Genomic DNA, 57,671 nt, shown 5'->3' with positions numbered 1-57,671 from the left:
ACATCATCAATAATTTTAATTTTAGATGCATTTTTCGTTCCAGCAACAATCATTTGACGTCCACCCGGCGCTAAATAGGCACAACCTGCTTTAAGAATATCGCCATCTACCGCCTCTTTAACATCAATCTTACATAAAGAGTTTAATCTGCTAGCAAAAGCTTGGGTAAAAGTTGCCGGCATATGCTGAATTAATATAATGGGCAACGGAAAATTTTTAGGAAATTTTGTCAAAATTTTCTGTAACGCTATAGGGCCGCCTGTTGACGTGCCAATAGCTAATAAACGATAGTCTTTACCTGAAGCTTTTTTAAACACTGAGGCCGGCTTGATGGGACTCTTTGCTGGTTTTGATAAGCCTGAAAATCTTGATGAACTAGAAGCGCCAATGTCTGAGCTTTTTTTCGCTGTATAGCGTCTTCTAATAAAGCCACTTTTTTTTGCCAACTGTATAACGCGTTGACGCAATAGGTTACCAGCTTCCTCACTGTTTTTTGCTATTTCGCTGAATTTTTTCGGTAAAAAATCTAATGCACCAGCTTCTAAGGCTTCTATGGTTGATTTTGCCCCTTGGTGGGTTAATGAAGAAAACATCAGGATTGAAGTTGGCGAGTTTGCCATAATTTTTTCAACGGCTGCTATGCCATTTAATATTGGCATTTCAACATCCATGGTAATCACGTCAGGTTTTAGAGCGCGCGCTTTGTCTACTGCCTCTTGACCATTAACCGCAACATCAACAACCTCAATAAGAGGGTCTTGGTTGAGTATATCAGTGACTCGTCGTCTAAAAAAACTTGAATCATCAACAACGAGTACTTTGTAGGTCATTTACTTCCTCTACTCTAATAACGCTAATCTCTATGAGCTCAGTTTTTTATTAATAGGTGATTTTCTTGCATAATATTTTAACATACTCGGTATATCGATAATAAGTGCAATACCACCATCACTGGTAATTGTTGCTCCTGCCATACCCGGCGTGCCATGTAACAATCTATCAAGTGGTTTAATCACCACTTCTTCTTGACCGATAAGTCGATCAACAACAAATGCAACTTGCTGATTGCCTAGTTGCACAATGACCACGTGACCTTGTTCACAAGATTTTTCTTGATAACCTCTCACCAACCACTTATCTAAATAAAACAGTGGAATAGCTTTTTCACGGACAATGATCGTCAATTGCCCATCGACTTTATTGGTATTAGTTAGATCTAAATGAAAGATTTCATTGACCGCAGCTAATGGCAAAGCAAACGTTTGTTCGCCAACGACCACCATTAATGTTGGTAATATTGCCAGTGTCAGAGGTACTTTAATTTCCAAAATGGTGCCAACACCCATTTCTGAATCAATATCAACAATACCGTTTAGCTGAGTGATTTTAGTTTTAACCACGTCCATACCAACACCACGGCCTGATACTTCAGAAATTTCGGTTTTAGTGGAAAATCCTGGCGCAAAAATCAAACTAAACGCCTCTTTATCAGGCATTTTTGCAGCTGCATCAGCATCGAGAACACCACGTTCAATTGCGATTTCTTTCAGCTTTTCGGCATTCATACCTGCACCATCATCTTTGATGGTTAATAAAATATGATCGCCTTCTTGCGAAGCTGTTAACATCACAGTCCCTTGGCGAGGTTTACCCATAGCCTCACGAACATCAGGCTCTTCAATACCATGATCAACTGAGTTACGTACCAAATGCACTAATGGATCTGCTAATGCTTCAACTAAATTTTTATCTAAATCCGTATCTTCTCCTTTTAACACCAATTGAATATCTTTCTTAAGGCTACGCGCTAAATCTCTAACCACACGAGGAAAACGACCAAACACTTTTTTAATTGGCTGCATGCGGGTTTTCATGACCGCGCCTTGCAAATCGGTGGTGACCGAGTCTAAATTCGATACCGCTTTGGTTAAGTTTTCATCGTCTGAAACAAGTCCTAAACTGGTTAAACGGTTTCTTACTAATACTAGCTCACCAACCATATTCATGATTTTATCAAGTCGTTTAGTATCAACTCTAACGGTGGTTTCAGCTTGAGGTGCAGCGGGTTGTGCAGCTTTTTTGGCGGCAACAGGTTTAGCTTGAGGTGCGGCTTTGGCGACTGGTGCTGGAGCAGGAGCCGCAGGTGTTTTAGCTTCAGGTTTGACAACGGGAGTTGGCTCAGGCTCACTTTGCTCACTGACTGACTCTGCTGCCACTTCATTTGGTTTAGGGGCATTACCCTTACCATGTAGCTCATCAAGTAAGCTTTCAAACTCATCATCGTCTATTTCATCAGAGGCACTAGTATTTGAGCTTGAAACGTCGTTGCTTACCTCTGGGGAAAACGCCCCTTGACCATGGAGCTCATCAAGTAAAGATTCAAACTCATCATCAGAAATATCATCTCCCGAATTACTCATCGGAGCTGTTTCAGCAGCAACCACTGGCGCTGATGGGCTACCACCACCATGAAGTTCATCAAGTAGTCGTTCGAACTCATCTTCGCTCATATCATCAGATGAGTCATCGCTAGACTGCGCTTCTGGCTCTGGCGAAGTATTCTCCACCGGTGCAGCAGCAACACTTACAGGCTCTGGTTCAGGTTCTACAGGTGCTGTTTCTTGACCTTCAGGCTGGCTTAAACGATGTAACTCTGCCAATAAAGCCGCATCAGCTTCAATCAATGGCTCTTTATTTTGTACTAAAACAAACATCTCATTTACAGTGTCGAGAGCTGATAAAATGGTGTCCATTAAATCGGCATTAACCGTTCTTTGCCCTGTACGAAGTAGATCGAATATATTTTCAGCACCATGACAAACATCAACTAGCTCATTTAAAGCAAGAAAACCTGCACCACCTTTTACTGTATGAAATCCCCGAAATATGGCATTAAGTAACTCAGCATTATCAATGTCATTTTCAAGTTCAACCAATTGCTCAGAGAGCTGCTCGAGTATTTCACCTGCTTCGACTAAAAAGTCCTGTAGAATTTCTTCATCCGCTTCAAACGACATTCGATAACTCCTGCTAAAACCCTAAACTTGATAAAAGATCATCAACATCGTCTTGATCTTCGACAACATCATCTCGATTTTCTGTATTAACGATTGGCCCTTCGACAAGATTATCACCAACGGATGGCAAACCGCCTTGTTGCATATTTTCTGCTGAAATCCCAAAGGCTGTTAACATGTTAATTAAACTCTCTTCAACCTCATGGACTAGATCAATAACTTTACGAATCACTTGTCCGGTCAAGTCTTGAAAGTCCTGTGCCATTAACACATCTGTCATCAGGCTATGGATATGTGAGGTTTCTTTGCCTGTTGTAATCAATAACTTATCAATGTCTACACATAAACGTTTAAACTCAACTAAGTCGATTTCATTATTCATCAATTTAGTCCATGAAGGATTAACTGCTTGAACTTGCTCAGCAATATTGTCAACAACGGGAAAAATAGATTCTACAGCATCCATCGTTTTATTAGCCGCTTCTTCCGTACGGGTAATAACATAGTTCAAACGTTCTTTAGCATCGGGTATATCGGCTGTTGCTAAATCATTTAATCGTGAATCAACTTGAAAATTTGTTAAAGAGTCATGGAGTTGACGCGTCAATTTACCAATTTCTGCAAATAGCTCAGAATTAATTGGGTTCTGAATGGTAGCAATTAACTCATCAGCCTTCTCTTGTTGACCTGTTTCAATATATTCAACCAAAGATTTTGCCTGCTCTAATGAGACTCGGCCTAACATTGACATACTCATTTAAAGTCCTTAATTTAAAAGTCCTTAATACGTAAACCATCACATGGCTAAATTTTATTAGTAAGCTCAAAAAGCCTGCTAGTAAAATATGCTAACAATACAAATCAGCCTAAACGTTCAAAAATTTTATCTAATTTAGTTTTCAACGTTGCTGCGGTAAATGGTTTAACAATGTAACCATTTACACCGGCTTGAGCAGCCATAACAATTTGCTCTTTTTTAGCTTCAGCTGTGATTAATAGTACGGGTATGTGAGCTAAACTTGCATCTGCACGTATTGCTTTTAATAAATCAATACCCTGCATGCCAGGCATATTCCAATCGGTGACAACAAAGTCAAAACTACCACCTTGAAGCATAGGTAAGGCAGTGTTGCCGTCATCCGCTTCTTGAATGTTGGTGAAGCCTAAATCGCGTAACAAATTTTTCACTATACGTCTCATGGTTGAAAAGTCATCAACTACAAGCACTTTCATATTTTTATCCAAGGCACCCTCCGGCGAAACATTCAAAATTATTATTGGTTAACATAATTATTATTTTACTCAATTTTGCCAAGATTGCATACGAGCTTTTAATCGATGCATTGCTTGACTATGAATTTGGCTAACACGTGATTCGCTTACATCCAGTACTTGACCGATTTCACGTAAATTCAATTCTTCATCATAATACAGTGACAGTACTAAAGCTTCTCGCTCGGGTAAAGTGCTAATACACTCTGTTAACCCTTTTTTAAAAGCTACATGCTCTATGCTTTGATATGGATCATCACACTGATAGGTATCGTCAAGCTTAAGTGCATCTTCACTTACACCTAGGTCATCCAGTCCAAGTATTTTACCTGTACTGACCTCACTTAATATATGATGGTACTCATTTACTGAAATATCAAGTTTTTCAGCAACTTCTACATCAGTAACATCACGCCCTAATTCAGCTTCTAGCTGTTTAATCGCGTCACTAACCATTCGGCTATTTTTATGAACAGACCGTGGAGTCCAGTCTCCACGGCGTATTTCATCTAGCATTGAACCTCGAATTCGAATGCCTGCGAAGGTTTCAAAACTGGCCCCTTTGCTACTATCAAAGTTATTAGCAGCTTCAAATAAACCTATCATACCTGATTGTATTAAATCATCGACAATAACACTCGCAGGTAATCGAGCTAACAAATGATAAGCTATACGTTTGACCAATACAGTGTGCTGTTCAAGCAGTACTGTTTTATCAACTGGATTATTATAGGCCTTAGCTTTTACCACTATTTATTTTCCACCTAGATTATTATAGAAGATTTTTACACTGTTTTTTATCTATATTAAAGAATTAATCTGCACTAAACTTTAATAATCGAGTAACTGTTCAATAAAAAACTCTAAATGCCCTGATGCTTGATGAGGAATTGGCCAACCAGATATTTCACTTGCTAAACCTTTAAAGGCTAATGATGCGGGAGAATTAGGAAATGCTTCAACAATTGCTTGCTGCTTACGTACAGATTTTCTAATATTTTCATCAAAAGGCACCACAGCAACAAGTTCAAGGGCGACATCTAAAAATCTATCAGTCACTTTAATCAGTTTGGAAAATAATTGTTGGCCTTCTTTTGGATTGCGCACCATATTAGCAACCACTTTAAACTTTAATACCCCATGATCTCGACTTAACAACTTCATTAATGCATAACAATCAGTAATCGAGGTTGGCTCATCACAAACAACGAGCATGACATCTTGTGCGGCACGAGTAAAACTTAGCACCATATCAGAAATACCTGCTGCGGTATCAACAATTAGTACATCAAATTGGGTTTGCATTTCGCTAAAAGCGCGAATTAAGCCAGCGTGTTCTGGTGGTGTTAAGTCAACCATAGACTGAGAACCGGAAGTGGCTGGTATAATTTTGATATTGGCTGGACCATCAATGATAATATCGTCTAGCTCACATTCGCCAGATAACACATGCGAAAGATTACGTTTAACCCTTAATCCTAACATGACATCAACATTAGCTAAGCCTAGATCGGCATCTAGGACTAAAACTCGCTTACCTTGTTGCCCGAGTGCAATAGCCGTGTTTAATGAGACGTTAGTTTTACCTACTCCCCCTTTTCCACCTGAAACTGCTATTACTTTAACTTTTTTTATGTCCTGCATTTTTCTTAAGCCGCTCGCTTGATCTGCCATTTATATACTACTTCTTATATTATCCCGTTACTTTAATTAAGGATACTTTAATTAAAAAAACTGCTAATAATAATATCTCTACATCGTGGCGGCCGGTGCTACTGGCATTGGTCGCGCTGATTGCTGGCTATAGATTACATTATTATTTGCTGACTTTATTGCCATTTTATCAGCAAGCGTTACCAATTTCTCTGCATTTGCAACTTTAATATCTTCTGGCACTCTTTGTCCATCAGTAAGATAACCTATTGGCAGGCCATTTTGAATTGATGTTGTAATTATTTCACCAATACTGACGCTTTCATCTAGTTTAGTATAAATACTGCCAGATAAAGGGACTTTTTTAAAGCGAATGACATTTTCTTGCATTACTTGTTGTTGGCTGTTGGCTGCAAGCACTAAATAATTTCTGATACGCACGCGGGTATTAGACATTAAACTAGCTAAATTTTCTGCTAAACGTACATCTCTTTGCCCCATACCTGCAGTATCAATTAACACTAATTTTTTTTGCGAAAACTGTTGAAGCAATAAATCTAAGGACTGACTGTCTTTTGCTAGTTTAACTTGACACCCTATTATTTTTCCATAGGTAGCTAACTGTTCAAACCCCGCAATTCGATAAGTATCGGTAGAAATAAGCGCAACTTGTTCATGACCATGGATTTGTGCAAAGCGTGCGGCAAGCTTTGCAATGGTAGTGGTTTTACCTACACCCGTTGGTCCGACTAAAGCAACAACGCCTCCCCGGTGAATAATATCATTTTGTGTTGTATTGATTTGTTCACTAATTAGTTTTTTTGCCTGTTGCCAAGCCTCAGATTCATTATATTGTGCTGGCACATAGCCAGCAATTTGATCGGCTATCTGTTCATTCAAGCCCAACGCTAACAAACGTGTAACTAATACCGCTCGTTGTGGCTCTTTTTGTGCCATATCCTGCCACATCAGCCCAGACACTTGGTGCTCAAGCAACTGTCTGATAGAAGCCATCTCTTGCTGCATTTTGTCAAAATCGTGTTGGCTAACCCCGCTAGTGTGACCTCTGTGTTGCGAAGTCGCTTGCTGAGCTTGTAGTTTTTCCCTCATTTGCTCTGCTTCAAGGCTACTCATATGCTCGGGAAGATCATCAACCTGTTCACCAGATCTTTCAGTAGTATCAAAAGGGGCAGGAATAGTTCCATCCGGTTTTGATTTTTTTAAGCGCTGAGTAAAGCTGCGTAATTGTGCTTCTATTGTGTCATCGTGCTCTGCAACCGATGAAACAACTTCTTGGGTGACTATAGACTTGCTAGCAGCAGGTACTTCCTCTGACTGCTGAACTTGACGATTAAGTAATGCTGATAAACTATCAGCAGGAGCAGCACTTTTTTCAGGATTAGAGGCTGATGACTCACTGTTGGTTGCAGTCGATGAGCTAGCAATACTAACAACATCACTTGTGATTTCTCGTTCGCCTAACGGATCGGTTTGGGGCTTTGTGCTTGGCTGAGGTACCGGTTGATTATAATCAACAGCCGCCATCAATTCGACACCTTCAGGAATTTTTTTATTAGACATAATAACTGCATCTACGCCTAATTCTTCTTTAATTTGTGCTAATGCGCTACGCATATCTTTGCCAACAAAACGTCTAATTTTCACAGCTAACCCCTTATTTAGTGACGAATTTTTTAGTAGAAAGTTGCAAAGAATAAATTTCGCTCCTCAATACCTCATTTGTTCGTTACTTGTCTTAATCGCTACTTCTCTTGCTTGAGTCTCAAACTTTTAACTTACTGCCCGATAGCACTAACAATTTTAATTTGTTTATCATCAGGTATTTCTTGATAAGAAATCACTCTTAACCCTGGTATGGTGTACTTAATAAATTTAGCTAATACACTTCGCAAAATACCAGATGTTAATAAAATTGGAGTATCACCCGCTAATTCTTGCTGTTGAGCACCCTCGGTTAATGATTTTTGTAAGCGTTCGGCTAATCCAGGCTCAATGCCTGCACCGTCATCTCCGGCCATCTGCATTGACTGGTGCAACATTTGTTCCAACTCAGGCGCCAAGGTTATGACGGGTACTTCAGATACTGAACCAACTAAGTCTTGAATGATGAATTTTCGTAAGCTAATTCTAACTGCCGCAGTTAACACTTCAGGGTCTTGGCTTTTAGGACCATACTCTACCAGTGTTTGCACAATGGATCGCATATCTCGAACAGCAACACCTTCGTTCATTAAGCTTTGCAATACTTTCACCACCGTGCCTAGGGTTAACGTGTCAGGAATAAAACCTTCAACCAATTTAGGGTATGTTTTGCCAAGCATGTCTAGCAGGTTTTGTACTTCTTCATGACCTAATAATTGTGAGGCATTGTTGGTTAATATTTGACTTAAATGAGTTGCAAGTACCGTGGCTGAATCAACGACGGTATAACCTAAGGTTTGTGCTTGCTCCCGTTGACTCTGTTGTATCCAAACAGCATCCAAACCAAATGCAGGATCTTTGGTGGCAACACCGTCTAACTTACCAAAGACTTGCCCTGGGTTTATGGCTAATTCTTGATCGTGGCGAATTTCAGCACTTCCTACAGTAACGCCCATTAATGATATTTGATAACTGTTAGGCTCTAAATCTAAATTGTCGCGAATATGTACTGCTGGCACTAAAAAACCAAACTCTTGAGAGAGCTTTTTCCGCACACCTTTAATTCGACTTAATAACTCTCCACCTTGCGCTTTATCGACTAACGGAATTAAGCGGTAGCCTATTTCTAGCCCTATAACATCTACATGATTGACATCATCCCAACCCAATTCTTTGATTTCTTCTTCTTTTTGTTGGTTTTGAACTTGCGTTTCTTGTGCTATTTTTTCTAATTCAACGGCTTTGGTTTCTTTATGCTTGCTGCCAAAATAAGCACTAACAGCAATTAAAACAGCAAAGAATAGAAACGCAAAATGGGGCATACCTGGAATCACCCCAATGACAAACATAACGCCCGCAGCAATATAAAGTGACTTTTTTTGCCCTAGTTGGCTGCTAACTTGATCGCCCATATCCTGCGAAGTGTTTTGGCGGGTCACCACAATGGCCGTTGCTACAGATAGTAATAATCCTGGAATTTGCGCGACTAAACCATCACCAATGGTTAATAGTGTATATATCTCTACTGCGCTATCGAAAGACAAATCATGCTGCACCATGCCTATAACTAAGCCACCAATAATATTGATAAAAAGAATTAGAATACCGGCAATAGCATCACCTTTGACAAATTTACTAGCACCGTCCATGGAGCCATAAAAATCAGCTTCACTGGTCACTTCAATTCGGCGTTCCCGCGCTTCTTCAGCATTAATAAAACCAGCATTCAAATCTGCATCAATTGCCATTTGTTTACCGGGCATAGCGTCTAAAGTAAAACGCGCAGTAACTTCAGCAATACGTCCAGCGCCTTTGGTGACAACTACAAAGTTGATAATAATCAAAATCAAAAATACCACTAAACCCACGGCATAATTGCCGCCAATGACCACTGAGCCAAATGCCTCGATTACTTTACCGGCAGCATCGGTTCCTTCATGTCCTTCAAGTAAAACAACCCGGGTACTAGCAACATTGAGCGCTAGCCGTAAAATGGTGGCAATAAGAATAACCGAAGGAAATGAGCCAAATTCTAACGGCTTTAAAGTGTATACCGTGATTAATAGCACCACCAACGACAGAGCGATATTGAAAGAAAATAGCACATCCAATAGCCATGCCGGCATAGGTAAAATAACCATCCCAAGAGCTGCCATGACTAATAGCGGCGTGCCTAGACCTGATATATGGGATAAGTTTTTTTTATTAAATTGGTTTAAATAGCCGGTTAGTTGCATTTGATACCGCTTGCTCGTTGTGATAATTATTTGACGCTAATGTTTGACGCTAATTGTCAATTTGCAAAAGCTGTACCAATAAAATAAGTAACTCAAATGGAAAGCAAGTAAAAAAACAAGTCAACGGGGATCAGTATTTAAACTCTTCAGGGATCGGTAAGGTTTTAGCTAATGGTGTCGGCCTTTTTCCTCGGCCTTTTTTATGTTCGTTTAACTGAAATATAAAGGCAAGTACTTGGGCGACCGCTGCATATAACTCTTCAGGAATATCTTGCTCCACTTCAGCGGTATAATATAGCGATCTCGCTAACGCTGGCGATTGGATAATTTCAACGCCATGCTCTTTGGCAATGGTTCGAATATGCATCGCCATTTCATCAAGCCCCTTGGCAACAAGCTTTGGCGCGCCACCAACATTAGGATCATACTTAAGGGCAACACTGAAATGGGTAGGATTAGTGATCACAACATCTGAATTTGGCACTTCGCTCATCATTCTCCGTTGTGACATTTCATATTGAGTTTGCTTTATTCGGCCTTTTATTTCAGGATTACCCTCAGTGCTCTTATATTCATCTTTTACTTCTTGCTTGGTCATTTTTAGCTGACGTGTGTGATTCCATACTTGGTATGGCGCATCAATGGCAACAATAATGCCGATAGATAAGGCTAATGCTAAAAACATCCACAACAACATAGTCACAGCATGATCAAAATTGATGGGAATAGCTTCTAAACTTAACCCTAGAATTTGTTCAAATAAACCACTGAGCAGCGTAAATGCAACAAAGAATACTACAAAAAATTTGAGAATAGACTTTAACAATTCTACCGCTGCCTGAACCCCAAACATGCGTTTAAAACCTGCTAAGGGTGAAAGCCTATTCGCCTTAGGCGCCATTGCTTCCCAAGAAAACGCCATCCCACCTAACATGGTATTACCGATAAAAGCGGCTAAGATAATGATAAAAAAAATAGCAAGCATAGGAAAAACAACATTACTTGCTCCGCTTAACACCACATTAGATAAAGCATGCACATCCATAGTTTCTTGGCGACTTAAGGTGAACAAGCGTTTCATCATTGTAGACAAAGCCTGTACTAAGCTACTGCCCATAAGCATCATGGCAACGGCACTGCCAACTAACACAAACATAGTCCCTAAATCTTTAGAGCGTGCTATTTGACCTTTTTTTCTAGCATCGGTGAGCTTCTTTGCCGTTGGTTCTTCGGTTTTTTCCCCACTATCTGACTCAGCCATAAACGTCTACCTTATCACCCTGCCTGACAATCAATAAGGTAGCAGCTAAAATCTAATGCTCGTTGCCATTGCAATTCAAAGTGAGTCAAAAAGTTACCAAACGTCAACCACATAATTAATAACCCTGCCATCATTGTAATAGGGAAGCCAATAGCAAAAATATTTAACTGCGGTGCTGCGCGGGTCATAATACCAAAAGAAAAGTTAATTAATAACATGGCTGTTAATGGCGCAAGTGCGAGTGATAAAGCGGTAGCAAACATCCAACTTCCCCACAGCACTATTTCTTTGTATTTAATACTGGAAAACTGCTCATTTCCTATGGGTAAAGTATCAAAGCTCGCGGCTATAAATTGCAAATAGGCGAGATGACCATCCATTCCCCAAAAGAGTAGCGTAGATAAAATTAAGAAAAATTGCCCTACTGCCGGTACATTCATACCACTTGCCGGATCAACTAAGGAGGCAAATCCTAAGCCCGATTGCATTGCGATTATTTGCCCTGCTAAGGTAAAGGTATTTACCACCATTACTGTAATAAAACCTAAACTAATGCCAATAAGCATTTGTTGACCAATAATCATAAACGTAGGCAAAGAGAGCAGCTCATCCACTTTGCTTGGCGGAATTGCCGGCATAATAGCAATAGTGAGCGCCACACATAAAAAGAGCTTAATGCGAGTTGGTGTCGTCCGTGCGCCAAAACCTATCATGGTCATTACTAGGGCAGCGATGCGGGTAAACGGCAAGATAAAATCGGCCAGATATTGATTAACAACTGACTCGGTGAACTCCATCAGCTTACAACACTCGGAATACTAGCAACCAATCTAAACGTGTAATCCATTAACTTTTGAATGCCCCAATGGCCGCCATAAATTAACGCCAGTAAAGTCACTATCAAACGAGGTAAAAAGCTTAATGTTTGTTCATTAATTGAGGTTGCAGCTTGAAAAATAGCAACGAGTAAACCAACAAATAAGCCTGGCAAGATCACGGCACTCACCAGTATTATCACTAATAGCAATGCATCTCTTAATATGTCAACAAAGACTTCTGGGCCCATTTTTCACTCTCTTATGACCAATATAACCATGAATGACATCCACGGTTCACCTAGCTAAATTTAATTCCCTAGACCATAGCTGGTTGCAATAGTTCCTATAACTAAATTCCAACCATCAACTAATACAAACAGCATTAGCTTAAAAGGCAATGATACGATCATAGGTGATAACATCATCATCCCCATCGCCATCAAAATACTAGCAACAACTAAATCAATAATTAAAAAAGGAATAAATAAGATAAACCCAATTTGAAATGCCGTTTTTAACTCGCTAATAATAAAAGCAGGTATGATAACTGTCATAGGCAAGTCTGTCGGCTTATCAACCGCTTCGAGTCCCGCCATCGAGGCGAGTGTGTCCAAATCCTTTAATCGGGTCTGTTCAAGCATAAAGGCGCGTAATGGTACTTTACCTCGATCTATAGCTTCTACAGACGTTAACTGCTTAGCTAAATAAGGCTGAATTGCAGTTTCGTCAATTTGGTTATAAACCGGCGTCATAATAAACAGCGTCATAAACAAGGTTAAGCCAATAATAACTTGATTTGACGGCGTTTGTTGCAAGCCAAATGCTTGTCTTAATATGGCCATGACCACAACAATACGGGTAAAAGATGTCATCATGATAACAGCAGCAGGTATAAAGCTGAGCGCTGTCATAAACATTAATATTTGCAAGGTCACTGAATATTCTTGCGAGCCATCGGCATTAGTGGTTAATTTCAGTGCTGACATAGATAAATCGTCTGCAGCAAGAACACCGCTACTTAAAGGGGTGACGAATAATATAAGTAAAATTAACCAAACCGTTTTTTTCATAATTGTTGTGTTAAGTATCGTTTGTTGTTTTGTTGGTTGTTACTGCGCTATCGGTATTCTTTTTATGATGACTTTTCTGTAAAAAAGACAAAATATTTGCCGAGGCAGTTAACGGTGTACCGGTTTTAGTTTCAATCGGCTGTTGTAACGTTTGTAGTAAAGTTATTTGTTGAGCGCAAACCCCTAAAACCAATTGTTGCTCGCCTATTTGTACCACGACAACTCGCTCTTTGGCTCCTAACGATAAATTGGCGATCACCTTAAGTTGGCTTGAATCTTGTTGTGCCAGATTAAAACGCTTTAACACTAAAGCACTGATAATAATTAATGCGAGCACCATTAACAATGACATAATCATACTAGCAGCATCCATGTTAGCCATGACATGTTTTCCCACTTCAGGCGACTGTACGGCTAATGTTTCAGGTGCGCTTGCCCCAGCTTGCGCCACTTCAACAGAGGGACGGTCATTTTCAGTGTTGATTGCTTGTGCTATAGAAGCTGTTGATAATAAGTACAGGCTCACACCGATAAAAAAAACAAATATTCTGGCCATTATTTTAATTTTTTTATCCGCTCAATTTGACTTATTACATCAGTTAACCGAATACCAAACTTGTCATTCACAACCACAACTTCACCATGAGCGATTAAGGTGCCATTGACTAATACATCAAGCGCTTCACCAGCAACGCGATCAAGCTCAACTACAGAGCCTTGATTGAGCTGTAATAAATTTCTGATACTAATATCACTGCGTCCCACTTCCATAGAAATGGTCACAGGAATATCTAGAATGGTATCCAGTTTTCGTTTTTCTTCACCAGTAATAGGTGACTCATCTTCTGTTAGCTCTTCTAACTCAATTGCCTCAGCATTATTAGATTTTTCCGCCGAGGCTTCAGCTTGCTCATCGAGTGCCTCGTCCCACATGCTTAAATCTTCATCATTGTCTTCACTCATACCGCTTGCCTCTATTGTTCAATTTTTTACAATTAATGTTGCACATTTGATGTTGTTAAAATATTGTGGTTACTTAGATAATGATTACAAATCATCTTCTAGTAATTCTAACTCTGCATCACTATCTAAGCGTTTTCCGCCTTTGGTTAAAATAGTAAGTTCTGATTTAACAGATTCTGGACGCTTAATTTTTTCTTCAATTTTTATGGCGACATTCTCCCTGCTACGTCCTAATTTAGCCCTAAATGTAGGTAAATCTTCAATTAAAACGGTAATATGATCTGGCATTTCTATCGGGATAATATCTCCAGCTTGCAGTTCCATCACTTGGCTTAGAGGAATATCAACTTCTAAAAATTTAGTATTAAGTGCTACCGGCACATCCATAATTTCATCTCGAAGCGCTTTAGACCAGCGCATATCCGTATCTTCTTTATCACTTTGTACACCAGCATCAAGAAGTTCACGAATAGGCTCAAGCATTGAGTAAGGCAAAGCAATATGGAAATCACCACCGCCGCCATCTAGCTCAATATGAAAAGAACTTATTACAACAACTTCCGTTGGACTAACAATATTTGCCATGGATGGGTTAACTTCTGAATCTAAGTATTCAAAAGAAACATCCATTACCGGTGACCAAGCTTCTTTGTAATCTTCAAAAATTAGCTTTAACAGCATTTGAATGATTCGGCGTTCTGTTGGGGTAAATTCTCGCCCTTCAATTTTAGCATGATAGCGACCATCACCGCCAAAAAAATTATCAACCAAAATAAACACTAAGCGTGCTTCCATGGTAATAAGACCGGTTCCCTTTAATGGACGAAAACGCACCATATTCAAACTAGTGGGTACAAATAAGGTATGAATGTATTCACCAAATTTGATCATTTGGATACCGTTTATAGACACTTCAGCAGTTCGACGCATCATGTTAAATAAACTGATTCGCATATGACGAGCAAAACGCTCATTAACCATTTCCAAGGTTGGCATGCGACCACGAACAATGCGATCTTGTGATGAAAAGTCATAGTCGGAACTGCCACCTTCATCCTCGGCAAACTCCTCGTCTATTTCCTCTTCTTCAACATCATCAACACCGTGTAATAACGCGTCAATTTCGTCTTGGGATAATAAATCACTCACTCGTCATTCTCTTATTCAGTTTGACTATTAATCGGTATAGGCCATTAGGTTTGACATTCACCACCCTTTATTAACAGGCCCTTCATTCAATCTAGTCTATTGATTGTTTGAACATTTTTAGACATCTATTTAATCACAGCTTTTTACTGCATCACAAAGCCTGTAAACAGTACTTTTTCAACTGTTTCTTTATTTTCAAGATCTTTCATCACTAATTGCACTGCCGTTAGTGACTTTTGCTTTAAAGCGTCTTTACCTGCACTGGTTGCTAGGTCATCGGCATTACCTTGTGAGAACACATTCAACAAAGTGCTTTCGATTAACGGTACATTCATTTTAGCCAGTTCTTCGTTTTCGCTGCCGCGCACCAATAGTTGTACCCGAATTTCGACAAAGCGATCACGGGCCGCTCCAGGCACATTAAATCTAAAAGGCCTAGGCATAGGAACATATAAGGCTGTTCCTACTTGAGCGCTAGCGCCTTCTTCCCCAGCTGCTGCCTCTCCTTCAGCTGATTCTCCTGATTGCTCAGCGGTTACCGCACTATCACCACCCATTAAAAAGAAGTAGCCACCACCGCCACCGGCAAGTAACACCACCACGGCAATGATTATTATCAACATTTTTTTCTTTTTGCCGCCACCGTCTATTTCTAAATCAGCTTCTTTTTCTTCAGCCATAAGATACCTGCATTTTTATAAATTGATATTGTTCAACTATATCGTTGAATAACACTTACGCCAATCTGTTTCAGCTACTTAATGTTATTTAGGTGAATTTATCTGCAATTTAGCCAATATTTTTGCCTTGGTACCATTAAGTTGATTAAGCATAGTAATCCACTGCTGATGTTGACGATTTTATCATCCTTGCTGATAAATCATGCACAATAGCATCACTGGCATCAGCAGTCATTGTGATGCTGTCACTATGATTATTATTTTCCTCATTCATGCCCTGATTGTCTGACTGTTGTGATTGCTGTTCAACATTGGTATCACCTACATCAACACCTTGCTCTGCTAATAGCTCTTTAAGCTTATGCATATTTTGTTCAAAAGCATCTTTCGCTTGCTGATTGTTAACGACAAAGTTCACACTCGCCTGTTCACCTTGCAAATTAACTTTCACATGGATATTACCTAACTCCGGCGGATCTAGGGTAATATCAAACTGCTGCAACTTTTGCGAAATTACTAACATCACTTTATCTTTAACCGCATCTGCAAAATCTTTTCTAAAAATAGAAATGGTTTCATTGTGTAGTTGAGTGTTGGTTTTCTGGCTCTGTGATATCTCTGAGCTTGCTCTTGGATTAAAGATGTCATTGGCTTGTTGATCGGCTAAATGCTGAGAGGCTTGGCTTGCTCTACTGGTAATATCAGCCAGATCGCTATGAATAGAAAAATCTGCACTGGCAGTGGCCACATTTTGTTTACCAATATCAGTATTTTTCTCTAGGCTTACCCCTTTGCTTTTTGCGATTTCGTGTTCCACAGACGAGCTATCCAGCTGAGTACTCACTGCAGTTAAATCAACACTTTGACCACTAGAAGATAGATTAGTTTGTGCTGCAACTTTATTGTCTTGTGCCGCTTGAGCTTGGGCTAAAGCCTGCTGTGACAAGGCTTTATGATGACTAGTAATGTCAGTGCCTATAGTTGTGCTTGCTAAGCGCTCAACCTTACCTTGGTCACCACTAGGGCTATTGCCAGCTAAGGCGGTCATTTTTTTTAGTGTACTTTGCTCTGTTTCAACAACCTGCTGAGAACTTATTACACCTTGATCGCTCAATACCGACTTAGCCAATTCTTGCTCTTTACTTGCTGCATTGTTTGCCATTGGGGATGTAAGTTGTTGTTTCAACGCTTGTGACTGTGAGCTATAAATATGTTTATCTTGTTTTTCTTCACTTGTTAGTAAAGACGCCTTGGCTACTTCCTGATTAATTAACTGTTCATCTGTTAACTTTTGCGCTGCACTTTTGGCTTGCTCTTGGTTCATTATTTCAGCTTCGTTGTTGCCAGCTAGCTTATTTACCGATGATTGAGGGAGTATCTCTACTTTTGTATTAGCAATTGAATCAGCGTTAGGGGTAGTAGCTTTTGTCAAAAGGGCATCTTGTTCATCTATCCCCTCCCCTTCAAGCAAAGCGTTAAGCGCTAATGCTACTTGCGCTGAATTACCTTTTGTTTTGCTATGCTCTGCAGTTTGATGCAATGCTTGTGCGGCTTGTTTTAGTTGACTAGAGTCAAGCGCTGGACTGGTATTAAGCGCTTGTGTGATAGCTGATAAATCAGCAACTAAACCACTTGATTTTAATAATAATTGCGCCTCATAGTTTGCCATCTGCTCTGCAGACATTTCACTATTTTTTAAACTTGGATGAAGTTTTGTTGCAGCTAAGGTGTTATCAGCTTTCAACAAGAAAGACATCAGAAGATCTGACTCATCGACCTGCTCTTTGGTTTCACCTGCCGTCTCAGTTGGTGACAAGGTAAGTGATTGATCATCTTTTTTGCCGGAGGCGGCAACTTCTTGTTCGCCAGTTGCCGTGTCAGCTACATCACCATTGGTTAACGAAGAAGGTGAGGTTTGCGTTTCCCTATCATCAGATGTTTCTTCGCTAGCTTGAGTGGTATTTTCAACAGTTTTGCTCTTACTAATAGTCACTCTACTTTGGCTGTCATCATTGACAGAGCCCTTGTTTTTAGCTAGATGTTGGTCAACATGTTGAGAAAAAATTTCTTTGGTTGATGTTAAAGTCAACGCGCTAGATTCATCTTTTATATCAACTTTTTGCGATACATTAATAGGTAAAATGTTAAGTTGTTGCATAATAATCCCAATCGCTAATGGTTATAAGAAACGGCTGTCCTCTTAGAGAATAGTCTCCTTCTAGATACTACCAAGCAATAACTATTCCAATTACAAAATCATTGCTTCACTTCCTGCATTTTTAACTTATTTTTCTACGTATAAACTGCTGAGTAGCTATTTCATCAAACATATTTTGTTCTTTTCTTTGAGCGCTGATGGCTAGCGCACGGCGGCGTTGCTCAGTCAACATTTCCACCGCTTGTACCTTTTGTCTCTGTTTCAACCAAACTTGCCTACTTTGCTCTACCAAGGCTTTAGCTTGATGCATGGCTATCTTGACTTGCTCTGAGGCATAATCAAGTTTGTTGATAAATGCATGGTAATGATTATATGTGGCACTGTCTAAGCCATTTGCTGAGCGCTGACTTAAACGTGACATATACTCAAGACGATACTCTGAAACACTTTCTAAACGAATTAAATTTTGTTGATAGTCATCTTCAGCATTTCGTAACGTATTTGCCGCCTGTTGTTCTTTGTCTTGCTCATATTTTAATAAGGTTTCTAATTGTTTGTTATTATTTGCTGCCATAATGAAAATCCTTAGTGCGTGATTTTAAACGGTTCAATGCATTTACGCTGGCACATTGTTAGCAGTATTTGCTTGACTGTTGGCGGTTGCTGCGGCAATAATTTCCTGTAACTGCTGCAAACTCTGCTCATAAGGAATAACTTCCTGTATTTGCTGTTGTAGAAAGAATTTAATCACAGGCAATACATTAATTGCTTGATCAATACGCGGATCGTTCCCCTTGGTATACGCGCCAATCGCAATCAGATCTTTATTTTGCTGATAAAGCGCATAAATTTGTTTCAGTTGTCTAGCTAAGTCTTGATGTTCAATACTGGTAACCATGGGCATTACTCGTGAAATAGAACCTTCAATATCCACAGCCGGATAATGCCCAGCATCGGCTAACTCTCGAGATAAAACAATATGACCATCTAAAATAGCACGTGCAGCATCCGCTATAGGGTCTTGTAAGTCGTCTCCCTCTGTTAACACGGTATAAAAAGCAGTAATTGACCCTTGCCCTTCACCACCATTACCAGCACGTTCCACCAGCTGTGGCAATTTTGAAAATACCGATGGCGGATAGCCCTTGGTTGCTGGAGGTTCACCAACAGCCAAGGCGATTTCCCGTTGTGCTTGTGCATAGCGTGTTAGTGAATCTAACAGTAATAATACATTAAGCCCTTGATCTCGAAAGTATTCGCTAATTTGAACTGCAGTTTCACAACCCTTCAATCGCATTAACGGAGAATTATCTGCAGGAGCTGCTACAACCACTGAACGCGCTCTGCCTTCCTCTCCTAAAATCTCTTCAATAAACTCTTTTACTTCTCGACCACGTTCGCCAACTAAGCCAACGACAATGACATCCGCCGTTGTACCGCGAGTCATCATCCCCATTAGCACACTTTTACCAACACCCGAACCAGCAAAAAGCCCCATACGTTGCCCTTTTCCAACGGTTATAAAGCTATTAATTGATCTTACTCCAACATCAAGCGGCTCAGTAATTGCTCGTCTAGACAATGGATTGATGGGTTTGTTATCTACTTTATATTCAGTATCCGGATTAATCGGGCCTTTGCCATCAATAGGCTTACCTGTGCCATTAATTACGCGACCTAGCAGATTCATCGACAAAGGGAGCTGCAACTTAGACGATACAGGTAAAACTCTTGCGCCGGGCATCACGCCTCGCAAGCTTTCTTCAGGCATTAAATACGTGATATCTTGAGCAAAGCCAACCACTTCAGCTAATAAATCACCATGGGCTGTTTCGACTAAACATTGACTACCTATATGAGCTTTGACTCCAACTGCTTCTAAGGTTAAACCAACAACGCGGACTAATCGTCCCGCGACAGGCTCTTTGAAAGGATGAATAAAGCGCTGACTTTGCTTTAGTCTTTCACTGATTCTTTGACTATCTACCATGGTTAGCCTTTTTATAATTTACTACACGGGCTGATGTAAACCCGTCTATTGATGCAGTGCATCCTGCAAGAAAGATTCCAACACTTGCTTCAAACGAGATTTCATCTGTAAATCAATATTCGAAGTACTGTTTTCTATTTGACAGCTTCCAGGGGTTAGCTGGGGGGCTGGCAGCAAGCGCCAACCACTTTCTTTAATATGTTGCTCACCAAACTGTTGCTCAACCTGCTTGATATCTTCTGGGTTTAAATATATTTGGATATTTGTATCGTTACTTGGTAATGATTTAATCCCTGCATCGATAGCAGCCATTAAAATATCAGGGTTAGTTTTAGCTTCTTGCAAAACAACCGCTTCAGTTAATTGCACAACTAAGGTGAGTAATTGTTCTTCTACGTTCTTTTCAACACTGGCCAAGGGATGCTCAAGTTGTTCGATGAGTTTTTGCCAATGCACACTCAGCGCATCAATGCTTGCTTTACCTTGGGTTAATCCTTGCTCGGTACCCTGTTCAATACCTTGGGTGGTTCCTTCCTCAAGACCTTGGGCTTTTCCTTCTTCATAACCTTTAGCAAAACCTTGTTCTTTACCTTGGCTGAAGCCCTCGTCATGGGCAGCTTGTCTAATTTGTTCAATTTCTTCGGCGGTCAGAGGCGCGGGTTCAACAATTTCTTGTTCGGGTGGCTCATAACGCCAATGACTTTTTTGACCTAACGCATTGGTACTGGTATCACTTTCTTGATCAGGGTTAGCTTGAACGCTAGGCAAAGGCCACACATTTAACTCGTCTGGTTGATCTGCTTTTATGATACGAACAGGTGTTTTTTTCATTGATTTTCTCTAAGCAAAGGATAACTTGTCTAACGAATGTCTAATCTACAAAACGGTTATAAGAACTCGTCACCACCACCGCCACCTAGCATAATTTCACCTGCGTCAGATAATCGACGAGCCACGGCTAAGATTTCTTTCTGTGCGGTTTCAACTTCACTGATCCGAACAGGACCCATAGCCTCAAGATCATCCGCAAGCATTTCTGCTGCACGTTTAGACATGTTACCTAGGAATTTCTCTTTCAAGGCTTCATCTGCCCCTTTAATCGCTTTCATCAGCGCATCTTGCTCTACTTCACGTAAAATGGCTTGCATGCCACGATCATCCACATCGGCTAAGTTTTCAAAGACGAACATTAGGTCTTGAATTTGCTGACTCATTTCTTCATCGCTCTCACGCATTGAGTCCATTAGCATACCTTCCATATTGGTATCTAAGTAGTTCATGATATCCGCCGCTGCTTTCAAGCCGCCCATTTTAGCTGCTTGAGCCCCGGCTTGTCCGGCAAATTGTTTCTCCATAATTTCATTCAACTCTTGCAATGCTGCGGGTTGAACTTCTTCTAAATTAGCTATGCGCATCATTAAATCCAGACGAACTTTGTCACTGAACTGGCTCATGATCTCAGCAGATTGCTCAGGCGCTAAATAAGACAATACGATAGTTTGTATTTGAGGATGCTCATTGCGAATAATGTTAGCTACTTGTTTTGAGTCCATCCACTTTAATGAATCTAGACCTTTAGAGGCACCACCCATAACTATTTGATCGATTAAATTACCTGCTTTGTCTTCACCTAAAGCCGCGGTAAGGGCTTTACGAACAAAATCTTCACTTTGAAAACCTATGGTTGAGAAGTTTTGTATTTCATGAATAAATTGTTTGTGAACAGCGGTAATTTTTTCTTGAGTAAAGTCTTCTAATGCTGCCATCACAGTGCCAACTTGTTGCACTTGCTTGGGTTCAAGGTGCTTCAATATTTGTGCAGCATCTTCTTCAGATAAACTTAATAATAAAATAGCGGCTTTTTCCGAGCCATCTAACTTATTAACATCAAAACCAGCACCGCTAGCGGCAAGTTCTCCGCCTACTTGTGTTTCATCACTCATCTTCGTTCAACCAACTTTTCACTACTTGCGACGATAATTCTGGTTCATTGGCAACTAATGCGCGAACCGCTTTTAAGATATCTTCATCACGATGAAGATCAGGTAACTGTAAACTGCCATCGGGCGCAAAACCAACATTGCCGGCATCAAACTCTGAGGTCAACATATCCATAGTTTCATCACCAAGGTCAATATGACTATCAAGGGATTTCTCGCCGTAATCTTCCGGTGTTTGATCTGGGTGGATTAAACGCTTAAGCATTGGACGAACCAAAAATATAATTAACACTATAATGACTAAGGCAGCCAAAACAGGTTTTAATATATTCAGTAACCAAGGCTGCTCCCAAAGCGGTAATTCTTCTTTTGGGCCAAAGTCAGCACGGTTAAAAGGAATAGTTACAACTTCTAATACATCACCACGTTGCATATCAAAGCCAACACTCCCTTGGAGTAATCTACGTATTGACGCTATTTCGCTGACACTTCTAGGTGCTTTAGCAGCTGCGGCCACTGGCGCTTCGTCACTAGCATCGGGATCAACCGGTGGTGTTGCAGGCGCTGGAGCATCAACATAGTCGAGCGCAACAGAAACACTGACTCGGCGAATAACCCCCGCTTGCTGTTTTGTATGGCTGATGGCTTCATCAAGTTCATAGTTTTTAGTTGACTCACTATGTTTTCGGCTAGGTACTGATTTTTTTTGACCACCAACTGCATTTTCAGGGATAGCTGACTCAAGGGGTGGTTGATTACTTAATGCGCCCGGAATGCCGCCGATTGCAGCTCCAATGGTGGTGTCTTCTACCTTCATCTCACTGCGTAATGCGGGTAAATCAGAATTATAACGACGAGCGGTTTCTTCTACATTGGTAAAGTCCATAGTAACATCAACTTGCGCAGTGTAATTACCTAAACCAACCACAGGAATTAGAATATTGTCTATTTTGTCCATGTACTCTTTTTCACGCTTTTGTTCCAAATCAAATTCATTACGAGAGCGTGCAGAAATAGAGTTTTGACTGCCTGAGTTTAATAGCCGACCATTTTGATCGGTCACAGTCACTCTATTAGGACTTAATCCTTGAACTGATGAAGCAACAATATCTACCACAGCATCCACTTCTTCTGCGGAGAGTATTCTTCCTCTTTGCATGGTAACTACTACGGTAGCAGATGGATTTTTTTCACGACGAGCAAAAATATTCTCTCTGGGAATTGCTAACAACACTTTAGCCTGAGAAATGCTTTGTAATTGCTCAATGGTTTTCGCTAATCGTTGTTCGCGTCCGTATTTTAAACGTTCACGCTCAAGACGTTGACTCACGCCAAAGCCCATGTCCTTCATTAACATATCTTCCCCTTCTGAGGGTTCATTTGTTAATCCTTCGCGGGCTAGCAATAGTTTCACATTTTGATATTCATCCGTAGGAACTAGTAGCGTGTTATTTTCATGACGATAATCCACTTTATTGGCATCAAGAAAATCCATGGTTTTAATGAGCTGCTCGGTTGGCAGTTTTGATAACATACGATATTCTGCTTCATTGGCAAGAATAATAACGAACACAGCAATCGCTAAACAGATTGATAAAGCAACCACCAAGGTAATTTGACGCAGCATATCTGCATTACCTAAAGCGGCTGAAAAACCTGATTTTTTTTCTTCCATAGCATGATCATCACCAGAATCATTGGCGAGTAGTGAACTATCACCATCAGTTGCTACTATTGCATTATTATCAGCCACTTCAGTTCTCCGCTTACATCTTATGCTTTAATTTGTTCAGTTGAAGGTTTATTCAACCCTCATCACTAGAGATGAATACTTGTTATACCGGCATACTCATGATTTCTTTATACGCTTCTACAAACTTGTTTCTCACTTGTACTGTAGCATCAAGGGCAACACCTGATTTAGATGATGCTACCATCACCTCAGCCAATGAAACGCTTCTATCACCCATTTCAAACGCCAATTTTTTAGCACCTGTATCTTGTTGTAGCTCGTTAACCGTTTTTAATGCATCGGTAAGTAAGTTTCCAAAACTATCGGTTGATGGGTTAATTCTACCAGAGGAGTTAATGCCTGATATACCCTGCATATCACCACCAATTGCAGGTAATTGATTACCACTCGCTTGTAATGACATATTCTGCATTTGTGCAAATAAAGAATTTGTTTTGATATCCATGGAGGCCTCACTTGTGTCAATTTTTTGCTAAAAAACAATAAAATTATCTATAACTAGTGGTACTGCAAGCATGGTGCCAACAAAGGAAGCGCAGGAAAAGTGGCGAGTGGTAAAGAGAGAAAATAATTGACGAGCAAAAAAATATCGAGGTACGGGGTTCGTAACTCGATACACAATAACTCGCACCTACAATAAGGTTTAAGCGGGTATTTGAATGCCTGAATCTCGCATTCTAGCAATTTTATAGCGTAAAGTACGCGGACTGATCCCTAGGCGCTCTGCAACAGCTTTTCTACTACCATGACAAGCTTGTAAGGTATCAAGAATTATTTGATGTTCTTGCAGTTTTAATTCGCTACCTAACTTATCATCAGGCGTGGTAGCTTGTTCCACCTCGTTCACACTGGCTGTTTCAAAATTTTCTATCATTAGATCATTAGCATCAATTACTTGGTTACTGTGTAATATCAAGGCGCGTTGAATAACATTATCAAGCTCTCGCACATTACCGGGCCAGTGGTAGGCGTTTAATTTGCTTCGAGCTGCGGGGCTAAATTCAGCAATTTTCTCGCCATTTTTTTGACAATAACAAGAAACCAAATGTCTTGCTAATGGTAAAATATCATCCGCACGCTGGGCTAAAGGCAACCAAGTTAATGGAAAAACATTTAGTCGATAATACAAATCTTCGCGAAAATCGCCCTTTCTTACAGCATCTTTGAGGTTACGGTTACTGGTAGCAATAACTCTAACATCTAAATTAATGGTTTTTCTGCCACCTAAGCGTTCTACTTCGCGCTCTTGCAATACTCGTAGGATCTTAGCTTGCAGTCCTAAATCCATCTCGGTAATTTCATCAAGTAAAATAGTACCGCCTTGGGCTTGCTCAAATTTTCCCGGACATGCTTGAATAGCACCTGTGAAGGCACCTTTTTCATAACCAAACAAAGTCGCTTCAAGCATGTTTTCAGGAATAGCGGCGCAATTAATGGCAATAAAGGGTTGTTCGGCTCTGGGCGAGTTATTATGCACATATTGCGCTAAAACCTCTTTACCCGAGCCACTTGGTCCAAGCACCATAACGGACGCTTCAGTGGTAGCAACTTTACGTGCTAAGCTCAGTAATTCAACACTATTTTTATCGGCAACCACTGGTGAATTATTATTTAATTGCGATAAGGGAATATACTGACTAACCATATTAAGTAGCACTTCAGGGGCGAATGGTTTGGCAATATAATTACTGGCTCCTTCTTGCATCGCTTGTACTGCATCATCAATAGTACCATAGGCTGTCATCAGTAAAACCGGTAGATTTGGCTGCTGTTTTTTTATATTCTTGAGTAAAGATAAACCTGACATTCCCCCCATTTGTACATCACTGACGACAATATCAACAAGGTGCTCTTTTAATAATAGTAATGCGGATTCTGCACAATCGGCTTCAATACATTGATAATGTGCCAACGTTAATGTATCTATCAGTGCCTCTCTTAATCCGGCATCATCTTCAACGACAAGTATTTTATGATGACTCATGTGACGACTCCTGTGCATTTGATTGTTGAGCTGTAGCTGTTTGATTTGGCTCTAACAAGGGCAACTTCATGCAAAAATGTGCACCTTGCCCTTCTTTGCTTAAATATTTCACTTTACCTTGGTGTGCTTCTACTACAGATTTCACCACTGCGAGTCCAAGTCCCGTGCCTTGACTATTAGAGGTAAAAAAGGGCTCGAATATTTTTTCAAGATTGCTTGGATTAATGCCCGGGCCATTATCTTGAACACTGATATATACCGCCTCTTTTTGACTGTACACTTGAATATTTATAGTGGGATTTTTGACCTTTGCTGCTGCCATTGCTTGTAATGCATTATGCAGTAAATTTTGTATCGCGCCGGTTAACGCATTTTTGTTTGCTAGAATAATATTATCGTGTTCCGATGGAATAGCATTTACCTTGGCGTTAGCTTTGGTAATTAATGCATCCATAGATTGCACTGAGTCATTAATTAACTCATTTACCGAGAGCGATTTAACCACTTGTTCATTGCCACTTTTGGAGAAAAGCAACATATCATTTACTTGTTGTTCTAAATCACGTAAACGTGAACTTAACTTTTCTTGGAAAGTAGCACGGGCAGTATCTGATAATTTTCTGTTTGATAAATTTGCGCTATACAACATAGCCGCTGAAAGTGGTGTGCGAATTTGATGCGCTAAGGTTGAGACCATACGCCCTAAAGAAGAAAGTCGTTGCATTTGCCCAACTTTATCTTGTAATAAGCGCGTTTCGGTTAGATCCGTGATCATGATTAACTGCCCAGGCTGATCACCTAAACTGGTAATCTCTAGTTTCACTCGTCGACCGTCTTTGAGAGAAACTTCGTGCCAATCATCCGCTCTAGGTTTGAATGAACGGGCAATAACCTTAAACCATGGTTGACCTAAAATTGGCTCGTCAAGTAGCCCCCTAGCAACTTTGTTGATTTTCACCACAACACCGTTACCATCAAGCATAACTAAACCCGTTGGCATCAATTCAATAAGTTGATCTGCCATTTGTGACTGGGCTGGCTGAAGAGGCTGAGTCTTAGCGAAGTCAAAATGAACTTTTTTTACTTGCAACACAGGATTAGGCTGTTCAGGCTGCTGTGAAACTTGTTGTGATACTTGGGCGCGCAATAACGCTAACTCACCAACAAAGGCTTCTTTTTCTAAGAAAGCCTCTGGCGCTTTTTGAGTATCAGCCGTTAAGGGGATGTTTACTGGGTTAAAACCATTATGAGCAATAAAATGCTGTGCTAGTGCCATAAAACCAACGTCCAAATAAAGTATATTTCACATTGATTAAAGCATTTTACATGCCATAGTTTATTTTTAATGTTTTCAGTATATTATAAGTAAAACAGTCATCATGGTACTGTCAAACTATTGGCTATTAATACCTATAATGAAAATTCTATGTCGTGACTTTTGAAAATTCATCATGATAAAAAAATGCTCCTAACCACGAAGCATTTCCTTTTATTGATCTCTTTTACACTCAATTCTATAGTTTTCGGCTATGCTGGTTTTTGTAAATCATATTTTCGCATTTTTTCAACTAACGTTGTTCTGCGCATCCCTAAAGTTTCTGCAGCCCTAGCAACAACAAAATCATGTCGAGTTAACGATTGGGTAATCAGTGAAACTTCTAATTCTGCTAGGTGTTCTTTTAAATTTAAACCGTCTGAAGGTAGAGTACTGCTATCAAGAGTGTCAAGTTGGGAAGCATTTTCTAAGCCACTTTCGTCCTTATCATCAACATCGTCTTCGTCGTAGTCAAAACCCGAGAACAATTCATTGATCACATCTTGTTCATTTAGCTCTTCTGGATATTCAGGGGTATAAGCTTCGGTATCAATATGTTGGTATTTATGGGGTAACTCCGCCACATCTACAATTTGATCACCATACATAATTAACATACGTTCAATTAAATTCGATAATTCACGCACATTTCCATCCCAAGGATGTTCCATTAAAGACTCTATTGCTTTTTCAGTGAAGCGAACAGTTCTGTCTTGTTCGCTTTCAAAACGAGTCAATAATTCTTTCAATAACAGTGGTATATCTTCTTTTCGATCACGCAAGGCTGGTGTCTCGATTGGAAACACATTTAATCGATAAAAAAGATCTTCCCTAAAATCACCGCTTTTGATCATCTTTTCTAAATTTTGGTGTGTTGCGGCAATAATGCGAACATCGGCTTTTAAACTTTTGCTGCCGCCAACTCGCTCAAACGTTCGCTCTTGCAATACCCGCAATAATTTAACTTGCATTGGCTGAGGCATGTCACCAATTTCGTCTAAAAATAAAGTCCCACCTTCAGCCAATTCAAAACGACCTTTTCGGGTAGAGATAGCGCCGGTAAACGCACCTTTTTCATGACCAAATAATTCACTTTCCAATAACTCTGCAGGTATAGCGCCACAGTTAACAGGAACAAAGTTTCCCTTAGCACGCTCAGATAGGTTATGAATATTTCGTGCTACCACTTCCTTACCGGTGCCAGATTCGCCTAATACCAAGACACTAGTTGGTGACTTGGCCACTTGCTCTATTAAAAAACGCACCTCATGCATTGGCTTACTCACCCCCACTAAAGAGCGAAATAAAGCATTTGATCTCATTTTTTCTGAGGTACGTGGCAATTTATTATGGTATTGATGACAATGATGAATCAACTCTGTTAGTTGTGCGTAATTTAAAGGTGTCGATAAACTCGCAATTACATTCACATAGCCATTCAATAAGTTGGGATCAAGCACATCATGCAATAAAAAAGGTATTTTAGGGTGACGTTTAACAAGTGATATAGTTTCAGATGATAGTTCACCACTAAGTATCACAGTCAGCAGGTGCTCATTTTTTTCAAGAAGCTCTAAAGCTTGTGCTTGAGTGCCTTGAAAAAAATGCTCTCCGATAAAAGATAATACTGTAGCCAACTGCGAAGAGCGGCTGTCGTCATCATCAATAATAAGAATTTTTTTGTGTTCTGATATAAAAATAGGATCACTCATTGTTGATTATATTTTTCTTTATGCTGTATTACGCTATATTTAATTCTAGCGTTTTCAAATAAATTGGCAACAAACTTTTGACACTAGCATGTCATTAAATTGACTTATGCCTTATTAATCGGGTTCTTTTATTTTTTTCGTATGTTTTTATAGCAATTTTACCTATTTACCCGTGCTTTTATAAATTGCTATTGCACTCAAGGTTTATTTGTTCGATAGTACTAAACTTCTAATCTATGTTTTAAATCTGACAATAATTTTTGGCTCGATAGTTGCTTGTACATAGTAACTAACAGTACAACACTTTTAATTGAATTGAGTAATATCATTATGAGAGCATCAATAAAGAAATACAGAAATGCCAATACAGACAATGTTGCTGACGCTGATCCTCATCAACTTATCAGTATTATTTTCAAACACATTTTAGCTAATATCGCCATAGCTAGTGGTGCAATTGATAGAAATGAGATTGAAAATAAAGGTAAATGTATCACCAAAGCAATTGCTTTAGTGGGCGAGTTACAAGACAGTCTTGATATGGAACAAGGCGGGGAAATATCATCAGGGTTATTTGATTTGTATGACTATATAGTTCGCTGCCTTTTACAAGCAAACTTGGAAAATGATGGTGTAAAACTAGAGGAAGTGAAAAAACTAATTACTGAAATTAAAGAAGGCTGGGACGCTATCCCTTCGGAAAAAAGAGTAAAGCCGACATAACATAACTTAGAAGGCAGCTCACACCAATGAAAGATATAGAACGTGATTTAGATTTTATTTTACTTAAAACTAATCAGCTCGCTACGGTTATTAACCAACAAGATTATGATCTGCTTGAGTCTAAAGAACTCATTAGGCAACAGTTAATAAAGCAATTTTTTGTTGATTATTCTGCTGAGGACATTGTCGCTGTCAGTGACAAATTTCAACAATTGGTTACACTTTCAACTGACATTACAGAACAATGCGAACAGATTTTCGAACAAAGTAAACAAGATATTTTAAAAATAAAGCAATCTGCAAAAATTAAGAAAGCATATAAATAGCGCATCAACTACCTATCTACTTTCACTCCCAGACTGAATGATTTTCAAACAAAAACATTAAAGATCTTATTACTATTGCCGATAACAGTGCATAAATGTGCTAATAGTCGAGAGCGTTTATGTCCTTATCGGTAAATACAAATATTGAAAGCTTCAAAAAGAAACGCCTTTGCAGCAGAGGTAAAAATATTATTCGGAGAAAGTGTCTGTCAACTATCCAACAGTCATCGAGTGCAATTATCTCCCAAGCAAATAGCAGCCTATCCAGTGTTTTGAGTTTGTTTTCTTAAGTAATCATGTTTTTTCCCATTAATCTCTCTTCAGGCATGTTTATTGCTTTGATATATATGCTTTAATCTATAATATATAGTAAAAAAATATTCAAAATATAAAACTCAAGTAATGTCATTTAGACCTCGAATCTGCTGCTTAGATCCGAAAATGCGCATTACACTGTTTGGAGACTAGTGTATGTTTACTAATAAAACCGTGTTGATTACCGGTGGTACAGGTTCTTTCGGAAAAAAATATGTCAAAACGCTACTAGAACGCTATTCCCCAAAAAAAATAATTATTTATTCCCGTGATGAATTAAAACAATTTGAAATGCAGCAAGTGTTCAACCAACCTTGCATGCGATACTTTATCGGTGATGTGCGCGACAAAGAGCGTTTAACTCAAGCGATGAATGGTGTCGATTTTGTTATTCATGCCGCTGCATTAAAGCAAGTTCCTGCCGCAGAATATAACCCAATGGAATGTATCAAAACCAATATTAAAGGCGCTGAAAATGTTATTGCCGCTGCATTAGCGCATAATGTAGAAAAAGTTATCGCACTCTCTACTGATAAAGCAGCAAACCCTATTAATTTATACGGCGCAACTAAGTTAGTGTCAGACAAGCTATTTGTTGCAGCTAATAATATTTCTGGTGGACATAAAACAACTTTTTCAGTGGTTCGTTATGGCAATGTCGTTGGCTCGAGAGGATCAGTAGTCCCCTTTTTTCAAAAGCTCATTAACGAAGGAAGCACTGAAATTCCTGTTACACATGCCGATATGACTCGTTTTTGGATCACTCTTCAAGATGGTGTCGACTTTGTACTGAAAAATTTTGAACGTATGCTAGGTGGTGAAATTTTCATTCCTAAAATTCCATCAATGCGAGTTATCGATTTAGCTAAAGCCATGGCGCCTGAATTACCGATAAAAATTATCGGCATCCGACCTGGAGAAAAACTCCATGAAATAATGTGTCCAGCAGATGACTCATATCACACTTACGAATATGACGATCACTTTGTAATTGCCCCTAGTATTATTTTTTCTAGTCGAAGTAATGACTTCACAGTTAACGCTATACATGAAAAAGGCAAACAAGTAGAAGCTGGCTTTGAATATAACTCAAAGAATAACAATGAATTTTTATCACAAGATGGGCTATTAAATTTTAACACCTTGGCTGATCTATAGCTTTATATGAGTTTAAATATGATCCCTTATGGAAAGCAAGATATCAATCAACAAGATATTGATAGTGTCATTAGCGTATTACAATCTGATTGGTTAACCCAAGGGCCTCAAGTACCTTTGTTTGAACAAGCCTTATCAGAAAAATGCCAAGCAGACTATGCAATTGCAGTAAATAGTGCGACTTCAGCATTACACATTGCTAATTTAGCATTAGGGGTTGGTAAAGGTGATATTGTTTGGACAAGCCCTATTACGTTTATCGCCACCGCAAATAGTGCACTTTATTGTGGTGCCAAAGTAGATTTTGTTGATATCGATTTATGCTCTGGCAACATGTCCGTAGACGCATTAAAAATAAAATTACAATGGGCTAAAAAACATAATTGCCTGCCAAAAGTGGTGATCCCAGTACATTTAGCAGGCCAATCATGTGATATGGAATCTATTCAAATGCTTGCTAAAGAATATGATTTTTCACTAATTGAAGATGCTTCTCATGCTGTAGGCGGAAAATATCAACACTTTCCTATTGGTTGTTGTCAATATAGCGACATTACCGTATTTAGTTTTCATCCGGTAAAAATAATTACTTCAGCTGAAGGTGGCATGGCATTAACTAATAATAAAATGCTTGCTAAGAGTATGCGTGCTTTGCGCAGCCATGGGGTAACTGCAAATCCAGAGGAGATGACAGAGCCAAGCCATGGTCCTTGGTATTATCAACAACTACTACTTGGCTTTAATTATCGAATGAACGATATACAGGCTGCTTTAGGTGTATCACAATTATCACGAATTGATGAATTTGTTAAACAACGTAACCAATTGGCTACTCGCTATAACCTTGCTTTTGCCAATACTAATATTACCCTACTGACCCCTAGCACTGATAAATTGTCAGCTTATCACTTATATTTAATATTATTGCCTGAAGCGAATGCTATAAAGCATAAACAAGCCATTGTGAACTTAAGAGCACATGGCATTTGTGCTCACGTACATTATATTCCCGTTCACCTACAACCCTATTATCAACAAATAGGATTTAAAACAGGTGATTTCCCCAATGCTGAGCAATATTATCAACGGGTGATTTCATTACCCTTATACCCTAATTTAACTCGTTCAGAACAACAACATATAATTGAACAAGTGAAGCTTTTAGTATGAAACTTGCCCTAGGAACTGCACAATTTGGTTTAGATTACGGTATTACCAATGTACAGGGGCAAGTATGTCCAAGCCAGATAAATAAAATTTTAACACTCGCAAAGCAAGAAAACATCAACACTTTAGACACAGCACCGGCTTATGGCAACAGTGAAGGTATTTTAGGAAAAACATCACTATGTTCACAGTTTAACATAGTAACAAAAATACCTGCTTTAAAAAGTGATGAGTCATGTGTCAATCAATACGTCAATTCAAGCTTAAAGCAACTTCATATTGAGAAACTCACTGCTGTATTGTTTCATCAAGTCGATGATATAATCAGCTCTCCACTCGCAGAAAGTCGTTTTAATTCCCTTATCAAATTAAAGCAAAAAAATAAAATATCTAAAATTGGTATTTCTGTATATACGCCAGAGCAATTGGAGTTTTGCATTAAACACTACCCAATTGACATTGTTCAACTACCATTAAACATAATAGATCAGCGATTTATAACAACTAATTGGCTTAAAAAATTGGCTGATATTGGAGTAGAAGTACATTGTCGCTCACTTTTTTTACAAGGCTTATTACTCGTTCCACCTGAAAAGTTACCGAGCTACTTCACTCCTTTTAAAGACTATTTTAATTGTTTTTCAGAGGCAGCCCTACAATTAAAAGTAACACCATTAAGCTTAGCCTTAGCTATTGGGTTACAGCATGACGGTATCAATAAAATAGTGGTTGGATGTTGTGATGATAAGCAGCTATCAGAAATTATTAGTGCCTACACAACCGCTAAAACAATTAATGAGGACCTATCTTCATTCGCTTGCGACAATGAGAAATTGGTCATTCCGAGTAACTGGCATTAAGGAAATGAAACCATGAAAAAAGTCTTATTTGATGATAAAAAGTTTTTAGAGAATAACAATATTTACCTTCGAAATGTTTGCTTAACTGATGTTAACGACAGTTATTATCAATGGTTAAATGATCCACAAGTTAATCAATTTTTAGAAACGCGCTTTGTGGTGCAATCAAAGGAAAAAATTGCTGAATTTGTGACGAGTAAAGACGGTGACCCTAACGAAATATTACTCGCTATTTGTGATAAAGAGCAGGACTTACATATTGGCAATATAAAACTTGGGGCAATTAATTGGTATCACCGTCGCGCTGAGATAAGCTTACTAGTGGGGAATAAAAAATATTGGGGTAAAGGCATTGCTACTCAAGCAATACAATTGATCAGTGAATTTGCATTTCAAACACTCAACTTAAATAAACTAATGGCTGGTGCTTATCAAAATAATATTGGCAGTATTAAAGCTTTTCAAAAATGTGGCTATAAAATTGAAGGCGAAGTTGAAGACTATGTATTGGTTAACAATCAAGGGGTTGCATTGATTAAGCTTGGTATCACGGCTAAACAATTTTTATCACATCAAAAAGAAGCGGCCCCTCATGAGCATTAATGTCATTTTGCAAGCTCGGCTTTCATCTACCAGGCTTCCTGGAAAGGTGTTGAAAGATATCGTTAACAAACCTATGCTTGCGCTACAAATTGAACGCATTAAAAGAGCGGAGTTTATTGACAACATTATTGTTGCCACCAGTGTTGAGCAAGCTGATGATGCAATTGAGCAATTATGTAATAAATTAGCTATTCCCTGTTTTAGAGGCAGTTTAAATGACGTACTCGATCGTTTTTATTCAACACAGCTGGCTTTTCCAAGTGACCATATAGTGCGCCTTACAGGAGACTGTCCACTAATAGAGCCGACTATCATTGATCAGGTTATTGATTTACATCTAAAACAAGCAGCAGATTATACCAGTAATTGCCTTACTCCTTGCTTACCCGACGGCTTGGATGTTGAAGTGTTTACCCATAAAGCACTAACTGTCAGTTGGCAGCAGGCCGTCAAACCCTCTGAGCGTGAGCACGTTACCCAGTATATGCGCAATCACAGTGAACTATTTAGATTAATAAATTTTCAATACCAGCCAGATCTTTCTAAGCACCGTTGGACTGTAGATGAACCGAGTGACTTTACATTAATTAAAACAATATATGAAAATTTATACCCAATTAACCCAAACTTTACTATGCAAGATGTATTAGCCCTGCTAAAAAAACAGCCGGAATTATCCGATTTGAATAGCAAATTCAACCGAAATCAAGGTTTAGAAAATTCCATTGCTTATGATAAGGAACAAGGTTTTGAATAGAGAATTCACCCAATCTGAACAGTTATTGACACGGGCAGAACAAAGTATTCCGCTTGGCTCACAAACCTTTAGTAAGTCTAAAACGGCTTATCCTATGGGCGTTTCACCTTTTTTTATTGAACGTGGCGAAGGTTGCCAAGTGTGGGATGTGGATAATAACCAATATACTGATTTTGTGAGTGGTCTCTTATCTATCTCGCTAGGTTATTGCGATAATGATGTTGATGCAGCAATTCTTAAACAAATGAAATCTGGTGTAACTTTTTCGCTTCCACACAGGCTTGAAATGGAAGTAGCAGAAATGATCGTTGATATGGTACCTTGCGCCGAAATGGTTAGATTTGGTAAAAATGGTAGTGATGCAACATCTGCAGCTATTCGTTTAGCCAGAGCACATACTGGCAATGAACATATAGGGGTTTGCGGTTATCATGGTTGGCAAGATTGGTACATTGGCTCTACAACTCGCGATTTAGGGGTACCCGAATCAACAAAAGCACTGACCCATAGCTTTGTATATAACGATATTGAATCATTAAAACATATCTTAGCACAACATAAGTTCGCTGCTATTATTATGGAACCAATGAACTTGGCCTACCCTAGTGCTCGTTTTTTACAAGAAGTTAAAACTTTATGCCATCAACATGGTGCTTTACTTATTTTTGATGAAATGATCACAGGTTTTCGCTTTGCTAAAGGTGGCGCGCAAGAACTGTTTGGCGTCACTCCTGATTTAGCTACCTTTGGCAAAGGCATGGCTAATGGCTACCCTATTTCAGCTGTTGTTGGTCGTAAAAGTATCATGATGCTAATGGAAGATATCTTCTTCTCAGGCACTTTTGCTGGGGAAACTTTGTCTCTAGCAGCAACAAAAGCGACATTGAACAAAATTAAGACTCAGAATGTTATCCCGCATATTCATGCCATGGGGGAACAGCTTATTCATGGGTTGCAACAAACCCTCAAGGCAATGGGAAACCCTAGTTGGCTGAAGATATGTGGACACCCTAGTTGGTCATTTCTTCAAATTTTAGATTGTGCACCATACACAAGTTGGCAACTAAAATCTTTATTTCTACAAGAAATGGCTCAAAGAGGAATATTACTTGGCGGAGGGCATAACCTAAATTATGCTCACCAAAGCCAGGATATTGACAAATTACTTAACGCTTATCGTGAAATTTTACCTTTATTATCTGAAACCATTAGCAAGCAAAATTTTGATGAAATATTTCAGGGAGAAGTACTTCAACCGTTATTTAAGGTTCGATAACAATGACCAAGCACACACCTTCTAGCCAAGGGAGCAATCTAACAACCATAGCTATTCGAGTAGATTCATCCAGTCGAATGGGTACTGGTCATGTGATGCGATGTTTGACCTTAGCAAAAAAAATGAAAGCTCTGAGTATTAGAACCCTCTTTTTATCTAGAAATCATCAAGGAAATATCAATCATTTAATTGAACAATCCGGCTTTGAGTTAGTTTTGTTAGCCAAACCAACTATTAACATAGAACATCAGACCAACGATAAATTTTGGTTGGGGTGTAGTGCCATAGATGACGCCAAAGAATGTAAAAAACAACTAAACGGTATCAGTATTGACCTCTTAATTGTTGATCACTACAGCTTAGATATACAGTGGCAACAATTAATCAAAAAATACTTACAACCAAGAAAAATAATGGTTATAGATGACCTAGCCAACCGAGCGCATGAGTGTGATATATTATTAGATCAAACGTTAGGTCGTAAGTATTGTGATTACAAAGACTTAGTGCCAAAAGACTGCCAATTACTACTTGGCGCTGACTTTATTATGCTCCGCGATGAGTTTTTACTAAATCGGCCGTTAGCACAAACAAAAAGAAAGCAAACGTCAGTAGTTAACCATATTCTAATTTCCATGGGCGGAACAGATCCCGACAATATCGCTGAAACACTGTTAATTTGGTTAATTCAATTTCAACAAACAAACCAAGGTATAAACGTAACTTTAGTTGCAAACCCAAGCTCAATATTTTTAAACAACCTCAAAGCAGTGAGTGCAAATCATAACTGGATCACAGTGGTTACCCAACCAGAATCCATGGCTAAGCTGATGTTAATGGCTGATATTGCTATTGGTTCTTCTGGCGCAACTGCCTGGGAACGTTGTTGCTTAGGCTTGCCTAGCTTATCTATTGTCAGTGCTGTAAACCAAGACTTCTTAAATGAAAGCTTATCTCAAGCAGGCGCTATCAAAAATCTTGGTCACCATGTTAAATTAACTTATAAAGATTTCGAAACATCGCTCAACCAATTAATGCATAATAGAAGTAATTACCTAAAAATGGTTAATTGCAGTTTTAATTGCTGTGATGGTTTAGGAGTCAACAAGGTTGTTGATGTTATAGCCAACAATACATCCATGAGTGTTCGTTTGCAAAAAGCCGTACTTGACGATTGCTTTGACATATTTCAATGGCAATCAAATACTGAGATACGAAAATATTTTCACAATCCAGAACCCGTAAAATGGCAACAACATTGTGATTGGCTTAAGGCTACTTTGAAAAACGAAAATAAGCATTTATATATGATTAAGCTTGTTCAACCAAATAATCAAAAGCGACAATCCATTGGTTTAGTTAGACTAGACATTCTAACGAAGTTTAAAGTCAAAGTAGATGCACGCTGGTTAGTTTCCATAATTATCTCACCTAAACAACAGGGCAAAAATTTTGCGCAAAAAGCACTGGAATTAATACCGACAATTTTTAAAGAGCAAGGCATTATTGCTGAAGTACACCTTAAAAACGCTGCTTCGCATAAACTTTTTTCACGAGCCGGCTTTACTCAAATATCACCGATTAGCTATTACTTGAAAGCCAACAGCCAACAAGGAGAAGCCAATGTCTAACTTTATTGTGGCTACTATTCACCCTTGGAACATAAAAGCATTTAATCATTACAGTAAAACATTAACCGGTAATTGGCACTTAATTACTGATAAAGATGATTTAACTATTGAAATAATCAATAAAATTAATCCTGACTATATCTTTTTTCCCCATTGGAGCTGGTTGGTACCAAATGACATTTACACCCAATGGAACTGTGTTTGCTTTCATATGACTGACGTACCTTTTGGCCGTGGAGGTAGTCCACTACAAAACCTCATAATAAGGGGATTAAGCAAAACTAAAGTATCGGCATTACAGATGACTGAGCAGCTAGATGCTGGGCCAGTATACTTAAAGCACCCCATGGCTCTGAATGGCTCAGCGAACGATATTTTTAATCAATTAGCTAACGTTGTTGCAGAGATGATCAGCGAAATAGTTGCCAAAAAGCCGGTACCAATTGAGCAATCAGGTGACATAGTACATTTTGAAAGAAGAACCCCCGAACAAAGTGAAATACCAAATGATATATCGGTGGAAAAGTTATACGATTTCATACGCATGTTAGATGCGCCAAGCTATCCAAAAGCATTTGTACAGCAAGGTTCTAATAAACTTGAATTTTCAGATGCTAAATTGGAAAATGGCACACTAACCGCTAAAGTAACTTTTGGTACAGATTTAAACTAAGCTTTTTGCTGGGTCTAATAAACTAAAAAAAGAGAGAGCACTGACACGATGCCAAAAATTAAAACAGGAACATTCGCTTCAGAAATTACCATAGATGGTACCAAAATTGGTGCAGAACAACCTCCTTATGTTATTGCTGAACTCTCTGCAAACCACAATGGCTCTTTAGAAAGAGCCTTAGTAACAATCGAAATGGCAAAAGCAATGGGCGCAAATGCCATAAAGTTACAAACCTATAGCGCTGATACAATGACAATAGACTGTGACAATGAGCACTTTCAAATACATGGAGGCTTATGGGATGGCTACAATTTATATAAACTTTACCAATGGGCTCAAACCCCTTATGAATGGCACAAAGCCATGTTTGATCATGCTAGAAAAATTGGTATCACCGTATTTAGTACCCCCTTTGATGAAAGCGCAGTCGACTTATTAGAATCTCTTGATTGCCCTGCTTATAAAATAGCTTCTTTTGAAGCAACAGATCTTCCTTTAATTGAAAAGGTAGCAAAAACGGGCAAACCCTTAATTATTTCAACTGGCATGGCTGATGAAGAAGAAATTAATGACCTAGTTGAAACAGCAAAAAATTCAGGTTGTACAAATTTGGTATTATTACATTGCATTAGCTCATACCCAGCGCCCATTGAACAGAGTAACTTGCATACTATCAATGATATTGCTCAACGTTGGCAAGTTATTCCTGGACTTTCAGATCACACTTTAGGAACCAATGTTGCCATTACTGCTGTAGCCCTTGGCGCATGTGTTATTGAAAAACATATCACGCTTAGTCGAGAGGATAAGGGACCCGATAGTGAATTTTCGCTCGAGCCGGATGAATTGAAGCAACTAGTTGAACACAGCAAACTTGCATGGCAATCTCTTGGCACGGCGAGTTACGATAGAAAGCCAGCTGAACTGGACAATTTAAAATTTAGACGGTCATTATTTTTTGTCAAAGACATAAAGCAAGGTACTGTTATCACTAGTGAACATGTCAGGAGGATAAGACCTGGAGCAGGACTTGCCCCTAAATTTTACCTTGATGTAATAGGAGCTACCGCCACTTGCGATATTCACCGTGGTACTCCAGTGACATGGGAGTTAATCAGTGAATAGTACCCCTCAATTAGCTAAAACAGAAAAAGTACTCGTGATTGTTGCCCATGCCGATGATGAAGCCATTGGTTGTGGTGGAACCCTGTTAAAACACAGTGATAATGGCGACGAAGTTCGCATTATCTATATGACAGATGGTGTTGGAGCAAGAGCAAGTGATCCTGTTGCAAGCATAGATAGGTTATCAGCCCAAAAACAAGCATGCCATCAACTTGACGTTAGCACATTTTACAACCATGCTTTTCCTGATAACGGCATGGATCAGATCCCTCTAATTGAAGTGGCACAAGTTATTGAGCCAGTTATCAAGGAATATAAACCAACCATAATTTATACCCACCACGGTGGCGATTTAAATATAGATCACCGTATTGTTCACCAAGCTGTGTTAACTGCTTGTCGCCCTCAACCCAATACTTCGGTGAAAAAAATACTTTCATTTGAAGTTAACTCAAGCACAGAATGGGCATCAATAAGTATGAGTGCCCCTTTCTTACCAAACTATTTTGTTGATATCAGTCGCTACAATAAAGAAAAACAGCTGTTACTGGAGAAGTATCAAAATGAAATGAAGCCCTACCCTCATACTCGTTCAATAGAAGCGATTGATTATTTGAACAAAGTACGAGGCAGTAGTATTGGTGTTGAATCCGCAGAAGCGTTCATGTTAATTCGCCTAATAAATTAACTCTTATTAGAGTAGAACAACTATACAACATAAGCTCTGCATTGTATAAAAGGTTAATAAACTGCTGCAAAAATAACCAGCAAAGATCAACTGACCCTAGCCGCTTTTCTGTTTTTAACAAGTTTTTCAAGTAAAAAGTACAGATGTGAGTGGAATTTATCTAATGCGAAATTAATAAACGCTAGCTGCTGTTCTTTATCTTGGTAACAATAAGCATTCGTCATAATGTTTGACTGAAAATAGTTCACGGTTCCTTGTAAAAAACGATGAAGTACTTGAGTTTCTTTTTGTAATTTAAAGCTAGCAATATATTTATGTTGATTCGAAAATAATTGCGTTAAATGTAGCCGAGATTCAATTTTCACTGAAGTGATGGATACTGTCATATCTATTATCTGCTTTAAAAACTTTATCTTATCTTCAAATAAAACAGACAAATCATATTCGCTGAGTTCTCGTTGAGAAAAAGCGTGACTAAGTAAGTTTTCTAGTGAACTTTCTTTAGCTTTAATATTCTCCAACACTTCTATATCGGTAAATCTCAGAGGGTGACTTAACTCTATTTTTGCACCATTACTACAGTTATAACACGTTATATCTGGATTTTTCTCTAATAGAATTTCCAGAGACGCTCTTGAGTTATCAAAGTGTTGTATTGTTGACACTTCCTCTTCAAAGTTACCGGCTACTTTCATATCAGCAGTCATCGTTTTACGTTCTGCATGAGAGCCTTTCTGGTAATATACACTGCCTTTAGAGTGATGATGCTCTTCATCAATCCAGCCATAATCAACACCAAATAAATACATGGTTTTAAAGCCTAAATATACTGCTGCCGCTGTTGCTGCATTAGATACTGTTGGGTTACAAGCATCGACCGCAGGATATTTATCAGCCTCTAAATATTCATAAAGAAAATCCATTCCACCGTCTTTTGGCTTAGATAACAAATAAGCATTTTTAAAGAGCTTCAATATTTTAGTATATACAGTGTTCAATGCTATTATGTTGATTTTCTTTAACTTATCTTTATGCCCCACTGAGTCTACCCACTCATACAACTCTGGTGTCCGTTCCATTTCAATATGAAAATCTGGCGTGATACCAGCATCTAATATTGATTTAAGCGCTGTACCACAAGAGAAAACAACTGAATTAGCTTCATTTTCTTTGATGTAATCAATGGTTTCGTCTAAAGAAGGACCATTGCCAATAATGAAAACAGGCTTGTCTGCAAGCTTATTTTTAAAATAGTCTTTTTTCAGGATAAAGCCGTATCCTTCATTTGCATTAGCTATGGTATGGTCCACGCTGATAATTTCATCTTCAAAAAAACCCCAACCACTGCTGAAACGGTAAGCTAATTCAAAAATACGCTGAAAAGTTGCATCGGTAGCCTCACTCCGGTAATGGCGATAATTGAAAAATCGCGCAATATTAGAAAAACCATGAGTAACTAAAAATTCATTTAAACCATTCACATACTGATTTTGGTTCCCTCCTAGTTTGATCGTAAATGCTCCCCCAAGACTAAAACATTTTTCAATTAATGGACCGAAATCTACACAATGCATTGCACAAAAGAAACAATCAGGATCTGGCTCATATAAATAGAAACAGCGAACATCGCATAACTGAAATAAACGCTCTATATGAAAACCTAATCCTACTCCAATCATTGATAATAAATCCATATGCTTTTCATGGGCTAGTAAATTATAACTTGAGTCTGGCTTTTCTTCTTCTCGCTTACGATAAATATCAAATAGCGCTCTTTCGTGTTCAAATAAATTATTACCGTCCTTGCTAAGACTATAGGAAAACAACCGCGGATTTTCATAAAACTCATCAGCCTGTTGGTAGCTGTTTGCTTTTGCATGATCTTTATAAACCAGTGAACCGTCAGAAACCATATTGACTTCACCATTATGATCAAAGGTGAGTTTTACTCTAGTTGGGCTGTAATTTTGATAAAACTCAAATATTTCCGGCATGAATTTTTTCATCACTGCCATATTGGTTAGAAAAGTAGCACGTAAAAGCTTTGTTTGAATATCTAGTTCAAGGTCGGAAATCTGTGGCATGGGTATCCCTGATAACAAAAAGTTGACACTGAGTAATAATACTCTTAATCATCAAGATAAAGCAAAATATGAGCCATAAAAAACTACTGTGCTAGCTTTGGTTGGCTCAATTGGAGAAAAACTGAAAATTTATTGAATCACTAATTTGATGCTAATTTTCATTAGTGTAACCGGGTAATTGATCTAACATAGAGGTCAGGCTACCCAACGTAGCATTTAAGGCTGCAACAGCACTATCCATGGCATTAAATTGTTTGAACAAACGCGCTTCATATTTATCCATGCGCAATTTAAGATCTTCTTCTTGGCGATCTAATTGTTCAATCTTTTTATATAATGCATCTGTTTTACTATCAAGCATTGTTGAAGGTGGCGCATTGTCAACGGTTGAAGAGTTTACATCGCCACTTGAACTAGAGATTTGATCATCTATCATACTTAAAAGCAGGTCATTCATGATTTTTGTACTACCTTCAGAGTAAGTCACAGTTCCTCTACTGCCGATAGCTCCGCCCAAGACTTCAATTTTTATCCCCGCTGAATCACCACTTTCAGATAATAAGAATTGACCATCACCAAAAGCGTCAACGCCATCAATTTTACCCTCAGCATCTAGCCCCGCGATACCTTGTTGTACATCGATACCTAAATCGGCTAGAAAGGTAGAGCCTACTTCAGTAAATGCAACCGTTGAACCTGAGCCATATTGGCTTGACTCAACTTTAATCTTTCCTGCATCTTCAGTTAATACAACACTCACCCCTTTATCGATAAATGTGCTATCTGAATTTATTTTAGATTGCATTTCAGCCAATAAATCAGACAATGACGCATAGGTTTGATTGGCTAAAACAACATCATTTGATAGCACACCATCTATACGCACTTTAAAGGTATCGTTAGTTGCACCAATAGTTAAATTATTTACTGTGGTGCCAGTTAAAGAACCTCGGGTTGCTAACTGAGTAACCTCAATATCATAAGTACCAGGCTGAGTGAGAGAGTTTGAGCTGGTAAAGTCAATCTGTGTATCGGTAGCGGTTCCTGAAGCAGTAAAAAAGTCGGCAATATCTGCAATATTATTTTTTACAACGTCTGAAAATTTAGGCAATGCTGAGTTAGATTCATTAATTTCAATGGTGCCGTCTCGGTTGGTAAAAATCCCTAAATTGGCAAAGCTTTTAATGGTTCCCGTTAAATGATCTAAACGATTATTTAACACCCCTCTAAGTTGAGTTTCAATACTTCTAACCGTACCATCACCTGCTAACACCCCTTTTTGACCATTATTTGAATCCACTTTACTAAATTCATTCAAATTAGCGATTAACGTATTGTAATTGCTAACAAATGCTTTTATTTGTGATTCAACTGTTGAAGTATCGCTGTTAATATTTAAACGGATATTACTGCCTGGTTTGGTATCTTGCAATTCAACTGTCACACCAGTTATCACACTATCAATAGTGTTAGTATCACGGGTAATAGTTATACCGTTAAGTACAATTTCAGCATCATTAGCAGCAACTGTTTGCGTGGCATTTTTAGTGGTGTCATTATAAATCAACCGGGAAATGCCGCTTGTATTGTCAGTATCATTACCGTCATCATCACTCGCAGTAATTTCCATGGCATAATTTTCACCGGTTCTATCACTATTTAACACTAAGCGATAACCCGAACCATCATTAATGATTGACGCTGACAAGCCATTATTTTCATCGGCATTTAAACTATCACGTAAGCTAGTCAGGGTGTTGTTAGAAGAGTCTAAGGTAATGGTTTGAATGGTGGTATCTGCATTCACGGCAAAAGAACCAGTTTCGTATGAACCGTAGCGAATGGTTAAGGTACCTGTACCGATAGTATCATTGGCACTGCTAAACGCAGCAGTTGCAACACTTTGCGCCTGGGCTTTTTCTAACACTTCTATGTCAAAAACACCCGTTTGTGCACCTATACCTGCAGTAGCTGTCAACACATCTTCATCGGAAGAACTAATACTCACTGCTGAAAAGCTTGAAGTTTTTGATAAGTCTTTATAGGAGTCTTTAAAAGTAGATAAGGCGCTATTTATACTGCCAAATGCAGATATTTGAGCGGTGGCAAGTTCAGTATCGCGATCTATCTTACTTTGAACAGGGACTTTCTCAGCATCAATTATTGCGGTAACAATATTGTTAACTTCTAAACCAGAGCCTAGCCCAGTCGATGTAATTGCTGCCATAGAAAACTCCTATTCCCTACCAAAGGGCTTATTTGTAATGTGTTGTAGTATTGCTTTTCATGACACTACTAGATTACACATCATGCTAAATCATCAAAAATCAATTCCTATTTATGTGAAATTAAATGCAATATTCTTACCAAAAAATCACTATTTTAAGCGCTACTAAACTTTTTCACTAAAAAGCAAACCTAATGCTTTATCCATTCTCTTTAGTATAGCCAAAGCTTCTTCACTTGGTATTTGTCTGATCAATTCTTGAGTTTCGGCTTCAAATACCGAAATAACATCACGACCACTTTGTTCATCAACAGCAAAAACCACATCGCGATGCGCTAATTGTACAAACGCATTTAATTTTTCAACAACCTGTGCAGTATCTTTTGTTTTAGCTTCGCTACTTTGTTTACTTTCCTTGTCTTCTTGCACTTTGTTAACTTGAGTAACCACCTTATCTGGGGCGATAACATCTGTTTTTATTTGTCCGGAGATATTAGCCGTTTGAGCAAGACTAGCAGCACTAGCCTTTGCTTGTGGAGTAAGGCTGCCTGCATCAGTTGCTGACGAAGTATTATCAATCATGATTCTCACCTCTATATTATGAAAAAACCATTTATTCCATTATATTATCTGTTCTTTTACTATTTGTACTTTATTTAGGTAATTTTTTATCTTTACCTATAAATGACTAAAACTTCTCGGGCTAACCGAGAAGTTTTTTATCATCAGCTAGTCATCAAATCCTAACCTAATAACGACAACACGTTTTGTGTTGAGGCATTTGCTTGAGACAACATTGCAGTACCTGCTTGTTGTAATATTTGCGATTTACTTAACATTGATGTTTCAACGGCAAAGTCGGCATCTCGAATACGAGAGTTCGCAGCTGAAATATTTTGCGATACGTTTTGTAAGTTCGAAATGGTTGAGCCTAAGCGGTTTTGAATTGCACCTAAATTTGCTCGACCATCACCAATTTTTTCAAGCGCATCATCAATACGTTCAATGGTGTTATTTGCACCCGCTACACTCGCTACACTTAAGCCTACACCAATTGAAGCAGTACTACCACCCACTTGGGTTACACCAATTTTAGCCAACGCTGTATCTTGAGTTGCTTGCGTTGTTGCATTACTTGTTATTAATACATCAGCGCCATCTTTACCTGTTAACGTAATAGAGCCTGCTGTATGAGCAGTATTACCTGCACCACCAATAGTTTGGCCGTCGAACACTGCATTAGCGCCGGTTCCTGTTGTTGCATAAATATCAATATCAGAACCTGCTTGCGAAGTTAATACTAAACTACCTGTTGTATTATCGGCAGTAGCAACAACACCTTGGATGCCAGCAGCATTAATGCCTGCAACTAACTCATCTAAAGAATCTACTGAAATACCCGCTGCTTGAGTAAAATCTAACGAAACACCATTAATAACTAAAGCTGTTTCAGCCTGAATACCGGTAATATTAACCTCATACTTAACTTCAGTCGTCGCAGAAGCACTAACACCTGTTTCATCAGAAATAGCATTAATCGCGAATGCTTTATCAGCCGCGGTAGTGCCTGTTACTGCACCTAAATCTACACCGTTAATTTGTATACCATCCGTTGCTAAAACAGCAACTGAGCCTACTGCACTACCTGTTAATTTATCTGAGCCAGCACCAATCATAAAGCCCATTTGTTGAATTTGGGCACTACCAACGGCTTCTGTTACTGTCGGTGTATTTGCCGCAAATGATATTTCACTGCCGTCAGCGCTACTCAATGAGACAAAACCTTGATAATCATCAACAACTAGACCTGATCCTGCAATAGTACCACCAATATCAATTTGATTACCGGTGTCATTAGATAAAACCAATGCTCCAGAAGTGTTTAAGGATGCTGTTACACCAGAAACATCGCGGTTTATAGTATCAACTAAGTCAGTCATACTACCTGTACCACCACTACTACCATTTGAGTTAATAGCTTGGCCATTAATCGTTAAACCTGAGGTAACCCCTGTTTGACCTGCAGTACCTTCAACTGTGTTATAAGCTGATGCTGTAACACCTGTTAAACCAGTTTTTGCATTAACCATTGATGCAACATCTGTTGCCATATTAGCACCTGCTGCGCCAGTACCCGATAAAGTGACACCGTTTAAATTTACAGCTGTAGATGTCATCGCTGTGGTAGTATTTGCTCGACCACCGTTTAACTCACCTAAGCCAGAAACCGCATTTAGGTTTAAGTCTTTAGTGGTTACAGCGTCAATAGAAAATGACAATGATTGTCCTGACTCTGCCCCAATTTGTAAATTGGTTGATTTGTTAGAGCCATCTAATAAATTAGTGCCGTTAAATGAGGTGGTTTCGGCGATACGGTCTAATTCTGAATAAAGTTGGTCTATCTCAATTTGGATAGAAGCTCTGTTAGAATCTGAGTTAGTATCGTTAGCCGCTTGAACACTTAGCTCACGCATACGTTGAAGGATATTGGTCATTTCGTCCATAGACCCTTCAGCGGTTTGTGCCATTGACACACCGTCATTTGCGTTACGAACCGCTTGGTTCAAACCACGAACTTGAGAAGACATGCCTGTCGAGATTGCCAAACCAGCAGCATCATCTTTCGCACTGTTGATTCGTAAACCAGAAGACAAACGTTCCATCGCACTACTTTGCATTAATTGCGATTTGTTTAGTTGGCGTTGCGCGTTTAGCGACATTACATTGGTATTAACTACTTGAGGCATAATAAGCTCCTAGGTTTTCATAAAAATCAACAGAAAAGTCTGAAGAATGAGTTATGTCAATTATCTGACTTACAAACTTTATCGGACGCTTTTATTTTTTCTTTAACCTTTTTTACAAATAAAATAAAAAAACTTAAAAACCAAGTAAAATTCGAGGGGATTTCAGGAGACATGAATACAACAAAGCCAAGCAGTGGCTTGGCTTTAATAGTTAATGGTTAATGGTTAATGGTTAATGGTTAATGGTTAATATAATTTATTATTTAACCTGTAGGGCATCATTTATTGCGATTGTTGTTAGGCGCTTGTTATTAGCGCCCAGTTGTCAGACTGAAGTCTAACCCACAACTTCATATATTTAACCTTGCCCCTATTAACCTTGCCCTTATTAACCCTGCAATAAAGACAACACGTTTTGCGTACTTGCATTGGCTTGCGATAACATAGCAGTACCTGCTTGTTGCAAAATTTGCGCTTTACTTAGCTTAGATGTTTCAGCAGCAAAGTCAGCATCAACAATACGAGATTTAGATGCAGATAAATTTTGCGAAACGTTTTCTAGATTAGAAATAGTAGATGCTAAACGGTTTTGCACCGCACCTAACTCTGCACGTGAATTCGAAATTTGCTCAAGCGCCGAATCGATACGTTCAATGGTGTTTTCTGCGTTTGCGACCGTTAACACGCTTAAACCAGTGCCGATGGCTGATGCACTACCACCAAAATCAATTAAGCCTAGTTTTCCTAATGCCGTATCTTTTGCCGCTTCTGAAGCAGCAGTACTAGTAACAATAACATCTTTACCATTTTCGCCTGTTAAGGTGATATCCCCTAGAGTAACATCTGCCACACCTACACCAAGGAATGCAGTACCATCATGTAGTGATGCAGCATCATCTGTGGTCACACTAATATCGCTGCCTGACTGTGATGTTAAAATAATAGAGCCGGTAGTAGCATCAGCAGTAGCAACAACCCCTTGAATACCTGAACTATTGATGGTTGAAACCACATCATCAAGCGAAACAACACCTGCACCTAAGGCAATGACGGTGCCATTTAAGGTTAAGTTACTGTTTGTTGTACCAGGGAAAACCACTTCATATTTCACTTCAGTAGTCGCACTAGCAGTGACTCCAGTCTCGCCTGAAATAGTATTTATAGCAAAGGCTTTATCTGCAGCTGAAGTCCCTGTAACTTCGCCTAAGTCGATGCCGTTTATTTGAATCCCGTCAGCGCCAGTAATTGCTACAGCAGTTACCTCACCACCAGTAAGCTTGTCTGACCCTTCAACTAAGTTAAAACCAATTTGTTGAACTTGGCTAGCTGTTGATGTTGCTGCTGTACCTGTACTTACTTCAACAGCGGTTTGATCTGCGCTAGTTAACGCGATGAAACCACGGAAAGTATCTGTATTAGGTAAACCTACTTGTGAACCATTTGCGCCAATAACTATGTCAGCACCCGTATCATTTGAAAGCACTAACGAGCCATTATTACCGACAGAAGCAACGACACCGGGCACATCTCTATTAATAGTGTCAACTAGATCCTTCATAGAGCCAGTAGAGCCTAAGGTTACACCGTTTACTTGTAGACCAGAGCTAACACCTGTTTGACCGCCAACACCTTCAACGACGTTATAAGCAGACGCTGTTACACCTGAAATACCTGATTTACTATTAATTTCAGTTTCAATTAAAATAGCCCGATTAGCGCCTGTGGCAATACCACCCAGTCCAACACCATTAATAGTGATATCATCGGCATTAATGGCACTACCGTTATTAACACGGCCACCGTTAAGCTCGCCTAAACCAGAAACGGCATTAAGGTTTAAATCTCTGGTGGTGACAGAATCAATGGCAAAGGTTAAGTTTTCACCCGCGTTAGCGCCAATTTGTAAGGTAGTTGAGCCGATACTGCCATCAAGAACGTTAACCCCATTAAACTGTGTTACGTTGGCGATGCGATCTAACTCATCATAGAGTTGATCAACCTCTGCTTGAATTGATTGGCGGTTCGATGCTGAGTTAGTGTCATTCGCAGACTGAATCGATAGTTCACGAATACGTTGTAAAATGCTGGTCATTTCATCCATCGCACCTTCTGCAGTTTGCGACATTGAAATACCGTCATTGGCATTACGCACTGCTTGGTTGATACCACGTATTTGTGATTCCATACCGGTAGCAATGGCAAGACCAGCAGCATCATCTTTCGCACTATTAACTCGAAGTCCAGAAGACAAACGCTCCATGGCTTCATTCTGCATCAATTGAGATTTATTCAATTGGCGCTGTGAATTTAGCGACATTATATTAGTATTAATAATCTGTGGCATGGTTAGCTCCTATTATCTTCTTTTCTTGCCGCTTTTTCTTGCGGTTGGCAATTAGTTGCCAGTTAAGTGTCAAAAAACAGTTGTATTTTGTTGTTGTATATAAGTTAAGCTAAAAATGTGCCAACTCTTCAAAATATTATTCCTGTCGAGTATTCATCGAATAAGATCGAATAAATTCAGGCGCTGCAGCTGTACAAAGGTTTGCTGAGCCACCTCTAGTTTGGTCTGTTCCAGCTGTAGATCGCTGATCGCTTTTGCCATATCTAAATCTTCAAGTTTTGACATAGCCGTCTGCGAAACTAATTTGAATTCTTCACTAATTGAGGTTTGGCTTATCAGGGTTTGCATGCGTGCACCCACTCTTGAGCGTGTGTTAACTATATGGTCTAAGCCATTATCTAACTCTAATTGCGCCATATTTAATCGGGTAAGTCGTAATGCTTCTTGAGTGTCGGTATCACCAGGTATTCTCATTGCATCAATAGCACTTTGAATGGTGGTAAAAATGTCGGTATTACTACTAGGCGTTAAAGTAAAAGCATCTTTATCTAAAGGTTCACCTTTAAGCGAGGTTCTCACCCCATTAAATTCGATACTTTGACCTTGGTTATATTGCGTTGGTGCTATGTATTTATTAATTTGGTAGGTATCTGCAGCTAAAGGAATTCCCTCAACTTCAACTGTCATTCCATCAATTGAAATTTGCTGAGCAGTTGCCGTATTAGCGTCATAAATTGTTGGCAAAGATGATTGCCCATTTATTTGTACTTCAAACTCACCAGGCGTTGCAGTTGCAAAAAACACTACATTTACTGCACTATTAACGCCAGGATATACATCTGCTGGATTAACCGAAGTAATAGCTGGGTCATTTAAATCAACAGTGGCAAGTTTTACCGTCGCCGCGCCGGCAACACTTGCCGCCTCAATACTATAAACGCTATATTCTGTTGGCAAACCAGCACCGGGCTCAGTGATATGGATACTGTACTCTTCTCCTTGAAAACTACTCGCGATTGCGGGATCAAACACTACACCTTGTTCAATTACACCTGATCCGGTATTTGCCGCTCCCAAAGTCGATTTAAAAGAGCCATTACCACTAGATAAATTCATCATTAAGTCAAAACCAGAATCATTGATAGCCGCATCAACGCCTGAACCCACTTGTAATTCACGTACGCCTTTATCGCCAAGAAACTCGACCTGACCAAACTCATTCACTTGAAAAGGCTTTGTATCAACATCATAGCCAGCAAAAATATACTCACTATGACCATCTCGGGTATTACCTAAACCTACCAACTCTTCTTTTAATTCTTCTAATTCTTGTGCAACCGTTTCTAAGTTTTCTAGGCTATAAATACCATCGCCTGCAGAAACCATCAGCTCACGCACGCGCTGTAATACATTCACCATTTGCCCTAAAGTTGATTCTTCTTGAGCATTTGCAGCATCTGCCACTTCAATATTTTTAACGTATTGCTCATTGACTGAAATTGTTTGTTTAAGTCGTTGAATAGTGGCGATGGCAACAGGATCATCAGAGCCGTGTAAAACACGCTTTCCTTCAGTCAAGTGAACATTTAAATTACTGGTTCGCGCTTGGCTTTCTAGAATAGATGTTGTATTTCGTTGAAAAAATGTTTGAGTTGAAATACGCACAACAGCCCCTTACTTTGCATTTGAATTAATTACCTTGTTCAAATGCAAAGTTAGTGCCATAGACGCTGTCATAGGATTGACGGGGGATACAGATTACCTTAGTGAGGTAAGTAAGGTTTCCATTAATTCATCAGCAATGGAGACTATTTTTGCCGCAGCATTGTAAGCTGTTTGGTATTTTAATAAATCTGCCGCTTCTTCATCCAAGTTTACCCCTGAGTAGGAAGTAACTCGATTACTAGCTTGTTCATACAGCACTTCTGATGACTGCACTCTTACTTCAGCACTACTAGTGATGGTACCAATATCCGATGACATCAATGCATAGTTATCTTGAAAGGTAGAACGGCCTTTATTAAGGGTTTTGTCTGTTTGAAACGCGGACATAACTAAGGCGTTTTCATTGCTACCAGCACCTGTTTCATTATAATCAAGCGTAAAAGTATAACTATCAAGTGCAGCCGTATCCTCTATGGCAATTTCAATATCGAAACCGGCATGACTGATAGTTTGTTGAGGCGCCGTAAATGCTAACCCTGTTAATGGCGTACCTGGAGGCTCTTCAATAGGAACACCGGTATTAGCATCAAGCACTTGGTAAGTAAAAGTGCCTAATGGCGCTTCTACCACTTCAATACGCAAGCCTTTTGCTGGTGTAACTGGAGTGGTGGTTAAATCTTCTGGTGATGGATAATTAATATCATTTGGCGCAGTAATTTGCGTAATACGTGATTTACTTACCCCAGTATTGGTTGCACCTTCGGTAATTAAAATTTGATTTCCAGCAGCAGCAACCAAAGATGAATCGGTTATTTGGGTTTCAAATCGCTGCGCGCCAAAATGAGTTGGTCTGAGTTCAAAGCGTTTATCTACCTGAAGCGGATCGGTGACACTCACGGCGTCAACATTGATACTAAAACCATATTGAGCGACATCAATATTACGAGAAACGGTTAAATCTTGCGCGCCTGCTGCGGGTAAAGTGAGTTGCGTGCCATCCCCTAAATTCGTTAATTGAAACTGTACGGTTTCTGGTGGACCCGCTGCATAACTTAGCACTTTCAATTCAAAGTCGTCTGCTGTCAATAACGACACATCTTCAATTTGCACCCCCAATGTCGCTTCACCTAGTCCATCATCCGTAGGTAAAGCTCTCTGAGCCATGGCATTGACACTGTTAACATCATTAAAGAAGTTAGCGCCTACTTGCATATTCAAGTCTAAGCCTTGCTTTTGCTGCTCATTAATCAAATGACCTATACCGATAGCGGTTTGCCCCAATTGATTAAATGTTGTATCTAATACATTATCTCTAAAGTTATAAACTGCTTGAATTTTACCGCCCATCAATTCACCACGCAGGCGTTGGGTTGTCCCCTTACTTGTTAGTGCCAATTCAAGTTTAGAGTTGTCTGTTGCATCAACAATTGCTTCAACTTTAAATGCATTATGCCCTAATACCAGTGGCTGACCTGTGCCAACAAATAGGTTTATTGCGCCATTATCTTGAACAACAGTTGAGACATCAGTATATTCACTAATCTCTAGGATTATGCGATCTCTTTGATCTAATAAATCATTAGGTAAATGCTTGCTGCCATTGTCCCAAACCTGTTGAATTTCAGCATTAGTTTCAGCTAAGTTTTTCGCCAATGCGGTCATTTCTTGGGCTATATTTTCAACATCATTGTTTAATGACCGATATTGTAGCTCAAGTTGATCATTTAATCGGGAAAAGGTTGAAGTCATACTTTTCGAAATTTCAATCAAATGATTACGTGATTCCAACGAGTTAGGGTTATCAGAAACAGTGTTAAAGGCCGAAAAGAACTGACCTAAGATACTGGTAATTGACGTGTCATTATCTGATACCACTTGATCGACACGCGTCACACTGTCGAGAAAAAACTGGTTATAATTCAAATTACTGGTATTGCTTTGTAAATCAACGAAAGAGAATTTATCAAAACTTCTAACCACATCATCTATTTGGGTACCTAGGCCCGCAAAGCCATTGCCGAACTGCTGTCCGCCAGAAGAAATTTGCACAGTACCTTGGCGTGAATAACCTTCAGTATTGACGTTAGCAATATTGTGACCCACTGTATCAAGGGATTGCTTTGCTACGAGCAATCCTTGAACACCCAGTCCATATAAATTAACTGACATAACTAACACTCCCTCACAGCCAGTGTAAACGCTGACCTATCGTTTTATAAGGTACTATTTAACCAAACAAAACTAGTTTGAAATTAAGTTGGTGACTGTGCGAAGTGTAGCCATAATTTTATTGGCATAATTAGGATCGGTCGCATAGCCTGCTTTTTGTAAACCCTGCAAGAAATGCTCCACATTACTCGGATTTTCTAATGCGTCTTGATATCTGTCATTGCCAATAAGAAAATCAGCATAATCTTTAAAGCTTTCAGATAAGGATTGGTAAGATCGAAAAGGGGCTGATTTTTTAACCATGGCGCCTTGCTCAAACTCTAAGGTGTCCTTTTGTATTTGCTCACCTGTCCACTGTTTATTTGCTTTAATATTGAATAAGTTATTTGAACTACTGCCTTGTTGGTCTTTAATTATTTTTTGCCCCCAACCGGTTTCAAGGGCCGCTTGTGCAATAATAACTTGAAAGGGAACCCCTAACCTCTCTTGAATCGCTTTCGCAGGCTCTGTCAAGGCACTGACAAAGTCTTTAGGCTCAGCAAAAGTTGGCGTGGTAAAATTGACGCTTTGCTTGTTTTTGTTATTTACATTGTTTGAATTATTGTTCACCGTATTCATGACTAATGGCACGTTAGTGTCTTTTTCATGAATGTCTGCACTTACAAACGTAGAGGGAGTAAAAACAGAAGGATTAGCTGTATCATTAAGGTCAGCAGCCAAAGGTGGACTAACACTTTTTAAATAGGCTTGCTTACTCGCGTTTTTTACCTGTTCAATATTACCATCGTTCCGCAATACCGTACTCGGAGTAAAGTTATCATCACCGCCTAGCTGTCTCACTATCAGCTCTGATAAACCTAATGTACCGTTAGACGACAACTCAAGTCCAAGTTGCTGATCATGCATATCACGGTAAAACTTGGTTGACTGGGAGTTAAATGGGCTATCTGACTCCAACACTTCTTGAGCTTTACGCATACTTTTTAATAGCATTTGCATAAAAATCGCTTCAAATTGCTGTGCCGCTTCTTGTAATGCGGCCTGTTTTCCCTCTCCATCAGCGCCTTTTGATTGTTGGCGAATGGCATTCAAACCATTAAGTTCAAGCGCGTTACGGGCTTGGTCAAAGTTTGCTGTATTTATTAAACTATCACTCATAAACAACCACCATTAAATCACGATAATTTCGCCGCGAATGGCACCGGCTTGATCCAACGCTTCTAAAATAGCCATAACATCACCCGGACCAGCACCGACTTCATTAATCGCTCTGACCAAAGTGTCTAAAGTGATCCCTGGTTGAAAAACAAACATGCGGGCATTTTCTTGCGTGACATTGACACTTGACTCATTGGTTACTGCCGTATCACCATCAGCGAATGCATTAGGTTGGCTGACATTTTTTGCTTCGTTAATCGTTACCGTAATACCACCATGGGTGACCGCTGCGGGAAGAAGCTGTACTTCAGAGCCTATCACTATTGTGCCGGTTCTTGAGTTGACAATAATTTTTGCCGCAGGTGACGCTGGCTCAAACTCTAAGTTTTCTATGACTGACAAAAAACTTACCCGATCAGAAATATCTCGTGGCGCACTGACTTGTACTGAAGTAGCATCAAGGGCTTTAGCCGAGCCTGCAATAAAATCATTAATGGTGTCGGATAAACGTTTTGCTGTAGTAAAATCTGATTTGTGCAAGTTAAAAGTGATGTGATCACCTTGGGAAAACGGCGACTTAACTTCTCGCTCTACCGTTGCGCCATTAGAAATGCGTCCCACCGTTGGTGTATTCACTAAAATTTTAGAGCCATCAAGCCCACCTGCACCTAGGCCACTGACGACTAAACTCCCTTGTGCAACGGCATAAGCGTTACCATCAAGACCTATCAACATGGTCTGTAGTAAAGTTCCGCCTCGTAAACTTTGCGCACTGCCAATACTTGAAACCGTCACATCAATGCTTTGTCCTGATTTTGCAAAAGCAGTTAATTCTGCATGTACTGCAACTGCAGCAACATTTTTAATTTTTGGCTTTAAGCTTTCTGGCATAGTGATACCAAAGTTACTCAACATAGTTTTGAAACTTTGTTCCGTAAAAGGGCTTTGTTCACCCGTACCTGGTAAACCGACAACCAAACCATAGCCAACCAGTTGGTTAGAGCGAACCCCTGCAACGTCGGCCAAATCTTTAATACGCTGAGCATGACTTGCCAAAGTGAAGAAGATGAGAATAATTGTGAATACTGCTTTCATATTGTTACCTGCTATTGGCTAAACTAAACTTTGCTTTGGATGCGCGAAAACTTGGATGCGCAAAAACCATGTAAAAAACAGCTTACAATGGCCACCAAGTACTATTGAAGAATTTGGTTAACCAACCTTGTTCGTTGCTATCGGCAAAACTGCCTGTGCCCGCATATTGAATACGTGCATTGGCTATTTTTGTAGACAATATTGTGTTATTTGAATTGATATCTTTAGGGCGAATAACACCTGTTAATCTAATGTATTCATCACCATTGTTTAAGGTTAGCCATTTTTCACCACGGATCATCAGGTTACCATTGGGTAGCACTCTTAAAACGTGTACAGAAATATTCCCACTTAGACTATTACTCTGATCCGCCTTTGAATCACCCTTGAATTTACTATTTTGCGTGATACCAAATTGCAAACTGTTACCACCAATGGTCGCTGGCAGGCCGTTTAAACCAACTACCGGGTCTAACGCCGAATCTGTCTCTTTTTTCAATTCTGTTTTCGCATTTTTATTGGCTTGTGTGCTTTCGCTCAAAATAACGGCAATAATATCGCCAACACGATGCGCCTTTGAATCAGAGTAAATGTTATTAACATAATTCTCTTTGAACAAAGAGCCCGTTGGTATAATTGCCTCTTCTTCAGCTTCAGGTAATATGGGGGCAAAATCAGGATCATTAGGTAGTGCTTTACTTAACTCAACCGTATTGCTACAAGCACCTAGCTGAACGATGAATAAAGCAATGACTACATTCAAGCACCCTTGAAGTATTATATTTTTCATTACTGCCTCCTACGTATTACTTTTAATCTAACGCTTTAAATACAAATTTTTGTGTCTTTTTACTTCGTACAGACCCAAAAAATGTATCCATGAAAGGGCAAATTCATGCCTCTTTGTCGGACTAAAGTCCAACCTACATCTTTGGGGCGATGTATTTACCCTTGTTCGGGCAATGGCCCAATTTGCACTAACGGTGTTAAATAAAGCGCTAACAACATTGACAATAAAACCCGTATTACAACTGTTGATTGATATAACTGAGCATTTCATCAACCGCAGAAATGACTTTTGAATTCATTTCATAAACCCGTTGTGTTTCAATTAAATTAACTAGCTCTTCAGTGGTATTCACGTTGGATGTTTCTAACGAACCTTGCAATACCATACCAAAGCCTTCTAGCCCAGGAACGCCTTGCTGCGGTGCGCCACTAACCGCTGTTTCTGTGTATAAATTTTGTCCTATCGGCTGGAGCCCTGTTGGGTTGACAAAATTAACCGTATTAATTTGCCCAACAACTGCTGGCTCAGCCTGGCCTTGAACCGTTACTGATACTTCACCATCTTGAGAGACAACCACACTTAATGCGTTATCAGGAATGGTAATTTGCGGCTGTAGAATATAACCTGCCCCCGGCGTAACCATATTCCCTTCAGAATCTAAGGCAAACTGACCATTGCGGCTATACGCCGACGAACCATCAGCTAATAATATTTCAAAAAAGCCTTCGCCTTGGATCATAAGATCTAAAGCATTATCAGTAGTCAACATATCGCCTTGGGTATGAATTTTTTGGGTTGCCACTACTTTAGTACCTGCACCAAGCATTAAACCTGAAGGTGCTTCACTATCATCAGCGGTTCGCCCACCCGGTTGGTTTATATTTTGATAGAGTAAATCTTCAAAAACAGCTCGACTCTTTTTAAAACCTACAGTACTGGCGTTGGCTAAGTTATTAGAAATTACCGCAATATCTTTAGTTTGCGCATCTAAGCCTGTTTTACTTATCCATAATGCTGGGTTCATATATCACCTCAAATTTTTGTCTCTGCGCAATACACGTTCACGCTGAATTGACTGAATAACCGTTAGAACGCACGTAATAACGAAGAGCTGCTGGCATCAATTTCTTCTGCCGTTTTCATCATTTTTAACTGCATTTCAAATTGCCTTTGTAAAGCAATCATCGCTGTCATTTCATTAATTGGATTAACATTACTTGACTCAAGCATTCCTCCTCGCACCTGAACACCTGCATCTGCCAGTTCGGTGTCGCCATCCTTACGGCGAAACAAGCCATCGTTGCCTTTTTCTAACAAGCGCACATCAGGGTTGACTAACTTAATACGTCCGACATTTTCTTGTACAGTGTTAGGCGCACCTTCTGGTTGAACCATGATGGTTCCGTCGGCTGAGATTTGTATATTGTTAACGGGTAAAGGCAACACAATCGGGCCA

General features: G+C 39.3%; 50 protein-coding genes (2 of these 50 only partly in view). 12 read left to right on the top strand and 38 right to left on the bottom strand.

The features are described from left to right. The 26 genes from ABXG98_RS02775 to ABXG98_RS02650 form a co-directional block, all read right to left on the bottom strand. Positions 1-830, bottom strand: the 5' portion of a protein-coding gene (locus ABXG98_RS02775; protein WP_353537150.1) for a protein-glutamate methylesterase/protein-glutamine glutaminase. 286 nt of this gene lie to the left of the window's left edge; only the first 830 of its 1,116 coding nucleotides appear in the window; the start codon lies at positions 828-830; the stop codon falls past the left edge of the window. 30 nt (positions 831-860) lie between these two features. Continuing rightward, entirely contained in the window at positions 861-3,017 is a 2,157-nt protein-coding gene (locus tag ABXG98_RS02770; protein ID WP_353537149.1) for a chemotaxis protein CheA, read from the bottom strand. Positions 3,018-3,030: 13 nt separating this feature from the next. Continuing rightward, on the bottom strand, positions 3,031-3,774 hold the full coding sequence (locus tag ABXG98_RS02765; protein ID WP_353537148.1) for a protein phosphatase CheZ: 744 nt from the start codon (positions 3,772-3,774) through the stop codon (positions 3,031-3,033). Positions 3,775-3,878: 104 nt separating this feature from the next. Beyond that, positions 3,879-4,262, bottom strand: a complete 384-nt coding sequence (gene cheY, locus ABXG98_RS02760) for a chemotaxis response regulator CheY (RefSeq protein ID WP_353537147.1) — start codon at positions 4,260-4,262, stop codon at positions 3,879-3,881. A 57-nt stretch (positions 4,263-4,319) separates the two neighbouring features. After that, positions 4,320-5,039, bottom strand: a complete 720-nt coding sequence (locus ABXG98_RS02755) for an RNA polymerase sigma factor FliA (protein WP_353537146.1) — start codon at positions 5,037-5,039, stop codon at positions 4,320-4,322. A gap of 81 nt (positions 5,040-5,120) precedes the next feature. Beyond that, on the bottom strand, positions 5,121-5,963 hold the full coding sequence (locus tag ABXG98_RS02750) for a MinD/ParA family protein (protein WP_353537145.1): 843 nt from the start codon (positions 5,961-5,963) through the stop codon (positions 5,121-5,123). A 78-nt stretch (positions 5,964-6,041) separates the two neighbouring features. Then, complete coding sequence (gene flhF, locus ABXG98_RS02745) at positions 6,042-7,607, bottom strand: flagellar biosynthesis GTPase FlhF (RefSeq protein WP_353537144.1); 1,566 nt, start codon at positions 7,605-7,607, stop codon at positions 6,042-6,044. 131 nt (positions 7,608-7,738) lie between these two features. Then, positions 7,739-9,841 carry a flagellar biosynthesis protein FlhA gene (gene flhA, locus ABXG98_RS02740; protein ID WP_353537143.1) on the bottom strand — a complete coding sequence of 701 codons (2,103 nt, stop codon included), beginning with the start codon at positions 9,839-9,841 and terminating at the stop codon, positions 7,739-7,741. Positions 9,842-9,971: 130 nt separating this feature from the next. Further along, entirely contained in the window at positions 9,972-11,102 is a 1,131-nt protein-coding gene (flhB, locus tag ABXG98_RS02735) for a flagellar biosynthesis protein FlhB (protein WP_353537142.1), read from the bottom strand. A 14-nt stretch (positions 11,103-11,116) separates the two neighbouring features. Next, a complete protein-coding gene (gene fliR, locus ABXG98_RS02730; protein WP_353537141.1) occupies positions 11,117-11,899 on the bottom strand; it encodes a flagellar biosynthetic protein FliR in 783 nt (260 codons plus the stop codon). Further along, a complete protein-coding gene (gene fliQ / locus ABXG98_RS02725; protein ID WP_353537140.1) occupies positions 11,899-12,168 on the bottom strand; it encodes a flagellar biosynthesis protein FliQ in 270 nt (89 codons plus the stop codon). Before fliQ ends, fliR begins: the two co-directional genes overlap by 1 nt. 60 nt (positions 12,169-12,228) lie before the next feature. Continuing rightward, the gene (gene fliP / locus ABXG98_RS02720) at positions 12,229-12,990 is read right to left on the bottom strand and encodes a flagellar type III secretion system pore protein FliP (protein ID WP_353537139.1); all 762 of its coding nucleotides are present in this window, start codon (positions 12,988-12,990) and stop codon (positions 12,229-12,231) included. 10 nt (positions 12,991-13,000) lie between these two features. Further along, positions 13,001-13,546: a flagellar biosynthetic protein FliO gene (gene fliO, locus ABXG98_RS02715; protein WP_353537138.1), complete on the bottom strand. Its 546-nt coding sequence runs from the start codon at positions 13,544-13,546 to the stop codon at positions 13,001-13,003. Then, positions 13,546-13,953 carry a flagellar motor switch protein FliN gene (fliN, locus tag ABXG98_RS02710; RefSeq protein ID WP_353537137.1) on the bottom strand — a complete coding sequence of 136 codons (408 nt, stop codon included), beginning with the start codon at positions 13,951-13,953 and terminating at the stop codon, positions 13,546-13,548. The genes fliO and fliN overlap by 1 nt, the downstream gene beginning before the upstream one ends. 84 nt (positions 13,954-14,037) lie before the next feature. After that, positions 14,038-15,102, bottom strand: coding sequence for a flagellar motor switch protein FliM (gene fliM / locus ABXG98_RS02705; RefSeq protein ID WP_353537136.1), 1,065 nt, complete (start codon positions 15,100-15,102; stop codon positions 14,038-14,040). A 143-nt stretch (positions 15,103-15,245) separates the two neighbouring features. Beyond that, complete coding sequence (gene fliL, locus ABXG98_RS02700; protein WP_353537135.1) at positions 15,246-15,782, bottom strand: flagellar basal body-associated protein FliL; 537 nt, start codon at positions 15,780-15,782, stop codon at positions 15,246-15,248. Positions 15,783-15,927: 145 nt separating this feature from the next. Then, complete coding sequence (locus tag ABXG98_RS02695; RefSeq protein ID WP_353537134.1) at positions 15,928-17,940, bottom strand: flagellar hook-length control protein FliK; 2,013 nt, start codon at positions 17,938-17,940, stop codon at positions 15,928-15,930. A 121-nt stretch (positions 17,941-18,061) separates the two neighbouring features. Continuing rightward, complete coding sequence (fliJ, locus tag ABXG98_RS02690) at positions 18,062-18,514, bottom strand: flagellar export protein FliJ (protein ID WP_353537133.1); 453 nt, start codon at positions 18,512-18,514, stop codon at positions 18,062-18,064. A 42-nt stretch (positions 18,515-18,556) separates the two neighbouring features. Continuing rightward, positions 18,557-19,930 (bottom strand): flagellar protein export ATPase FliI, encoded by a 1,374-nt coding sequence (gene fliI / locus ABXG98_RS02685; protein WP_353537132.1) that lies wholly within the window; start codon positions 19,928-19,930, stop codon positions 18,557-18,559. Positions 19,931-19,975: 45 nt separating this feature from the next. Next, positions 19,976-20,761 (bottom strand): flagellar assembly protein FliH, encoded by a 786-nt coding sequence (gene fliH, locus ABXG98_RS02680; RefSeq protein WP_353537131.1) that lies wholly within the window; start codon positions 20,759-20,761, stop codon positions 19,976-19,978. 56 nt (positions 20,762-20,817) lie between these two features. Beyond that, the gene (gene fliG, locus ABXG98_RS02675; protein WP_353537130.1) at positions 20,818-21,873 is read right to left on the bottom strand and encodes a flagellar motor switch protein FliG; all 1,056 of its coding nucleotides are present in this window, start codon (positions 21,871-21,873) and stop codon (positions 20,818-20,820) included. Beyond that, the gene (fliF, locus tag ABXG98_RS02670) at positions 21,866-23,545 is read right to left on the bottom strand and encodes a flagellar basal-body MS-ring/collar protein FliF (RefSeq protein ID WP_353537455.1); all 1,680 of its coding nucleotides are present in this window, start codon (positions 23,543-23,545) and stop codon (positions 21,866-21,868) included. Before fliF ends, fliG begins: the two co-directional genes overlap by 8 nt. A 160-nt stretch (positions 23,546-23,705) precedes the next feature. Then, positions 23,706-24,068 (bottom strand): flagellar hook-basal body complex protein FliE, encoded by a 363-nt coding sequence (gene fliE / locus ABXG98_RS02665; protein ID WP_353537129.1) that lies wholly within the window; start codon positions 24,066-24,068, stop codon positions 23,706-23,708. A 198-nt stretch (positions 24,069-24,266) separates the two neighbouring features. Next, a complete protein-coding gene (locus ABXG98_RS02660; protein WP_353537128.1) occupies positions 24,267-25,607 on the bottom strand; it encodes a sigma-54-dependent transcriptional regulator in 1,341 nt (446 codons plus the stop codon). After that, a complete protein-coding gene (locus ABXG98_RS02655; protein ID WP_353537127.1) occupies positions 25,594-26,883 on the bottom strand; it encodes a sensor histidine kinase in 1,290 nt (429 codons plus the stop codon). The genes ABXG98_RS02660 and ABXG98_RS02655 overlap by 14 nt, the downstream gene beginning before the upstream one ends. Before the next feature lie 251 nt (positions 26,884-27,134). Next, positions 27,135-28,634, bottom strand: a complete 1,500-nt coding sequence (locus ABXG98_RS02650; RefSeq protein ID WP_353537126.1) for a sigma-54 dependent transcriptional regulator — start codon at positions 28,632-28,634, stop codon at positions 27,135-27,137. A gap of 330 nt (positions 28,635-28,964) precedes the next feature. Here ABXG98_RS02650 and fliS point away from each other — a divergent pair, with 330 nt between their 5' ends. The 12 genes from fliS (at position 28,965) to ABXG98_RS02590 (ending at position 39,936) form a co-directional block, all read left to right on the top strand. Further along, positions 28,965-29,357 carry a flagellar export chaperone FliS gene (gene fliS, locus ABXG98_RS02645; protein WP_353537125.1) on the top strand — a complete coding sequence of 131 codons (393 nt, stop codon included), beginning with the start codon at positions 28,965-28,967 and terminating at the stop codon, positions 29,355-29,357. Between the two features lie 26 nt (positions 29,358-29,383). Next, a complete protein-coding gene (fliT, locus tag ABXG98_RS02640) occupies positions 29,384-29,683 on the top strand; it encodes a flagellar protein FliT (protein ID WP_353537124.1) in 300 nt (99 codons plus the stop codon). 471 nt (positions 29,684-30,154) lie between these two features. Beyond that, on the top strand, positions 30,155-31,156 hold the full coding sequence (gene pseB, locus ABXG98_RS02635; protein WP_353537123.1) for a UDP-N-acetylglucosamine 4,6-dehydratase (inverting): 1,002 nt from the start codon (positions 30,155-30,157) through the stop codon (positions 31,154-31,156). A gap of 18 nt (positions 31,157-31,174) precedes the next feature. Continuing rightward, positions 31,175-32,326, top strand: coding sequence for a UDP-4-amino-4,6-dideoxy-N-acetyl-beta-L-altrosamine transaminase (pseC, locus tag ABXG98_RS02630; protein ID WP_353537454.1), 1,152 nt, complete (start codon positions 31,175-31,177; stop codon positions 32,324-32,326). Next, positions 32,323-33,183, top strand: coding sequence for an aldo/keto reductase (locus tag ABXG98_RS02625; protein ID WP_353537122.1), 861 nt, complete (start codon positions 32,323-32,325; stop codon positions 33,181-33,183). The genes pseC and ABXG98_RS02625 overlap by 4 nt, the downstream gene beginning before the upstream one ends. Positions 33,184-33,195: 12 nt before the next feature. Next, complete coding sequence (locus ABXG98_RS02620) at positions 33,196-33,786, top strand: GNAT family N-acetyltransferase (RefSeq protein ID WP_353537121.1); 591 nt, start codon at positions 33,196-33,198, stop codon at positions 33,784-33,786. After that, the gene (locus ABXG98_RS02615; RefSeq protein ID WP_353537120.1) at positions 33,776-34,543 is read left to right on the top strand and encodes a cytidylyltransferase domain-containing protein; all 768 of its coding nucleotides are present in this window, start codon (positions 33,776-33,778) and stop codon (positions 34,541-34,543) included. Before ABXG98_RS02620 ends, ABXG98_RS02615 begins: the two co-directional genes overlap by 11 nt. Further along, positions 34,536-35,819 carry an aminotransferase class III-fold pyridoxal phosphate-dependent enzyme gene (locus tag ABXG98_RS02610; protein ID WP_353537119.1) on the top strand — a complete coding sequence of 428 codons (1,284 nt, stop codon included), beginning with the start codon at positions 34,536-34,538 and terminating at the stop codon, positions 35,817-35,819. The genes ABXG98_RS02615 and ABXG98_RS02610 overlap by 8 nt, the downstream gene beginning before the upstream one ends. A 2-nt stretch (positions 35,820-35,821) precedes the next feature. Next, entirely contained in the window at positions 35,822-37,450 is a 1,629-nt protein-coding gene (gene pseG / locus ABXG98_RS02605; RefSeq protein ID WP_353537118.1) for a UDP-2,4-diacetamido-2,4,6-trideoxy-beta-L-altropyranose hydrolase, read from the top strand. Next, positions 37,443-38,123, top strand: coding sequence for a formyl transferase (locus tag ABXG98_RS02600; protein WP_353537117.1), 681 nt, complete (start codon positions 37,443-37,445; stop codon positions 38,121-38,123). The genes pseG and ABXG98_RS02600 overlap by 8 nt, the downstream gene beginning before the upstream one ends. A 48-nt stretch (positions 38,124-38,171) precedes the next feature. Beyond that, positions 38,172-39,248 (top strand): pseudaminic acid synthase, encoded by a 1,077-nt coding sequence (pseI, locus tag ABXG98_RS02595; protein ID WP_353537116.1) that lies wholly within the window; start codon positions 38,172-38,174, stop codon positions 39,246-39,248. Continuing rightward, a complete protein-coding gene (locus tag ABXG98_RS02590) occupies positions 39,241-39,936 on the top strand; it encodes a PIG-L deacetylase family protein (RefSeq protein ID WP_353537115.1) in 696 nt (231 codons plus the stop codon). The genes pseI and ABXG98_RS02590 overlap by 8 nt, the downstream gene beginning before the upstream one ends. A gap of 86 nt (positions 39,937-40,022) precedes the next feature. On the opposite strand, the gene ABXG98_RS02585 is transcribed toward ABXG98_RS02590, so the two are convergent. The 12 genes from ABXG98_RS02585 to ABXG98_RS02530 form a co-directional block, all read right to left on the bottom strand. After that, a complete protein-coding gene (locus ABXG98_RS02585; protein ID WP_353537114.1) occupies positions 40,023-42,020 on the bottom strand; it encodes a motility associated factor glycosyltransferase family protein in 1,998 nt (665 codons plus the stop codon). 151 nt (positions 42,021-42,171) lie between these two features. After that, entirely contained in the window at positions 42,172-44,247 is a 2,076-nt protein-coding gene (gene fliD, locus ABXG98_RS02580; protein ID WP_353537113.1) for a flagellar filament capping protein FliD, read from the bottom strand. Between the two features lie 165 nt (positions 44,248-44,412). Beyond that, the gene (locus ABXG98_RS02575) at positions 44,413-44,829 is read right to left on the bottom strand and encodes a flagellar protein FlaG (protein WP_353537112.1); all 417 of its coding nucleotides are present in this window, start codon (positions 44,827-44,829) and stop codon (positions 44,413-44,415) included. A 161-nt stretch (positions 44,830-44,990) separates the two neighbouring features. Beyond that, on the bottom strand, positions 44,991-46,994 hold the full coding sequence (locus tag ABXG98_RS02570; protein ID WP_353537111.1) for a flagellin N-terminal helical domain-containing protein: 2,004 nt from the start codon (positions 46,992-46,994) through the stop codon (positions 44,991-44,993). A gap of 388 nt (positions 46,995-47,382) precedes the next feature. Continuing rightward, entirely contained in the window at positions 47,383-49,338 is a 1,956-nt protein-coding gene (locus tag ABXG98_RS02565; RefSeq protein ID WP_353537110.1) for a flagellin N-terminal helical domain-containing protein, read from the bottom strand. Between the two features lie 153 nt (positions 49,339-49,491). After that, positions 49,492-51,003, bottom strand: coding sequence for a flagellar hook-associated protein FlgL (flgL, locus tag ABXG98_RS02560; RefSeq protein ID WP_353537109.1), 1,512 nt, complete (start codon positions 51,001-51,003; stop codon positions 49,492-49,494). Positions 51,004-51,096: 93 nt separating this feature from the next. After that, positions 51,097-53,172, bottom strand: coding sequence for a flagellar hook-associated protein FlgK (gene flgK / locus ABXG98_RS02555; RefSeq protein WP_353537108.1), 2,076 nt, complete (start codon positions 53,170-53,172; stop codon positions 51,097-51,099). Positions 53,173-53,244: 72 nt separating this feature from the next. Then, positions 53,245-54,330 (bottom strand): flagellar assembly peptidoglycan hydrolase FlgJ, encoded by a 1,086-nt coding sequence (gene flgJ / locus ABXG98_RS02550; RefSeq protein WP_353537107.1) that lies wholly within the window; start codon positions 54,328-54,330, stop codon positions 53,245-53,247. Positions 54,331-54,342: 12 nt separating this feature from the next. Then, on the bottom strand, positions 54,343-55,425 hold the full coding sequence (locus ABXG98_RS02545; RefSeq protein WP_353537106.1) for a flagellar basal body P-ring protein FlgI: 1,083 nt from the start codon (positions 55,423-55,425) through the stop codon (positions 54,343-54,345). Between the two features lie 82 nt (positions 55,426-55,507). Next, on the bottom strand, positions 55,508-56,215 hold the full coding sequence (gene flgH, locus ABXG98_RS02540) for a flagellar basal body L-ring protein FlgH (protein ID WP_353537105.1): 708 nt from the start codon (positions 56,213-56,215) through the stop codon (positions 55,508-55,510). A 235-nt stretch (positions 56,216-56,450) separates the two neighbouring features. Beyond that, on the bottom strand, positions 56,451-57,239 hold the full coding sequence (gene flgG / locus ABXG98_RS02535; protein ID WP_353537104.1) for a flagellar basal-body rod protein FlgG: 789 nt from the start codon (positions 57,237-57,239) through the stop codon (positions 56,451-56,453). Positions 57,240-57,301: 62 nt separating this feature from the next. Then, positions 57,302-57,671, bottom strand: the 3' portion of a protein-coding gene (locus tag ABXG98_RS02530) for a flagellar basal body rod protein FlgF (RefSeq protein WP_353537103.1). It continues 419 nt past the right edge of the window; 370 of the gene's 789 nt are visible here — the last part of the coding sequence; its start codon lies off the right edge, out of view; it ends in the stop codon at positions 57,302-57,304.

This window comes from Colwellia sp. KU-HH00111 (assembly GCF_040362745.1).
Lineage (GTDB): Bacteria > Pseudomonadota > Gammaproteobacteria > Enterobacterales > Alteromonadaceae > Colwellia.
The sequence above is the reverse complement of the archived record's forward strand: the minus strand, read 5'-3'. Positions and strand labels throughout refer to the sequence as shown.

Bases quoted from the DNA above. Each gene is read 5' to 3' on its own strand.
- ABXG98_RS02770 (WP_353537149.1), bottom strand. From the start codon at position 3,017: ATGTCGTTTGAAGCGGATGAAGAAATTCTACAGGACTTTTTAGTCGAA.
- ABXG98_RS02765 (WP_353537148.1), bottom strand. From the start codon at position 3,774: ATGAGTATGTCAATGTTAGGCCGAGTCTCATTAGAGCAGGCAAAATCT.
- ABXG98_RS02750 (WP_353537145.1), bottom strand. From the start codon at position 5,963: ATGGCAGATCAAGCGAGCGGCTTAAGAAAAATGCAGGACATAAAAAAA.
- flhA (WP_353537143.1), bottom strand. From the start codon at position 9,841: ATGCAACTAACCGGCTATTTAAACCAATTTAATAAAAAAAACTTATCC.
- flhB (WP_353537142.1), bottom strand. From the start codon at position 11,102: ATGGCTGAGTCAGATAGTGGGGAAAAAACCGAAGAACCAACGGCAAAG.
- fliR (WP_353537141.1), bottom strand. From the start codon at position 11,899: ATGGAGTTCACCGAGTCAGTTGTTAATCAATATCTGGCCGATTTTATC.
- fliQ (WP_353537140.1), bottom strand. From the start codon at position 12,168: ATGGGCCCAGAAGTCTTTGTTGACATATTAAGAGATGCATTGCTATTA.
- fliP (WP_353537139.1), bottom strand. From the start codon at position 12,990: ATGAAAAAAACGGTTTGGTTAATTTTACTTATATTATTCGTCACCCCT.
- fliO (WP_353537138.1), bottom strand. From the start codon at position 13,546: ATGGCCAGAATATTTGTTTTTTTTATCGGTGTGAGCCTGTACTTATTA.
- fliN (WP_353537137.1), bottom strand. From the start codon at position 13,953: ATGAGTGAAGACAATGATGAAGATTTAAGCATGTGGGACGAGGCACTC.
- fliL (WP_353537135.1), bottom strand. From the start codon at position 15,782: ATGGCTGAAGAAAAAGAAGCTGATTTAGAAATAGACGGTGGCGGCAAA.
- ABXG98_RS02695 (WP_353537134.1), bottom strand. From the start codon at position 17,940: ATGCAACAACTTAACATTTTACCTATTAATGTATCGCAAAAAGTTGAT.
- fliJ (WP_353537133.1), bottom strand. From the start codon at position 18,514: ATGGCAGCAAATAATAACAAACAATTAGAAACCTTATTAAAATATGAG.
- fliI (WP_353537132.1), bottom strand. From the start codon at position 19,930: ATGGTAGATAGTCAAAGAATCAGTGAAAGACTAAAGCAAAGTCAGCGC.
- fliH (WP_353537131.1), bottom strand. From the start codon at position 20,761: ATGAAAAAAACACCTGTTCGTATCATAAAAGCAGATCAACCAGACGAG.
- fliG (WP_353537130.1), bottom strand. From the start codon at position 21,873: ATGAGTGATGAAACACAAGTAGGCGGAGAACTTGCCGCTAGCGGTGCT.
- fliF (WP_353537455.1), bottom strand. From the start codon at position 23,545: ATGGAAGAAAAAAAATCAGGTTTTTCAGCCGCTTTAGGTAATGCAGAT.
- fliE (WP_353537129.1), bottom strand. From the start codon at position 24,068: ATGGATATCAAAACAAATTCTTTATTTGCACAAATGCAGAATATGTCA.
- ABXG98_RS02660 (WP_353537128.1), bottom strand. From the start codon at position 25,607: ATGAGTCATCATAAAATACTTGTCGTTGAAGATGATGCCGGATTAAGA.
- ABXG98_RS02655 (WP_353537127.1), bottom strand. From the start codon at position 26,883: ATGGCACTAGCACAGCATTTTATTGCTCATAATGGTTTTAACCCAGTA.
- ABXG98_RS02650 (WP_353537126.1), bottom strand. From the start codon at position 28,634: ATGAGTGATCCTATTTTTATATCAGAACACAAAAAAATTCTTATTATT.
- fliS (WP_353537125.1), top strand. From the start codon at position 28,965: ATGAGAGCATCAATAAAGAAATACAGAAATGCCAATACAGACAATGTT.
- fliT (WP_353537124.1), top strand. From the start codon at position 29,384: ATGAAAGATATAGAACGTGATTTAGATTTTATTTTACTTAAAACTAAT.
- pseB (WP_353537123.1), top strand. From the start codon at position 30,155: ATGTTTACTAATAAAACCGTGTTGATTACCGGTGGTACAGGTTCTTTC.
- pseC (WP_353537454.1), top strand. From the start codon at position 31,175: ATGATCCCTTATGGAAAGCAAGATATCAATCAACAAGATATTGATAGT.
- ABXG98_RS02625 (WP_353537122.1), top strand. From the start codon at position 32,323: ATGAAACTTGCCCTAGGAACTGCACAATTTGGTTTAGATTACGGTATT.
- ABXG98_RS02620 (WP_353537121.1), top strand. From the start codon at position 33,196: ATGAAAAAAGTCTTATTTGATGATAAAAAGTTTTTAGAGAATAACAAT.
- ABXG98_RS02615 (WP_353537120.1), top strand. From the start codon at position 33,776: ATGAGCATTAATGTCATTTTGCAAGCTCGGCTTTCATCTACCAGGCTT.
- pseG (WP_353537118.1), top strand. From the start codon at position 35,822: ATGACCAAGCACACACCTTCTAGCCAAGGGAGCAATCTAACAACCATA.
- ABXG98_RS02600 (WP_353537117.1), top strand. From the start codon at position 37,443: ATGTCTAACTTTATTGTGGCTACTATTCACCCTTGGAACATAAAAGCA.
- pseI (WP_353537116.1), top strand. From the start codon at position 38,172: ATGCCAAAAATTAAAACAGGAACATTCGCTTCAGAAATTACCATAGAT.
- ABXG98_RS02585 (WP_353537114.1), bottom strand. From the start codon at position 42,020: ATGCCACAGATTTCCGACCTTGAACTAGATATTCAAACAAAGCTTTTA.
- fliD (WP_353537113.1), bottom strand. From the start codon at position 44,247: ATGGCAGCAATTACATCGACTGGGCTAGGCTCTGGTTTAGAAGTTAAC.
- ABXG98_RS02575 (WP_353537112.1), bottom strand. From the start codon at position 44,829: ATGATTGATAATACTTCGTCAGCAACTGATGCAGGCAGCCTTACTCCA.
- ABXG98_RS02570 (WP_353537111.1), bottom strand. From the start codon at position 46,994: ATGCCTCAAGTAGTTAATACCAATGTAATGTCGCTAAACGCGCAACGC.
- ABXG98_RS02565 (WP_353537110.1), bottom strand. From the start codon at position 49,338: ATGCCACAGATTATTAATACTAATATAATGTCGCTAAATTCACAGCGC.
- flgK (WP_353537108.1), bottom strand. From the start codon at position 53,172: ATGTCAGTTAATTTATATGGACTGGGTGTTCAAGGATTGCTCGTAGCA.
- flgJ (WP_353537107.1), bottom strand. From the start codon at position 54,330: ATGAGTGATAGTTTAATAAATACAGCAAACTTTGACCAAGCCCGTAAC.
- ABXG98_RS02545 (WP_353537106.1), bottom strand. From the start codon at position 55,425: ATGAAAGCAGTATTCACAATTATTCTCATCTTCTTCACTTTGGCAAGT.
- flgH (WP_353537105.1), bottom strand. From the start codon at position 56,215: ATGAAAAATATAATACTTCAAGGGTGCTTGAATGTAGTCATTGCTTTA.
- flgG (WP_353537104.1), bottom strand. From the start codon at position 57,239: ATGAACCCAGCATTATGGATAAGTAAAACAGGCTTAGATGCGCAAACT.